The organism is Enterovirga sp. CN4-39 (genome assembly GCF_049446235.1).
GTDB lineage: Bacteria > Pseudomonadota > Alphaproteobacteria > Rhizobiales > Beijerinckiaceae > Enterovirga.
This window is the reverse complement of record NZ_JBMSEF010000003.1, coordinates 334,681-383,984: the sequence shown is the minus strand read 5'-3', so window position 1 is coordinate 383,984 and position 49,304 is coordinate 334,681. Positions and strand designations below refer to the sequence as shown.

The 49,304-nt window shown below is 67.7% G+C and carries 49 protein-coding genes and 4 tRNA genes (1 of these 53 running past the window's edge); 28 read left to right on the top strand and 25 right to left on the bottom strand.

Annotation, left to right across the window (positions count from 1 at the left end; translation table 11 throughout):
- Window positions 1-40: 40 nt before the first annotated feature.
- From ACO2SS_RS08470 to ACO2SS_RS08455, 4 genes are read right to left on the bottom strand one after another with little or no spacing between them, the layout of a single operon-like run.
- Complete coding sequence (locus tag ACO2SS_RS08470; RefSeq protein WP_423277167.1) at window positions 41-571, bottom strand: DUF3305 domain-containing protein; 531 nt, start codon at window positions 569-571, stop codon at window positions 41-43.
- Window positions 568-1,578: a DUF6352 family protein gene (locus tag ACO2SS_RS08465; RefSeq protein WP_423277166.1), complete on the bottom strand. Its 1,011-nt coding sequence runs from the start codon at window positions 1,576-1,578 to the stop codon at window positions 568-570. Before ACO2SS_RS08465 ends, ACO2SS_RS08470 begins: the two co-directional genes overlap by 4 nt.
- Window positions 1,575-2,138: a DUF6505 family protein gene (locus ACO2SS_RS08460; RefSeq protein ID WP_423277165.1), complete on the bottom strand. Its 564-nt coding sequence runs from the start codon at window positions 2,136-2,138 to the stop codon at window positions 1,575-1,577. Before ACO2SS_RS08460 ends, ACO2SS_RS08465 begins: the two co-directional genes overlap by 4 nt.
- Window positions 2,135-2,863: a biotin/lipoate--protein ligase family protein gene (locus ACO2SS_RS08455; RefSeq protein WP_423277164.1), complete on the bottom strand. Its 729-nt coding sequence runs from the start codon at window positions 2,861-2,863 to the stop codon at window positions 2,135-2,137. The genes ACO2SS_RS08460 and ACO2SS_RS08455 overlap by 4 nt, the downstream gene beginning before the upstream one ends.
- A 151-nt stretch (window positions 2,864-3,014) precedes the next feature.
- Between ACO2SS_RS08455 and ACO2SS_RS08450 the strand changes: the two genes are divergently transcribed.
- On the top strand, window positions 3,015-4,994 hold the full coding sequence (locus ACO2SS_RS08450) for a 4Fe-4S binding protein (protein ID WP_423277183.1): 1,980 nt from the start codon (window positions 3,015-3,017) through the stop codon (window positions 4,992-4,994).
- Between the two features lie 6 nt (window positions 4,995-5,000).
- Here ACO2SS_RS08450 and ACO2SS_RS08445 read toward each other — a convergent pair whose 3' ends face one another.
- Entirely contained in the window at window positions 5,001-6,272 is a 1,272-nt protein-coding gene (locus ACO2SS_RS08445) for a c-type cytochrome (RefSeq protein ID WP_423277163.1), read from the bottom strand.
- A gap of 292 nt (window positions 6,273-6,564) precedes the next feature.
- Between ACO2SS_RS08445 and ACO2SS_RS08440 the strand changes: the two genes are divergently transcribed.
- The 3 genes from ACO2SS_RS08440 (at window position 6,565) to ACO2SS_RS08430 (ending at window position 7,762) form a co-directional block, all read left to right on the top strand.
- Window positions 6,565-6,801 (top strand): hypothetical protein, encoded by a 237-nt coding sequence (locus ACO2SS_RS08440; protein ID WP_423277162.1) that lies wholly within the window; start codon window positions 6,565-6,567, stop codon window positions 6,799-6,801.
- 26 nt (window positions 6,802-6,827) lie between these two features.
- Complete coding sequence (locus tag ACO2SS_RS08435; protein WP_423277161.1) at window positions 6,828-7,223, top strand: DUF4267 domain-containing protein; 396 nt, start codon at window positions 6,828-6,830, stop codon at window positions 7,221-7,223.
- Window positions 7,224-7,315: 92 nt separating this feature from the next.
- Window positions 7,316-7,762, top strand: a complete 447-nt coding sequence (locus tag ACO2SS_RS08430) for a BA14K family protein (protein WP_423277160.1) — start codon at window positions 7,316-7,318, stop codon at window positions 7,760-7,762.
- A 38-nt stretch (window positions 7,763-7,800) separates the two neighbouring features.
- Here the strand turns inward: ACO2SS_RS08430 and ACO2SS_RS08425 are convergent, their stop codons facing one another.
- Both ACO2SS_RS08425 and ACO2SS_RS08420 read right to left on the bottom strand, forming a co-directional pair.
- Window positions 7,801-8,214, bottom strand: a complete 414-nt coding sequence (locus ACO2SS_RS08425; protein ID WP_423277159.1) for a PilZ domain-containing protein — start codon at window positions 8,212-8,214, stop codon at window positions 7,801-7,803.
- 105 nt (window positions 8,215-8,319) lie between these two features.
- A complete protein-coding gene (locus ACO2SS_RS08420; protein ID WP_423277158.1) occupies window positions 8,320-10,362 on the bottom strand; it encodes a protein meaA in 2,043 nt (680 codons plus the stop codon).
- Window positions 10,363-10,540: 178 nt separating this feature from the next.
- Here ACO2SS_RS08420 and ACO2SS_RS08415 point away from each other — a divergent pair, with 178 nt between their 5' ends.
- The 3 genes from ACO2SS_RS08415 to serA all read left to right on the top strand — a co-directional run bounded on the left by ACO2SS_RS08415 (window position 10,541) and on the right by serA (window position 13,843).
- Window positions 10,541-11,719, top strand: coding sequence for a phosphoserine transaminase (locus tag ACO2SS_RS08415; protein ID WP_423277182.1), 1,179 nt, complete (start codon window positions 10,541-10,543; stop codon window positions 11,717-11,719).
- 3 nt (window positions 11,720-11,722) lie between these two features.
- Window positions 11,723-12,163, top strand: a complete 441-nt coding sequence (locus ACO2SS_RS08410; protein WP_423277157.1) for an SseB family protein — start codon at window positions 11,723-11,725, stop codon at window positions 12,161-12,163.
- 96 nt (window positions 12,164-12,259) lie between these two features.
- Window positions 12,260-13,843 carry a phosphoglycerate dehydrogenase gene (serA, locus tag ACO2SS_RS08405; protein WP_423277156.1) on the top strand — a complete coding sequence of 528 codons (1,584 nt, stop codon included), beginning with the start codon at window positions 12,260-12,262 and terminating at the stop codon, window positions 13,841-13,843.
- A 24-nt stretch (window positions 13,844-13,867) separates the two neighbouring features.
- On the opposite strand, the gene ACO2SS_RS08400 is transcribed toward serA, so the two are convergent.
- The 3 genes from ACO2SS_RS08400 to ACO2SS_RS08390 form a co-directional block, all read right to left on the bottom strand.
- Window positions 13,868-14,791, bottom strand: coding sequence for a DMT family transporter (locus tag ACO2SS_RS08400; protein ID WP_423277155.1), 924 nt, complete (start codon window positions 14,789-14,791; stop codon window positions 13,868-13,870).
- 113 nt (window positions 14,792-14,904) lie between these two features.
- Window positions 14,905-15,984: a tartrate dehydrogenase gene (locus tag ACO2SS_RS08395; RefSeq protein ID WP_423277154.1), complete on the bottom strand. Its 1,080-nt coding sequence runs from the start codon at window positions 15,982-15,984 to the stop codon at window positions 14,905-14,907.
- Between the two features lie 89 nt (window positions 15,985-16,073).
- The gene (locus tag ACO2SS_RS08390; protein ID WP_423277153.1) at window positions 16,074-16,562 is read right to left on the bottom strand and encodes an NUDIX domain-containing protein; all 489 of its coding nucleotides are present in this window, start codon (window positions 16,560-16,562) and stop codon (window positions 16,074-16,076) included.
- Window positions 16,563-16,693: 131 nt separating this feature from the next.
- Here ACO2SS_RS08390 and ACO2SS_RS08385 point away from each other — a divergent pair, with 131 nt between their 5' ends.
- The 12 genes from ACO2SS_RS08385 (at window position 16,694) to ACO2SS_RS08330 (ending at window position 25,420) form a co-directional block, all read left to right on the top strand.
- Window positions 16,694-17,644 (top strand): hypothetical protein, encoded by a 951-nt coding sequence (locus ACO2SS_RS08385; protein ID WP_423277152.1) that lies wholly within the window; start codon window positions 16,694-16,696, stop codon window positions 17,642-17,644.
- 70 nt (window positions 17,645-17,714) lie between these two features.
- Window positions 17,715-17,791 (top strand) — tRNA-His (locus ACO2SS_RS08380).
- A 156-nt stretch (window positions 17,792-17,947) separates the two neighbouring features.
- Window positions 17,948-18,268 (top strand): hypothetical protein, encoded by a 321-nt coding sequence (locus tag ACO2SS_RS08375; protein WP_423277151.1) that lies wholly within the window; start codon window positions 17,948-17,950, stop codon window positions 18,266-18,268.
- Between the two features lie 96 nt (window positions 18,269-18,364).
- Window positions 18,365-18,589, top strand: coding sequence for a hypothetical protein (locus tag ACO2SS_RS08370; protein ID WP_423277150.1), 225 nt, complete (start codon window positions 18,365-18,367; stop codon window positions 18,587-18,589).
- A 374-nt stretch (window positions 18,590-18,963) separates the two neighbouring features.
- A complete protein-coding gene (locus ACO2SS_RS08365; protein ID WP_423277149.1) occupies window positions 18,964-19,152 on the top strand; it encodes a hypothetical protein in 189 nt (62 codons plus the stop codon).
- A gap of 103 nt (window positions 19,153-19,255) precedes the next feature.
- The gene (locus ACO2SS_RS08360; protein WP_423277148.1) at window positions 19,256-19,537 is read left to right on the top strand and encodes an acyl carrier protein; all 282 of its coding nucleotides are present in this window, start codon (window positions 19,256-19,258) and stop codon (window positions 19,535-19,537) included.
- An 85-nt stretch (window positions 19,538-19,622) separates the two neighbouring features.
- Window positions 19,623-20,087, top strand: coding sequence for a 3-hydroxyacyl-ACP dehydratase FabZ family protein (locus ACO2SS_RS08355; protein WP_423277147.1), 465 nt, complete (start codon window positions 19,623-19,625; stop codon window positions 20,085-20,087).
- Window positions 20,084-21,217, top strand: a complete 1,134-nt coding sequence (locus tag ACO2SS_RS08350; protein ID WP_423277146.1) for a beta-ketoacyl-ACP synthase — start codon at window positions 20,084-20,086, stop codon at window positions 21,215-21,217. Before ACO2SS_RS08355 ends, ACO2SS_RS08350 begins: the two co-directional genes overlap by 4 nt.
- Before the next feature lie 8 nt (window positions 21,218-21,225).
- On the top strand, window positions 21,226-22,515 hold the full coding sequence (locus ACO2SS_RS08345) for a beta-ketoacyl-ACP synthase (protein WP_423277145.1): 1,290 nt from the start codon (window positions 21,226-21,228) through the stop codon (window positions 22,513-22,515).
- Window positions 22,512-23,276, top strand: coding sequence for an SDR family NAD(P)-dependent oxidoreductase (locus ACO2SS_RS08340; RefSeq protein ID WP_423277144.1), 765 nt, complete (start codon window positions 22,512-22,514; stop codon window positions 23,274-23,276). The genes ACO2SS_RS08345 and ACO2SS_RS08340 overlap by 4 nt, the downstream gene beginning before the upstream one ends.
- Window positions 23,277-23,291: 15 nt before the next feature.
- Complete coding sequence (locus ACO2SS_RS08335) at window positions 23,292-24,314, top strand: zinc-binding dehydrogenase (RefSeq protein WP_423277143.1); 1,023 nt, start codon at window positions 23,292-23,294, stop codon at window positions 24,312-24,314.
- Between the two features lie 176 nt (window positions 24,315-24,490).
- The gene (locus ACO2SS_RS08330; RefSeq protein WP_423277142.1) at window positions 24,491-25,420 is read left to right on the top strand and encodes a lipid A biosynthesis lauroyl acyltransferase; all 930 of its coding nucleotides are present in this window, start codon (window positions 24,491-24,493) and stop codon (window positions 25,418-25,420) included.
- Window positions 25,421-25,513: 93 nt separating this feature from the next.
- Here the strand turns inward: ACO2SS_RS08330 and ACO2SS_RS08325 are convergent, their stop codons facing one another.
- From ACO2SS_RS08325 to ggt, 4 genes are read right to left on the bottom strand one after another with little or no spacing between them, the layout of a single operon-like run.
- Window positions 25,514-26,122 (bottom strand): TPM domain-containing protein, encoded by a 609-nt coding sequence (locus tag ACO2SS_RS08325; RefSeq protein ID WP_423277141.1) that lies wholly within the window; start codon window positions 26,120-26,122, stop codon window positions 25,514-25,516.
- Between the two features lies 1 nt (window position 26,123).
- A complete protein-coding gene (locus tag ACO2SS_RS08320) occupies window positions 26,124-26,945 on the bottom strand; it encodes a TPM domain-containing protein (RefSeq protein ID WP_423277181.1) in 822 nt (273 codons plus the stop codon).
- 21 nt (window positions 26,946-26,966) lie between these two features.
- The gene (locus tag ACO2SS_RS08315) at window positions 26,967-27,563 is read right to left on the bottom strand and encodes a LemA family protein (protein WP_423277140.1); all 597 of its coding nucleotides are present in this window, start codon (window positions 27,561-27,563) and stop codon (window positions 26,967-26,969) included.
- Window positions 27,564-27,575: 12 nt separating this feature from the next.
- A complete protein-coding gene (gene ggt, locus ACO2SS_RS08310; protein WP_423277139.1) occupies window positions 27,576-29,333 on the bottom strand; it encodes a gamma-glutamyltransferase in 1,758 nt (585 codons plus the stop codon).
- A 122-nt stretch (window positions 29,334-29,455) separates the two neighbouring features.
- Between ggt and ACO2SS_RS08305 the strand changes: the two genes are divergently transcribed.
- From ACO2SS_RS08305 to ACO2SS_RS08290, 4 genes are all read left to right on the top strand, one after another.
- A complete protein-coding gene (locus ACO2SS_RS08305; RefSeq protein WP_423277138.1) occupies window positions 29,456-30,448 on the top strand; it encodes a Bug family tripartite tricarboxylate transporter substrate binding protein in 993 nt (330 codons plus the stop codon).
- 9 nt (window positions 30,449-30,457) lie between these two features.
- A complete protein-coding gene (locus ACO2SS_RS08300) occupies window positions 30,458-31,111 on the top strand; it encodes a LysE family translocator (RefSeq protein WP_423277137.1) in 654 nt (217 codons plus the stop codon).
- Between the two features lie 137 nt (window positions 31,112-31,248).
- A tRNA-Met gene (locus ACO2SS_RS08295) sits at window positions 31,249-31,325 on the top strand.
- Between the two features lie 335 nt (window positions 31,326-31,660).
- Entirely contained in the window at window positions 31,661-32,581 is a 921-nt protein-coding gene (locus ACO2SS_RS08290) for an alpha/beta fold hydrolase (RefSeq protein ID WP_423277136.1), read from the top strand.
- Between the two features lie 36 nt (window positions 32,582-32,617).
- Here ACO2SS_RS08290 and hdhA read toward each other — a convergent pair whose 3' ends face one another.
- The 5 genes from hdhA to ACO2SS_RS08265 all read right to left on the bottom strand — a co-directional run bounded on the left by hdhA (window position 32,618) and on the right by ACO2SS_RS08265 (window position 39,256).
- Window positions 32,618-33,385: a 7-alpha-hydroxysteroid dehydrogenase gene (gene hdhA / locus ACO2SS_RS08285; RefSeq protein WP_423277135.1), complete on the bottom strand. Its 768-nt coding sequence runs from the start codon at window positions 33,383-33,385 to the stop codon at window positions 32,618-32,620.
- 163 nt (window positions 33,386-33,548) lie between these two features.
- Window positions 33,549-35,471, bottom strand: a complete 1,923-nt coding sequence (locus ACO2SS_RS08280) for a heavy metal translocating P-type ATPase (protein ID WP_423277134.1) — start codon at window positions 35,469-35,471, stop codon at window positions 33,549-33,551.
- Window positions 35,472-35,594: 123 nt separating this feature from the next.
- On the bottom strand, window positions 35,595-36,935 hold the full coding sequence (locus ACO2SS_RS08275) for a serine hydrolase domain-containing protein (protein ID WP_423277133.1): 1,341 nt from the start codon (window positions 36,933-36,935) through the stop codon (window positions 35,595-35,597).
- Between the two features lie 172 nt (window positions 36,936-37,107).
- Window positions 37,108-38,229, bottom strand: coding sequence for a zinc-binding dehydrogenase (locus ACO2SS_RS08270; RefSeq protein WP_423277132.1), 1,122 nt, complete (start codon window positions 38,227-38,229; stop codon window positions 37,108-37,110).
- 76 nt (window positions 38,230-38,305) lie between these two features.
- Window positions 38,306-39,256 (bottom strand): 1-phosphofructokinase family hexose kinase, encoded by a 951-nt coding sequence (locus ACO2SS_RS08265; protein ID WP_423277131.1) that lies wholly within the window; start codon window positions 39,254-39,256, stop codon window positions 38,306-38,308.
- 65 nt (window positions 39,257-39,321) lie between these two features.
- Between ACO2SS_RS08265 and ACO2SS_RS08260 the strand changes: the two genes are divergently transcribed.
- Entirely contained in the window at window positions 39,322-40,329 is a 1,008-nt protein-coding gene (locus tag ACO2SS_RS08260) for a glucokinase (RefSeq protein WP_423277130.1), read from the top strand.
- Window positions 40,330-40,362: 33 nt separating this feature from the next.
- Here ACO2SS_RS08260 and ACO2SS_RS08255 read toward each other — a convergent pair whose 3' ends face one another.
- Window positions 40,363-41,229 (bottom strand): universal stress protein, encoded by an 867-nt coding sequence (locus tag ACO2SS_RS08255; protein WP_423277129.1) that lies wholly within the window; start codon window positions 41,227-41,229, stop codon window positions 40,363-40,365.
- Between the two features lie 103 nt (window positions 41,230-41,332).
- On the opposite strand from ACO2SS_RS08255, the gene ACO2SS_RS08250 reads away from it, so the two are divergent.
- A complete protein-coding gene (locus ACO2SS_RS08250; RefSeq protein WP_423277128.1) occupies window positions 41,333-44,014 on the top strand; it encodes an HAD-IC family P-type ATPase in 2,682 nt (893 codons plus the stop codon).
- Between the two features lie 28 nt (window positions 44,015-44,042).
- Here the strand turns inward: ACO2SS_RS08250 and ACO2SS_RS08245 are convergent, their stop codons facing one another.
- Both ACO2SS_RS08245 and ACO2SS_RS08240 read right to left on the bottom strand, forming a co-directional pair.
- A complete protein-coding gene (locus tag ACO2SS_RS08245) occupies window positions 44,043-44,522 on the bottom strand; it encodes a hypothetical protein (RefSeq protein WP_423277127.1) in 480 nt (159 codons plus the stop codon).
- A 155-nt stretch (window positions 44,523-44,677) separates the two neighbouring features.
- Complete coding sequence (locus tag ACO2SS_RS08240; RefSeq protein ID WP_423277126.1) at window positions 44,678-45,652, bottom strand: helix-turn-helix transcriptional regulator; 975 nt, start codon at window positions 45,650-45,652, stop codon at window positions 44,678-44,680.
- 329 nt (window positions 45,653-45,981) lie between these two features.
- On the opposite strand from ACO2SS_RS08240, the gene ACO2SS_RS08235 reads away from it, so the two are divergent.
- A complete protein-coding gene (locus ACO2SS_RS08235) occupies window positions 45,982-46,359 on the top strand; it encodes a hypothetical protein (RefSeq protein WP_423277125.1) in 378 nt (125 codons plus the stop codon).
- Between the two features lie 160 nt (window positions 46,360-46,519).
- Here ACO2SS_RS08235 and ACO2SS_RS08230 read toward each other — a convergent pair.
- Both ACO2SS_RS08230 and ACO2SS_RS08225 read right to left on the bottom strand, forming a co-directional pair.
- A tRNA-Gly gene (locus ACO2SS_RS08230) sits at window positions 46,520-46,593 on the bottom strand.
- Window positions 46,594-46,626: 33 nt separating this feature from the next.
- Window positions 46,627-46,711 (bottom strand) — tRNA-Tyr (locus ACO2SS_RS08225).
- 179 nt (window positions 46,712-46,890) lie between these two features.
- On the opposite strand from ACO2SS_RS08225, the gene ACO2SS_RS08220 reads away from it, so the two are divergent.
- Window positions 46,891-47,682 carry a TrmH family RNA methyltransferase gene (locus tag ACO2SS_RS08220; RefSeq protein WP_423277180.1) on the top strand — a complete coding sequence of 264 codons (792 nt, stop codon included), beginning with the start codon at window positions 46,891-46,893 and terminating at the stop codon, window positions 47,680-47,682.
- Here the strand turns inward: ACO2SS_RS08220 and ACO2SS_RS08215 are convergent.
- Complete coding sequence (locus tag ACO2SS_RS08215) at window positions 47,660-48,121, bottom strand: hypothetical protein (protein WP_423277124.1); 462 nt, start codon at window positions 48,119-48,121, stop codon at window positions 47,660-47,662. The genes ACO2SS_RS08220 and ACO2SS_RS08215 overlap by 23 nt on opposite strands.
- Window positions 48,122-48,474: 353 nt before the next feature.
- On the opposite strand from ACO2SS_RS08215, the gene ACO2SS_RS08210 reads away from it, so the two are divergent.
- Window positions 48,475-49,304, top strand: the 5' portion of a protein-coding gene (locus ACO2SS_RS08210) for an MFS transporter (protein WP_423277123.1). 853 nt of this gene lie beyond the right edge of the window; the window shows 830 of its 1,683 coding nt (coding positions 1-830); the start codon lies at window positions 48,475-48,477; its stop codon lies beyond the right edge, outside the window.

Here is a 49,304-nt window from a genome sequence, read left to right as displayed (position 1 = left end):
CGGCGCGACCAGCGCGTGAGAAAACCGCCATCCTCGCCACTCACGGCTCGCCTCCCCCTCCCCGCCCCTGGCCGGGAATGCGGCGCGCCAGGGCCTCGGAATCGGCACGGTCGCGCTTGCGCTTGAAGAAGGTGCGCTCGACGTGGAAAGCCTCCACGAAGGCGGCGAGCCGCGCCTGCACCTCGGGCGGCATCGGCACCGCCTCGACGATCTCGCCGATTCCCTCGGCCAGCGATTCCCCTTCGTATGGATCGGGCGTGACGGTCGCGATCTCATGATCCTCCCCGCCGACCGGCCGCAGCGACACCCAGAGCGAAGGCTGGCCCGAGGTCAGGTTGTCGCGGTAATGCGAGGTCTCGCCGCGCTGGAAGGAGACCTCGAAGGCGCCCGCGTAGAAGAGCTCCTCCCGCTCATCCGCGGAAAGCCGGGTCCAGGGCGGCGTGTCCGGGGCGTCCGGCAGCGCCGCGACCGGCAGCCAGGCATGATCCGCCCAGGGGTTGGAGAGCTTGCGCTTCGCGACGACGATGCCCACCGTGCAGCGGGCCGCCGGTTCGTCTGTCGGGATCGTCATGCGGGCACCTGCCTTGCCGCAAGCGGCAAGCCGACAACGAGGTTCTGCGGCTTCACGGTGAGCCGCCGCTCGGAATTCATGGCCATGAACAGGTAGATGGGGTGTCCCGCCACCTTGGGGTCGATCCGGGAGGAGTCGGGCACGCTCATCCGGAACATGGCGAGCACGCGCGACAGCGTCTCCCCCGAGAGCTTCTCGCCGTTCCAGACGGCGTTGCCGACCCGCGTCGCCTCGGCATCGAGTCCCACGAACCAGCGCCAATCCTCGTCCTGCACCCTGGCGACCGGCTCGACCCGGACCTCCAGGTGAAGGAGGTGCCGGAGCCAAGCCTCGATCGCGCGGGCGAGCCCCTCCCGCGACTTGGGGTTGGAGTTGAGGTTGAGCGCCATGGAGAACGCGTCCGAGCGGCTCCAGTAGGTCCAGGCCGTCTCGTCATCCAGGACGTCGAGCTCGGTCACCGGCTCGCGCCCGAGCATCGCCGTCAGGGGCGAGCGATGGCCGCCCGCCTCCTCCGCATCGATCAGCTCGGCATCGGCAAGCAGGACTGTCTCGCCGGTCACCGAGACGCGCTGCGGGCGAAAGAACAGCTCGGCGGCGCGCAGGACATAGGGGTCTTCGCAGCCATCGAGCGCGTTGCGGAGTATGAGGTGGACGAGCTGGTTCAGGAAGATCGCCGGCGTCGTGATCGGCTTCGCCCGGACGAGCTTCAGATAGGCCGCCTCGACCGAAGGCGAAGCGAGAAGCGTCTCGCGCAACGCCAGCATGACGGACCAGTTTTCCCGCGCATCCTCGTCCGTGATCGCGGTGACCTCGGCAGCCGCGACCGGGCGGCGCGGGTCAGCCGTGAGGCTCCCATGCAATGCGCGCTCGGCCTCGCAGGCCTCCTCGGGCGGCAGCAGCTCCGGGCGGGCCAGGATGGCGAGCAGCAACTCGTCCGTGACGGCAAGGCCGCCGCCCTCCGTCCTGCGGGTCAGGTGATGCCCGCTCGAAACCCAGAACTCCCTCACGCCGGCTTCTCCGCCATCAGGCCGGCGAGGTCGATCCGCTCCTCCGGCTCGTCATCCGCCTCCACGAACTGGAACACGCGCAGGCTCGCATGAAGCCGGTCGGAGCCTGGCAGGCTCGGCTCCTTCGGGGTGAGCGTCCGGAACTGCTCGCGCAGCTGGCCGTCCTCGAGCGTGCGGTGCATCGCCAGCACCGTATTCACGGGCGGCCCGCACAGCGAGGCCGCCGCGGCGATCTCTTCCTCGGCGGCGGCGCGCGCGCTTTCGTCGTCCGGCGCGCCGAGCTTGTCCCGAATGTGGCGGGCCAGGGTCGCCGTCGCGTCCTCCACCTCTGCCGGGCTCGCCTCGCTGACGACCACCAGGGTCGAGAAGCCGAGCGAGGACACGCCTGCGAATCCGGACCGGAACGCCGCGCGAGCCTTGCCCGACAGTGTCGCGGGATCCGCATCGAGGAACAGGAAGGAGCCCGTCACGGCCCATTCGCCCGGCTCGGCCGGATGCTCGAATACGAAGGTGTCGGAGGGATCGAGCCGGATCGTCCGCGGAAGCCTGGTGACCGTCACAGCCGGGGCGCTCCGGTCTGTGGATCGAGCCAGGCCATCCCGGCGAGCGCCGACGCGAGCTCGATCGCCGCCCCTTCGACAGGCCGTAGATTGCCGCCTGCGTCGATGCGGATAGCCCGCCCCTCCGGCAGCCAGCGCCGGTAGGCGTCCGACCAGCCCTCGAAGCCGTTCTCGCGCACGGCGTCGAAGCCCAGCATCAGGTAGCGGGCGAAAGCCTCTACGATCGCAGCCGGGGCATCCGGCTCGAAGCCTTCCTCGTCGAGGGCGGTCGTGCCCGGCGTCAGGCCGGGATCGCCGGCATGGCTCTTCGAGGCGATCAGCATGGCGGAGAAGACGAGCCAAGCGGGCACCTCGTCCTCGCCGCAGCCCCCCGGCCAGGCGAGGCGCCCTCCCCCGAGCCTGGCGCCGTCGAAACGGATCACGTCCGGATAGTCGAGCGCCGCCGGCTTCTCCGGCGGTGCGCAGGCCCCGACCGCCTCGGCGAGTCCGACCATGCAGGGCAGGATGGCGCGGCGCGCTAGCCGAAGGGGCTCCTCGGGCTCGAGCACCACGGCGAGTTCCAACCAGCGCTCGCCAGCGCGGCTCGCCAGCGTACCCGCGCCAAGCCGCGGCGCGATGGCGCAAGCGAAGTCATGCACGGCAGCGTCCGCGGCCGGCGCCACCCATGTGAAGGCCGGCGGCAGGTGCAGGCGCGGCTCGGAGCTCCGGACGGCGGAAGCGGTCATGCCGGTCGATACTGCGAGGAAGTGTCCAATTACCTTCGAGCGATTCTAGTATAAGTTCCCGTGGGATATTGCGAGGCGCAGAGCGCCGCGCCCTGAGGCTTGGACTTCCGTGACCGACCGCGTCGTATTTGCCTGCTCCTGCGAGGAGACGATGCCGCTCGATGGGCGAGCCATCGCATCCGGCTGCGGCGGCAGGCTGCAGGAGGCCGACCAGCTCTGCGGCCGCGAGCTGGATCGCTTCAAGACCGCCCTGACTACGGGAGCGGCGATCACGGTGCCATGCGCCTACCAGGCCCCACTCTTCACCGAGATCGCGGAGGAGGCCGGCGCCGCCGACCGGATCAGCGTGGCGAATATCCGCGAAAACGCGGGCTGGTCGAAGGACGCCAAGGCGGCCGGTCCCAAGATGGCTGCGCTCTTTGCTGCCGCCGCCGAGCCCATGTCCCCGATCTCCACGGTGAGCTTCGCGAGCGAGGGCGTGGCGCTCGTCTATGGCCGCGACGAGGTCGCGATCGAGGCGGCCCGCCGCCTCGCGCCGCATCTGGACATCACCGTGCTCCTCACCCGCCCGGCGGATGTCGTGCCGCCGCGGGCGACCGAGTTTCCGGTGCTCAAGGGCACGATCATGGGGGCGAAGGGCCATCTCGGCGCCTTCGAGCTGCGGATCGACGACTACGCCCTGCCCGCCCCATCGTCGCGGCGCGCGCTCGCCTTCGGCATGGCGCGCGATGGCGCCACCTCCAGCTGCGACCTCGTGATCGATCTCTCGGGCGGGGTCCCCCTCTTCCCGGCGCACGAGTTGCGCAGCGGCTACCTGCGGGCCGACCCGCGCGATCCCGCCGCCGTGGAGCGCCTCATCGCGGAAGCCTCGCATCTCGTCGGCGAGTTCGACAAGCCGCGCTTCATCGACTTCAAGGCAGGCCTCTGCGCCCATTCCCGCTCGCGCATCACGGGCTGCACCCGCTGCCTGGACGCGTGCCCGACGGGCGCCATCACGCCGGCCGGCGACCATGTGGCGATCGACCCGTATATCTGCGCCGGGTGCGGCTCCTGCGCCGCCGTTTGTCCGACCGGCGCCGCCTCCTATGCCCTGCCGAAGGTCGATGCGCTCGCCCGCAGGCTCCGCACGCTCATGCAGGCCTACCGGGATGCCGGCGGACGGAACGGGGTGGTGCTGTTCCATGACGGCGACCATGGCGAACCGCTGATCGAGGCGCTCGCCCGGTTCGGGGATGGGCTGCCGGCGAACGTGCTGCCGGTCCGGGTCAACGAGGTGACGCAGGTCGGGCCCGAGACGCTGGCTGCCCTCTTCTCCTACGGCGCCGCGGGCGCACGGCTGCTGGTCCGCGGCAAGCCGAAGCACGACCTCGCGCCGACCCTGCGGGTCGTGGATCTCGCGAACACCGTGCTCGGCGCTCTCGGCTACGGCGCGGCGCCGGTGTCGCTCCTCGCGACGGACGACCCGGACGAACTCCGGTCCCTCTTGGATTCCGCGCCGCTCGGACGCCCCTCCGACAGACCCGCCTCGTTCATCATGGCCGGCGAGAAGCGCGGCGTGCTCGAACTCGCCTTCCGCGAGTTGCACCGGGCTGCCCCGGAGCCCGTGGACGTGATTCCGCTCGCTGCCGGCGCGCCCTTCGGCGGCCTCGGCTTCGAGGTCGAGAACTGCACGCTCTGCCTGTCCTGCGTCGGCGCCTGCCCGACGGCCGCGCTCGCCGACAACCCCGACCGGCCGCTGCTCTCCTTCGATGAGACGCTCTGCGTGCAGTGCGGGCTGTGTGCGCAGACCTGCCCGGAGGATGTGATCACGCTCCAGCCGCAGATCGACTTCGCGGCCTGGAACAACGGCCGGCGGGTGGTGAAGGAGGAGGAGCCCTTCCACTGCACCTCCTGCGCCAAGCCGTTCGGGACCCGCAGCGCCATCGAGCGCGTCATCGCCAAGCTTTCCGGCAGCCACTGGATGTTCGCCGGCCCCGAGGGCGAGGCGCGCACGCGCGTCCTCACCATGTGCGAGGATTGCCGGGTGGAGGCGGTCGTGAATGCCAGCTTCGATCCGCACGAGGGCGCCGGCCGCAGGCCGCGGACCACCGACGACTACATCGCCGCCCGCAGCGAGCCCGGAACGGCCTGACCCGGCCTATCGCGTCGCCTTCTCGAGAAACTCGACGAGCGCCTTGCGGTCCTCCGCCGCCACCGTCTGCTCCGGCATCTTGGTGCCGGGCGTGTAGCGCGCCGGCCCGACCTCGAAGAGTTTCGAGATGGTCTCGGCATTCCAGGTGATGTCGAGCGCTTTCAGGGCCGGCGAGAAATTGTAGCCCGGCAGCGTCGCGATCCTGCGGCCGAAGACGCCATGCAGCGTCGGTCCGGCGCGGTTGCCGCCGTCCGGGGTCAGCGTGTGGCAGGCGGCGCAGGCCTTGAAGACCTCCGCGCCGCGCTCGCTTCCGGCAACCGCGTTCAGCTCGGCGGGCCGCGCCATCACCACCGGCCCGATATGCTCTCCCGTCCGGGCGTTCCAGCGCCTGACCAGGCGATCGCCCCCGCCCGTCAGCAGTTCCTCCCCGTCCTGGGCGAAGGCCAGGGACCACACGGGAAGACCGGGGCCGACGAGCCGCGCGGTCTCCCGGCCGGTGCGGCAATCGACCAGCGCGACGGCTCCGCGCAGCGTGGCGATAGCGGCGCGCTCGCCATCCCCGGTGACCGCGATCGCCAGGATCGGCCCCGCATCGAGATCCAGTTCCGTCCGAACCTCGCCAGCGGGGTTCAGGATGCGCAGCACCCCATCCGCCCCGCCGGCCAGGATCTCGCCCTGCCGGGCGACCGCGATCGCATTGAGCGGCGTCGGGAGCGTCCGGATTGCGGGAGAGCCCTCCCCTTCGAGCCAGATGCGGAGTGTCGCGTCATAGCCGGCCGTGACGAGGCGCCCGTCGGGCAGGAAGGCGACGGCATTCACCTGGCCCTGATGGCCTTCCAGCAGCCGGGCTTCCCCGCCCCCGACAGGGCCAACGCGCGCGGTCCCGTCCCATGATGCGGAGGCAATCCGCCTTCCGTCCGGCGAGAGCGCCAGTCCCACGACTGGCCGTTTATGGGCCTGGAAGACCTCGACCGGTTCGCCCCTGTCCCGCCGCCAGAGAGCGATCCGCCCGTCTTCGCCCGCGGTCGCGAACTGGCCATCGGGGAGAGCCAGGACGGCATTCACCGAGCCTTCGTGGAACCGAAGGACGGCCGCCGCCTCTCCCGTCCGGAGATTCCACAGGATTGCCGACTGGTCGAAGCTGCCGGAGACGGCTGCAGCGCCACCTTCGAGGATGGCGAGGGCGCGGACGGGACCGCCATGTCCCCTGAGCTCAGCTGCCGCGGGAGCGGCCAGCGCAAGCGCGGCGATCAGGGGCGCGAGACGGGGCATGAGCATTGAGCGGCTATGTCCGCGGCGATTGTTGTCGCCGCCATATCGCACCGAGCCGCGGCGGCGGACAACGCGGCGGATCTGCGGGGATGGGTCGCGCTACACCGCCCTGGCCCGGACGAGGGCGAGTCCCGGCCTCGAGGCCGGGACGTCTCCCCTGTCACTAACAACCGTTAGAGCTTCCGGCCTCCTCCGGTGATGTAGTCCGAATCGGGCTGCGAAATCGGCCCTGGCCGGCCTCCGCTCTTCTCCGTGGTCCTTGAATCGCGGGGGTCGGCCTACAAATTCGGATGTGACAATGCCAGCCACTCTCCTCCGCAATGCCGGTGCCGTCTTCGGCCCGGCCGAGATCGCCAACCTGACCCAGGCCTACGAAACCGCTCTTTCCTCGATCGACGAGGGCAGCGTCCAACTCGACGTACCGAGCCATGCCCTGCGTCGGAAACTCGCGTCGCGGATCATCGACGAGGCTCGCCAGGGTTATTCGGATCCCAAGCTCCTGGCCGAGCGAGCCCTCGCCGGCCTCACGAGCTGACCTTCCGCCCCTCTTCTTGGAGGGGGTTGCCCCTCTCAGCCCCTTCCACCTGGGCGGCCCTCCTCCTCGGGGCGGCCTTTCTTGCAATCGGGGTCGTCTTCGCGGCCACACCCCAGCTCGGCGCCTGGATCTTCGGCATCGAAACGAACCACCCCGTCGCTCTCGCCTATGTCCGGGCGATCGCCTTTCGTGATCTCGCACTGGCGCTGTACATCTTCGGCCTCGTGGCATTCGGCACGCGGGCCGCGCTGAGCACGGTCCTAGCCGCCAGCCTCATCATTCCCGCCTGCGACCTCGCCCTCGTCATGTCCGTTTCGGGAACGAGCGCCGGCGGCCAGATTCTCGTTCACCTTGCAGGCGCGGCTGCACTCGCGGCCGTCTCGCTTTGGCTCAGAGCGGACGGCCGCCCGCTAAGTCACTGAAGCGCTTCGCCCGGCGCAGAGTTGAACCCTTTCCGTAGTACCTCGTTGGCCCATACCTGCCCCGTTGATGGGCCTTCCAGAGATTGGGAAAGATGCGACAGATTCTGACCACGACGATTGCGGCTGCCGCGCTCGGCGCCGCGGGTCTCCTTTCCGGCGCCGCCACGACGAGCGCATCGGCAGCGCCAATTACGGCCGAGCGGCTCGACGCCTCCGGTGTGAAGACCGAGTACACCCAATGGCGCCGCGGCGTGCGCGGAGGCCGCGGATATTACGGCCGGGGCTATTACGGCCCGCGCTACGGTTATCGCGGCGGGTACTACCGCCGCGGCTACGGTGCGGCGCCGCTGATCGGCGGTCTTGCTGCCGGCGCGCTGATCGGCGGGGCGATCGCCTCGCAGGCCGCCCCGGCGCCCGGCTATTATGCAGCGCCGCCCGCCGACGATGCGATCGCTTACTGCATGCAGCGCTTCAAGTCGTACGACCCGGCTTCCGGGACGTATCTCGGCTACGACGGCATACGCCATCCCTGCCCTTGAGGCATCTTGTGGCCGGGCCCAGCGCCCGGCCATTTACGTCAGGTGAGCGTCGTATCGAACCGCTCTAGGAGCAGCCTGGCCTGACTCGGATCGGCCCTGATGGCTTCGATCAGGCGCCGTAGCCGCGCCACCTCCGCCTCGAGCTTGGCGACGCGGTCCTCGCCCGGGCGCTCGGCGGCAGCCTGGCCCTCGCCGTCCTTCTCAAATTCGACACCGGCGAACCCTTCGCGGTGCCAGCGGAGCAGGGCCTGATACCGCCGCGCGTGCTTGGGCACGAACAGCGTGAACCTGGGCGGCAGCACGGCGCTTTCCGGGATCTGCAGGCGCGCGCCGCTTTCGGACAGGTCGCGCACCGTGCAATCGACGGTCTGCGCCCCGCCGGCGAACTCCACCCGCGCCCGGAGCAGCGTCCGGGTCCTTGGTGTTGAGCGCTCGGACATGCCTTCGGCCAACGGTCTACCCAGGCTCCTCGATTTGACGGTAGAATCGACGTTAACACATCCAGGGCGGCCGGGCGGAGAACTTGGCGCGCCCTCCGCCGCACGCGAGCTCCGCACTCAAACCGAACGCGTGACTCTCTTGTCGGCCCGGGCGCGCGGGGCGCCTTGGCTGCTCCGCGTTTCCGCCTGCCGCGCCAGCGAGCGTTCAACCACCCGCGCCATGCCGATCATGATGCGGTCGAGCTCGTAATCCTTCGGCGTATAGACGGCCGCGACGCCCATGTTGCTGAGCACGAGCTCGTCCTCCGCCGAGATGATCCCGCCGACCACCACCGGGATATGGTCGAGGTTCTCCAGCCTGAGGCGCGCCATGACCTCGCGCACCAGGGGAACGTGCGAGCCGGACAGGATGGAGAGCCCGATGATGTGCGCGCCGGTCTCGGCCGCCCGCGCGACGATCTCCGCCGGGGTCTGGCGAATTCCGTCATACGCCACCTCCATGCCGACATCCCGCGCGCGAAGCGCGATCTGTTCCGCGCCGTTGGAGTGGCCATCCAGCCCGGGCTTGCCAACCACGAGGCGCGGCGTCTCGCCCAGCTTCTCCCCGAGTTCAGCGATGACCAGCTTCACGTCCTCCCCTGGAGCCTGGCTGCGCGTCTCTACCGTCACGCCGGTCGGGGCGCGGTACTGCCCGAAGACCTCGCGCAGCGTCTCGCCCCACTCGCCCGTCGTGACGCCCGCCTTCGCGGCCGCGATCGAGGGCGGCATGATGTTGCGCCCCTCGCGCGCCGCAGCCTCGAGCTCCGCGATGGCCGCAGCCACCGCCGCCTTGTCGCGCGAGGACCGCCAGGCTCGGATCCTGTGCACGGCCTCCATCTCGACCGTCTCTGGCACAGCCAGGAAGGTGCCCTCACCCGCGACGAGCGGCGACGGCTCGCCCTCCTGAAAGCGGTTGACGCCGACCACGACCTGCTCGCCCGCCTCGACCCGCGCGATGCGCTCGGCATTCGACTCGACCAGCGCCCGCTTCAGCAGCCCCGTCTCGACCGCAGCGATGGCGCCCCCGATCGCGTCCACCCGGGCGAGCTCGGCCCTGGCCTCCGCCTTCAGCCGCTCGACTTTCTCCTCCATCACCTTCGAGCCGTCGAAGAGGTCGTCATGCTCCAGGAGGTCGGTCTCGAAGGCGAGGATCTGCTGCATGCGCAGCGACCATTGCTGGTCCCATGATCGCGGCAGGCCCAGCGCCTCGTTCCAGGCCGGGAGCTGAACGGCCCTCGCACGCGCCTTTTTCGACAGGGTCACGGCCAGCATCTCGATGAGGATGCGGTGGACGTTGTTCTCGGGTTGCTGCTCCGTGAGGCCGAGCGAGTTCACCTGGACGCCGTAGCGGAACATCCGCTTCTTCGGATCCGCGATGCCGTAGCGGTCGCGCGTGATCTCGTCCCACAGCTCGGCGAAGGCCCGCATCTTCGCGATCTCGGTCACGAAGCGGAGCCCGGCATTCACGAAGAAGGACATGCGCCCCACGACATCGGCGAAGCCGGCCTCGTCCACCTCGCCCGAGGCCTTCACCGTGTCCAGGACAGCGATCGCGGTTGCGAGCGCGAAGGCGAGTTCCTGGACCGGCGTCGCCCCCGCCTCCTGCAGGTGGTAGGAGCAGACGTTCATCGGGTTCCACTTCGGCACCTCGCCGGTCGTGAACAGGATCACGTCCTTGGTCAGCCGCATGGAGGGCTCGGGCGGGAACACGTAGGTGCCCCGCGACAGGTATTCCTTGATGATGTCGTTCTGGGTCGTGCCCTGGAGCGCGGCGAGCGGGGCGCCCTGCTCTTCCGCGACGGCGAGGTAGAGCGCCAGCAGCCACGCCGCCGGCGCGTTGATCGTCATGGACGTGTTCATCTGCGCGAGCGGGATGCCGTCGAACAGCGCCCGCATGTCGCCGATATGCGCGATGGAGACGCCGACCTTCCCGACCTCGCCGCGAGCGAGTTCGTGGTCAGGGTCGTATCCCGTCTGGGTCGGGAGATCGAAGGCGATGGACAGCCCCGTCTGCCCCTTCGCGAGATTGCGGCGATAGAGCGCGTTCGAATCCGCGGCCGTAGAGTGGCCAGCATAGGTGCGGAACAGCCAGGGCTTGTCCCGGCGCGTCTCTGTGGTCATCCGTCGCTCCCTCCGCCCCATCATGCTGCACCGCATCCATAATGGAAGTCCCGCATAGGTCTATGCGGGAACCGAACGCCGCCTTGACCTTCCGGGCGACGAGGCAGATACGGGCCGGCGGGAGACCCCTCCCCACCGAGGGGCGCCCATCTGGAAGGATGGACTACATATGGCCACGATGCCCGTTACGCGTCCCGCGGATCGCCCGCGCACGCCCTTTTTCTCCTCCGGCCCATGCGCGAAGCGCCCCGGCTGGACACCCGAAGCACTGAGCGACGCGCCCCTCGGCCGCTCGCACCGCGCCAAGGTCGGAAAGGCTAAGCTGAAGCTCGCCATCGACCTGACCCGCGAGGTGCTGCAGGTCCCGGCCGATTACCGCATCGGCATCGTGCCCGCCTCCGATACCGGTGCCGTCGAGATGGCGCTCTGGTCCCTGCTCGGGGCACGGCCGGTAGACCTTCTCGCCTGGGAAAGCTTCGGCGAAGGCTGGGTGACGGATGTCGTCAAGCAGCTGAAGCTCACCGACGCCCGCGTCATCAAGGCCACCTATGGCGAGTTGCCGGATCTCCGCGAGGTCAACGCGAGCTCGCGCGACGTCATATTCACCTGGAACGGCACGACCTCGGGTGTTCGCGTGCCGAACGCGGACTGGATCGCAGCCGATCGCGAAGGTCTGACGATCTGCGATGCGACCTCGGCCGCCTTCTCGCAGCGGCTCGACTGGCCGAAGCTCGATGTCGTCACCTTCTCCTGGCAGAAGGCGCTCGGCAGCGAGGCCGCGCACGGCATGCTGATCCTCTCGCCGCGGGCCGTCGCCCGGCTGGAGAGCTACACGCCCGCCTGGCCGCTGCCGAAGATCTTCCGCATGACCAAAGGCGGCAAGCTCATCGAGGGGATCTTCGAGGGCGAGACGATCAACACGCCTTCCATGCTCTGCGTGGAGGACTACATCGACGCGCTGAACTGGGCGAAGGCCGAGGGCGGCCTTGACGGGCTCGTCGCTCGCTCGGACCGGAACGCGAAGGTGATCCTCGACTGGGTCGCCCGCACGCCGTGGATCGCCAACCTCGCAAAATCCCCCGAGATCGCCTCGAACACGAGCGTCTGCCTCGTGATCGCGGACCCGGAGGTGGTTGCGAAGGGCAAGGATGTCGTCGCATCCGTCGCCAAGGGCATCGCGTCCGCGCTGGAGAAGGAAGGCGTCGCTTTCGATATCGGCGCCTACCGTGATGCTCCGGCAGGCCTGCGCATCTGGTGCGGGGCGACGGTCGAGACCTCCGACCTCGAGGCGCTCACGCCGTGGCTCGACTGGGCCTTCGCGCAGGAAAAGGCGATGCTTCTCGCCCAGGCCGCCTGAGCCATGACGGACGAGATCGGGTCCGACGGCTTCGCCCCGCAGAACGAGCTCGAGGTCGAACTCGTTCGCGCTGCGCACGAGCCGGCTTACCGAGACGCGTTCCTCCGGGAACTCCTGGATTCGGAGGTCTGCCTGGCGCTCCTGCCCGCAAACGGCCGCATCGAGGTCGGGGCGAACGGGCAGGCGGTCGTTCCGCCTGACGTCCGGCTCGAGCTCGAGCCCGTCGTGCAAGATGGCAAGACTTACCTTCCGATCTTCTCGGCCCCGATCCGGGCGCAGGCGCAGTACAAGGCGGACCATTTCATCGCGACCGACAAGGTCCGCGACCTCTTCCTGCGCCATCCGGGCACCGAGTTCGTCCTCAATCCGGGCTCCGATTACGGGGTCCTCCTGCTCCGCAGCGACGTCGAGGCGATGCTGCGGGGCGACCTCACCGCACACTGACATCCGCCCCGTTCATCCCGGCGCAAGCCGGGATCCAGGCGCAATCTTGGACCCCGGCCTGCGCCGGGGTGAGCGGCGGCCAGCCTGGAGCCTTCCATGCCCCGCGTCCTCATTTCCGACGCCCTGTCCCCAGCCGCCGTCCAGATCTTCAAGGACCGCGGCGTAGAGGTCGATTTCCAGCCCGATCTCGGCAAGGACAAGGACCGCCTCGCGGCCGTCATCGGCCAGTATGACGGCCTGGCGATCCGCTCCGCCACCAAGGTCACAGCCAAGATCCTGGAGCAGGCGAGCGCCCTGAAGGTGATCGGCCGCGCCGGCATCGGGGTCGACAACGTGGACATCCCGGCCGCGACCGCCCGCGGCGTGATCGTCATGAACACGCCCTTCGGCAACTCGATCACGACCGCAGAGCACGCGATCGCCATGATGTTCGCGCTCGCCCGCGAAATCCCGGCCGCCGACGCCTCCACGCAGGCCGGCAAGTGGGAGAAGAACCGCTTCATGGGCGTGGAGATCACGGGCAAGACACTCGGGATCATCGGCTGCGGCAATATCGGAGCGATCGTCGCCGACCGCGCGCAGGGCCTGCATATGCGGGTGATCGCCTTCGATCCCTTCCTGTCACCGGAGCGGGCCCTCGATCTCGGGGTCGAGAAGGTGGAACTGCCCGAGCTGCTCGCCCGGGCAGACATCATCACCCTGCACACCCCGCTCACGGAGAAGACCCGCAACATCCTCTCGGCGGAGGCGCTTGCCCGCACCAAGAAGGGCGTGCGCATCGTGAACTGCGCCCGTGGCGGCCTCGTGGATGAGGTGGCGTTGAGGGCCGCCCTCGATTCCGGCCATGTCGCCGGCGCCGCCTTCGACGTCTTCTCGACCGAACCCGCGACGGAGAACCCGCTCTTCGGCCACCCGCACGTGGTCTGCACGCCGCATCTCGGGGCCGCGACCAGCGAAGCTCAGGAGAACGTCGCTCTCCAGGTCGCCGAGCAGATGTCGGACTATCTCATCAAGGGTGCGATCCAGAACGCGGTGAACTTCCCGTCGATCACCGCCGAGGAAGCGCCGAAGCTTCGCCCGTTCATCGCCCTGTCCGAAAAGCTCGGATCGTTTGCCGGCCAGCTCACGGAGACAGGCCTGAAGCTCGTCCGCGTCACCTATCAGGGCGAGGTTGCCGGGATGAAGACAAAGGCACTGACGAGTTCGGCCGTTGCCGGCCTGCTGCGCCCGATGCTGGCCGAGGTGAACGTGGTCTCCGCCCCCTCCGTCGCTAAGGAGCGCGGCATCGTCGTCGAGGAAGTGACCCGCGAGCAGGACGGCGATTACGATTCCCTCGTGACCGTCACGGTCGTGACGGAGAAGCAGGAACGCTCGGTGTCAGGCACCGTCTTCGCCGACGGCAAGCCGCGCATCGTCGACGTAAAGGGCCTGAAGGTGGATGCCGAGTTCGCGCCGTCGCTGATCTATGTCTCGAACGAGGACAAGCCGGGCTTCATCGGGCGCTTTGCGACGACGCTCGGCGACGCGGGCGTGAACATCGCCACCTTCGCGCTCGGCCGCGACCAGCCGGGCGGCTCGGCCATCGCCCTCGTGGAGGTGGACGGCGAGGTCCCGCCCGAGGTGCTGGCCCGCATCCAGACCATCCCGGGCGTCAAACAGGCCAAGCCGCTCAGATTCTGAGCGGCCTCATCGAGCGCCGCTGCCTCAAGCCGGGCTCCGCGGCTTTCCGATCTCGGCGAGAGCGATTCCGGCGAGCACGAGCGCCAGCGCGACTGCGTGATACGCGGCGAATTCCTCGCCGAGGAGGAGCACGGCGAGGATCGCGGCGAAGACGGGCACGAGGTTCACGAACAGTCCCGCCCGTCCGGGCCCGATCAGCTCGACGCCGCGCATGTAGAAGATCTGGCTGATCAGCGAGGGACCGATCGCGAGCATCAGGAGGATCGCCCACCCTTTCGGGCCCGGCCACCGGATGGTGCCGGCCATGATCTCGAGCCCAACGAGCGGAATGGTGCTGAGGAAGGCCGCAAGCGAAAGGCCGGCAAAGAAGGCAAAGGCCGAGATGGGTGGGCGCCGCCGTAGAGCGACCGTATAGCCGGCGTAGAGCACGCAAGCGAAAAGGATCAACAGATCGCCTTCCCGGATCTGGAGCGCCTTCAATTGCTGTATCTCGCCATGGCTCACGACTACCCCAACTCCGAGGACTGCCACTAGAAGGCCGCAGACCTGGAGAGGCGTGAAGGGAGTGCGATAAGCGAGAAAGCTTCCGGCCAGCACGAGTGCGGGCATGACTCCCTGGATCATGCCGATGTTCACGGCGGTCGTGGTCGCCGCCCCAAGATAAAGCGGCGCGTTGAAACCTGTGAACCCGACGGCGCCCATCACCAGGATGAAGCGCCAGTGACGAGCCAGGAGATATCTCTCCGCTACGATCTGGCGACGCGCGATGATCCCCAGGATGATGATGACCAGCCCCCATCGGAGGATCGTCGTTACCATGGGCGATACCTCGCCGACGAGCGCACGTCCCGCGACGGCATTGAGCGCCCAGATGAGGGGCGTGAGCGTAAGCAGCAGATAAGGCTGGGCGTAGAGACGCCGCCCGATATCCCGGACCAGCGACATCATTCCGATCCTGATCTCGCTTTGGGGAAAATGGCGGGATCCCGATAGTGACCAGCGCGGATAGCGGCGCCGTCGAGGACGATCCGGTCCGCGGTGGCGGACCGGCGCTCCACTGCTTAGCCGATCGCCTCTGCGACGGCCCGTCCGCAGGCCTCGGTATCGGCATTACCGCCGAGGTCCCGCGTGCGCAGTGTGCGTTCGGCCAGCACGCGCTCGATGCCGGCGACGATCTCGGCCGCCGCGTCAGTTTCGCCGAGATGTTCCAGCATCATGGCGCCAGACCAGATTTGGCCGATCGGGTTCGCGATCCCCTGTCCCGCGATGTCGGGCGCAGAGCCGTGCACGGGCTCGAACACGGAGGGATGCTCGCGAGTCGGGTTGATGTTGCCGGAGGGCGCGATGCCGATCGTTCCGGTGCAGGCCGGCCCGAGATCCGAGAGGATATCGCCGAAGAGGTTGGACGCGACGACCACATCGAAGCGGTCAGGGTTCAGGACGAAATGGGCCGTCAGGATGTCGATGTGGTACTTGTCCCAGCGCACGTCCGGGTAGCCGGCGGCCATCGCCTCGAGCCTCTCGTCCCAGTAGGGCATGGAGATCGAGATGCCGTTGGACTTGGTCGCCGCGGTCAGGTGCTTCTTCGGCCGGGACTTCGCGAGTTCGAAGGCGAATTTCAGGACCCGATCGACACCCGTCCGCGTGAAGACGGATTCCTGCAGAACGAACTCGCGGTCCGTCCCCGGGAAGGCGCGCCCGCCGATGGCTGAATACTCGCCCTCGGTGTTCTCGCGGACGACCCAGAAATCGATGTCGCCCGGCTCCCGGCCGGCGAGCGGGCACTTGACGCCCGGCATCAGCCGGACCGGGCGGAGATTGATGTACTGGTCGAACTCGCGCCGGAAGAGGAGGAGCGAGCCCCAGAGCGAGACGTGGTCGGGGATCTTCTCCGGCCAGCCGACTGCCCCGAAGAAGATGGCATCGTGCCGGCCGACCTGGTCCTTCCAATCCTCCGGCATCATCCGGCCGTGCTTGGCGTAGTAGTCGTAGGAGGCGAAATCGAACCAGTCGAGCTTCAGCTCGAAGCCGTGTCGCGCGGCGACCTTCTCCAGGACGCGCACGCCTTCCGGTACGACCTCCTTGCCGATCCCGTCTCCGGGGATGACCGCGACGCGATAGCTGCGCTTTCCGGGGGCCATCTTGGGTTTCCTCCGCCTTCGGGCCGGCGCGGCCCCTTGCTGGCCCACCGCTTCCGGCATCCGGAGCGTCGGGTCAACACGGCGTGGGCTCAGATCATCTGGAAGACGCCTGTTGCACGATAGAGCGCATAGGCATCGAGCGTCCGGCGCATGACGGGGAGGAGAGGCGGCAGGTCGTCCGGCGGGAACCAGCCGACTTTAAGGCTCTCCTCGTTGCCGGCGATCACAGCGCCCGTGAAGCGCCGCGCCGCGTAGAGCAGCGTGAAGTAGTGGCACTGGTCGCCGTTCGGATAGGTCCACACCTCGTGCGCCGGATCGCACGCGAAGCCGAACGGCTTGGGATCGACAACCTCGATTCCTGTCTCCTCCAGGGTCTCCCTGATCACCGTCTCGTCCGCCCCCTCCCCTTCATCCGGAACGCCGCCCGGCAGGCCCCAGAGACGATAGTCGGAGCGAAGCTGCAGAAGGATCGCGCCATCCCCACGCTCGACGACGATGCGCATCCCGGGAACCAGCAGCAAACGGCTTCCGACTGCCGCCCTCAGCCGGCCGAGATAGGAACTGGCGAAATCGGTCATGGCTTTGCGCCCGCAGGTTTCCGCTTCGTGGCCCGGAAGGTCACCCGACGGAACGCCGGATTCGCTTCGCGAAATCTAAGCTTGGGCGTACCATCCACAGAGACGCCCTGTCCTGCTCGTGGAGGTGAGGGATGGCTACGCTCAGCGACACCGTTGACGAGGTCGTCGCGGCTCACCCGTTCGCGATCGTCATGCGAGGGCATCGCGAGGCGCTGGTCGCTGCGCCCTGGTCAAGGTCCGCCCCATGGCTGCAGGCTGCCCGGCTTCGCTCCGAGGACGAGATCGGGCGTTGGGTTGCGTTGCAGGATCTCGGAAATGTCCTTCCGGACATCAGGCGGATGGTGGACGCCGAACCGAGTTGGTCCGACCAGGACGTCGTCCAGCTCTTCATTCGTCAGGCAGTTGCTGGCCGGATCTGCGCCGCGACCGCGCGCGAGCGGCGGGAATTCCGCATGCCGCCCCTCCTGGGTGGCTTCCCCACGCGATTCCAGCCCGCCGAGGTCGCCGCAGCCGTCAACTCCGCGGAGCTTCCAACGAAGATTCAGGCGGATTTCTGGAAGCCGCTTATCGAAGTCTGGCTGGACGACTACGCGGAGATGCCCGGCAGCACGTCGGATACCCTCGAGTTCAGCGATCACGGATATCGCTTCCTCTTCGACGTAGGAGCCTCCCGCACGGTCGTCGCGTTCGGGACGGCAGGTAAGAAGTCAGGCAAGCGCGACAGCAGCCGAATGGCAGGCTTCCTCGGCAAGGATCCGAGTGATGTCGCGAGCGAGTCCTGGCGAGATCGCTTCTTCCGCCTCTACGAGGGGAAGTACGATCGTGGCCACTTCATGAGCCACGGTCAGGGTGGTGGGCTGGACGCGAATCTATTCCCGCAACGCTCGGACGTGAACCAGGGGCACAGCGAGGCCGGGAAGAGCTACCGGAGCATGGAGAAGTTTGCTGCCGACAACGCCGGGACGCTCTGTTTCTCGCGCCCCGTCTACAGCGAGGACAGCTGGGTTCCCCTGGTGCTGGATTACGGATTGATCCCGAAGCACGGGCAGTTGCGGGCCGAGCGGTTCCAGAACCGCTATTGAGACCGCGGCAGACCTTGTGTTCCGAGGCCGAGGGCGATACATCGCCTACGCGCTCCTCAGAAGCGCCCGGGCCGCCGTAGCTCAGTTGGTTAGAGCACCAGATTGTGGATCTGGGGGTCCCCCGTTCGAGCCGGGGCGGCGGTACCACGTTTCCACCACACAGGCGGGTGTCGTTCTCCCACGGGAGACGAGAGGTTTACGTTCTCCATGCAAGCGTGGTGGCGGGCCGGGCCTGCCCTGGTCTGCGTATGGTACAGAACAAATGCCTCGCGGTTGCCTAGCCGCTTGAACCAGGAGCGTCAGATGGCGGGCAGCGCGGTTGGCTCGACACCTGCCGGTCAGTCCGGAGAGCGTCGCTCGGATGCCTTGGCGCTCCTTGACCGATGGATCGCGGAAGAGGGCGGACCTTCGGACTCGGACCTGCTCGGCCTTCCAGAGGAACCGACCCAGCGCCGACCGGCCCGTCGACGCCGCGATCTCTTTGAAGTGTCGGTAGCCGATTTCGCCACGCAGGCGCGCGCCGAGCCCTGGGGATTCTGGCGGGGCGTCATGCTGGGCTTTTGCGCGGGCGTGACGCTCACCTATGCCGCTGTCACAGGTGAACCGCTTTTCCGGATCGGATGACCCAGGGTCTCGGGGCCAACTCGGCACGCCGCCAAGCTGGTCCCCCTGCTGGTCTGGCTCTGGTACAAGGCCGTGGTCCTTCGGTAGACATACGGAATGTGCCCTTTTCCGGTGCTCATCGCCCTGACAGCCTACGCGGGCATCGGCGGGCCAAAGCCGATCTATGTGAATGCTTGTGCGATTACGGCGATCTCCTCCTTCAACGAGGAAGGCCGCCGCCCGGGAACGCTGATCGGCGTCAGCGGAGCGGCCCCGCTCAGCGTCGGAGAGCCCGTCGACGAGGTGCTGCGCCGCGTCCGCGAGGCTGATCGCCACCGATGACCAGCCCCCGCGAACAATCGGATCCACCTCTGGATTCGGACGAGGAGATCGAACTCCTTTCCCAATCGCCGGACTATGCGTGGCAAGCGATCCTCCGTCGCCTCGCATGGAGCGGGGTTGTCGCACTCTTGATTATTGGCGGGCTCTGGTTCGCATCAAGATGAATGCTGCCGATTATCATGCGTTAAGGCTTCTATCCTGGAGTTGAATCGTGCTGTCGCTTGCGCGATCGGCACGGAACCAGCGGGGATCTTCCTGCGTCTACGGATCAGTCGTGAATCCGCCGATCCGACTCGGAGACTTTTTCAAGGGCGTCTCTGATGCAGCGTGCAGCCCTGCCCGCCTCCGCAAACCCCGACGAGGATCGCGAGGCGATGCTCATCTGGCGCATCGAGCAGGAGCTGCGCGATTTCGGACCGGTGATCGAGCACGAGCCGGTCCTGCTCGAGGAGTTGAAAGACGACGAGGCGAGCGACTTGGTGGGGCCTGCTTTCGCCATCGCCACCGGAGCGGCGATTCTCGGATTGGCGCTTTTTGTCGCGAACCGTTTCCCCGGCTGGTAGGCAGGGCGCTCCTCGTCAGGTTGCTCGCGGGGAACCCGTCGTGTAATCCCTCGTCGACCCGAGCCCCGGACCGAACCGGCGGGGCTCACGAGAGATTCGAGTTATGTCGTCTACATTCGAGACGGTCGCGGGCATCATCTCCGAGACCGCCGACATCCCGCGCGAGAAGATTACCCCCGAGAGCCACGCGATCGACGATCTCGGGATCGACTCGCTCGCCTTCCTCGATATCGCTTTCGCAATCGACAAGGCGTTCGGCATCAAGCTCCCGCTCGAGCAGTGGACCCAGGAGGTGAACGAAGGGAAGACTCCCGCGGAGGAGTATTTCGTCATCCGCAATCTGGTCGCCCGCATTGACGCGCTCGTCGCGGCCAAGAACACCTGAAACGGTCCGCCGCGGTCCCGCTTTCGAGAAGGATCGCGCCTCTTCCTGCGCACGCTTAGTCCCCTACCGCCCGGTCCTCTGATCCATGCGCCTCGAATATTTCGAGATGATCGACCGGGTGGCCCGGCTAGACCGGGCTGAGAGGCGCATCGAGGCGCATTCGACGGTTCCGGACCATAGTCCGGTCTTCGAGGGTCACTTCCCGGATCATCCGCTCGTACCGGGTGTGCTTCTGACCGAGACGATGGCCCAAGCCTCGGGCTACCTCATCCTCGCCCTCACGGGCTTTGAGATGATGCCCTTCCTGATGGCCGTTGACCGCGCCCGATTCCGGGACTTCGTGCCGCCGGGCGCAGCTTTGGAGATCACAGCGCGGCTGGAGCATGAGGGTTCGGGCTACATGGCCACGAAGGCAAGCATCACCTCGGCCGGCAAGAAGATCGCCGATGCCGAGTTGCGGTTTCGCACTATGCCCTTTCCTCCAGGTTTGAGTGAGCGGATGAAGGATCAGGCGCGCCGCATCGGATTGCCGGCCGAGGCTTCGGCGTGACCCGGCCTGTCGTCGTCACGGGGATTGGACTCGTCTCCAGCGTCGGCGAGGGTGTCGCGGCGCACCTGCAGGCGCTCGCCTCTCCGGCCGGACAGCGGATCGATACGGACCGCTTCGCGCCTTACCCGGTCCATCCCATGCCGCCCATCGAGTGGGACCGGCACATCGCGAAGAAGTCCGACCAGCGGCAGATGGAGCCGTGGCAGCGCCTGGGCGTCTACACGGCCGGTCTCGCACTGGAAGCAGCGGGGCTGAAGGACGATGCCGAGGCGAAAGCCCGGATGCAGATGATCGTGGCGGCCGGCGGAGGCGAGCGCGACTATGCCGTCGACGGCCAGATCCTGACGGGACTGCGGAACGCCTCGGACCCGGGCGCCTTCCTGAACGAACGGCTGATGAGCGATCTTAGGCCGACGCTCTTCCTCGCTCAGCTCTCGAACCTGCTCGCCGGCAACATCTCGATCGTGCACGGCGTGACCGGCGCTTCGCGGACGTTCATGGGCGAGGAGATGTGCGGCGTCGACGCGCTCAGAATCGCCCAGGCCCGCATCGCCTCGGGCCAGGTCGATGCGATGCTGGTCGGCAGCTCCTACAATGCCGAGCGGGCCGATTCGATTCTGATCTTCGAGCTGGGCGGCTATCTCTGGAAGCAGCCTTTTGCACCCGTATGGGAGCGGCCCGAACGGGGTGGCGGGCTCATCCTGGGCTCGGCCGCCGCCTTCCTCGTGCTCGAGTCTCACGAGCACGCGGCGAGGCGCGGCGCGGCGATCCAGGCCGAGCTCAAACCTGTGCAGGCCGCTCGAACCCGTCGGGACAGAGAGGCCGTCGCATCGACCCTGGAGCGCCTCTGGCGCGAATCCGGGATCGGCCCGGACGCGATCGTCCTTTCGGGCGCAACGGGCGTTGCCGGGGCGACCGAGGAGGAGCGGAGCGCCCTCTCTGCCCTTGCTCCTCAGAGCAAACTGCATGCGCTCGGCGACCTTCTTGGTCATCCGCTCGAGGCGACGGCGCCGGTCGGGGCTGCGATAGCCGCAGCGCTCGTTGCAGCGGACCACTCATCGGAGGCGGTCGCCACCGCGATAGGCCACCGCAGGGGCGAAGGCTTGGTGCGGATGGTGCGGGCGCAGTAGAACGCGACATGGCACAGGCTGAGACCGACAAATTCGGGCGTCCGCTCGTCGTCGTGACGGGCATGGGCGTCGTGACCTCGCTCGGGCGGGGGCAGGACGAGAACTGGGCCGCCCTGACGGCCGGGCGTTCGGGCATCCACGAGATTCGGCGCTTCTCGACCGAGAACCTGCGCACCCGTATCGCCGGGACCGTGGATTTCGAGCCAGTAGAGCCGTTCTGCGCGCCCATGCTCTCGGAGCGTCTCGCCGAGTTGGCGGCCGGAGAGGCCGTCGCGCAGGCCGCGTTCGCTCGGACCGGCGAGTTCCCAGGGCCTCTTTTTGTTGCGGTCCCTCCCGTCGAAGTCGAATGGCCTCAGCGCGAGGCTCTCGCCGCGGCGGCGAGTTCAGGCGACGAAGCGAGCATCACCTACTCTCAACTCCTGGCCGGAGCCGCGACCCGTCGCTTCGATGCCTGGCATGATCTCTTCACCTTCGGAACGGTCGCCGACCGCATCGCCGATCGGTTCGGCACACTCGGCTCGCCGATCTCGCTCTCGACGGCATGTTCGTCGGGCGCGACCGCGATCCAGCTTGGCGTGGAGGCAATCCGGCGCGGCGAAGCGGAAGCCGCGCTCTGCATCGGGACCGACGGTTCCGTGAACCCGGAATCTCTGATCCGGTTCTCCCTCCTGTCCGCCCTTTCGACGCAGAACACGCCTCCCGAAGGCGCAGCGAAGCCGTTCTCCAAGAATCGCGACGGCTTCGTCATGGGTGAAGGCGCGGCAGCGCTCGTGCTTGAGAGCGCCGCCTCTGCGAGGGCGCGCGGCGCTCGCATCCTCGGCTACGTGCTCGGCTGCGGGGAGAAAGGCGACGGCTTTCACCGTACCCGCTCCAGCCCGGACGGCGCTCCGATCATTGCCGCCATCCGGGAGGCGATCGAGGATGCCGGCCTCAGCCCGGATGACATCGACTACGTCAACGCGCACGGCACCGGCACGCCCGAGAACGACAAGATGGAGGCGCTCGGCTGCATGAAGGTCATGGGCGAGCGCATGGGCGCGGTGCCGATCTCGTCCAACAAATCGATGATCGGCCACACGCTCACCGCAGCTGGAGCGGTCGAGGCCGTGATGTCGCTGCTCACCATCACGAACGGGCGCCTGCCGCCCACCATCAACTATGCGGTTCCCGATCCGGCGATTCCGCTCGACGTCGTCCCGAACGCGGCGCGTGATTCGCAGGTCCGTTTTGTCTTGTCGAACTCCTTCGGCTTCGGCGGCCAGAATACCTGCCTCGTCCTCGGGGCAGAGCCCAAGTGAGCGCCGGTTCCGAGCAGCGGCGCGTCCTCGTCACAGGTGGAGGCCGGGGCGTCGGCGCCGCGATCGTGACCGCACTGGCGGGTGCAGGCTTCGCTGTCGATTTCACTTATCGCAACTCGGCCGAGGAAGCCGCTCGACTCACGGAGACCCTCGCCGCCTCCCATCCCGACGTGGCGATCCGGGCAAGGAAGCTGGATCTCTCCAACAAGACCGCACTTGAGGACTTCGCGACCGAGATCGAGGCCGAGACCTGGTTCGGTCTCGTCCACAATGCCGGTCAGCCCTACGACGCGCTCACGGCCATGATCGCGCAGGACAAGGCCGAAGCCGCCATGCAGGTGAACTTCTGGTCCCTGACCCGCCTGGCGAAAGCCGTCATGCGCGGCATGCTGCGCGCCCGCGAGGGACGCATCGTCGCGATCGGGTCCGTCGCAGCCTTGCAGGCGAATGCGGGCAATGCCGCCTACGCGGCTTCAAAGGGCGCCCTCCTCTCCTATTGCCGCACACTAGCGATCGAGACCGCCAAGCGCGGGATCGCGGTGAACTACGTTGCGCCAGGTTTCATCGATACCGAGATGATGGCTGGCTACGCCGCCCATCGGCCGCAGATGGAGAAGCAGATCCCGGCCGGCCGCTTCGCCCGGCCGCAGGAAATCGCGGCGCTGGTCGGCTTTCTCCTGACGCCGCCGGCAGCCTACATCACCGGCGCGGTCCTCCCCGTCGATGGCGGCCTCACCGCGATGCTCGGCGTGCATCGCTGAGAAGGCCCGATCAGAATGAAAGCTCTCCAACTCTTTGGCGATCGCGACCTGCGCCTCACAGAGGTCGATCCGCCTCCCCCGCCGGGGCCCGGCGAGGTTCAGATCCGCGTCAAAGCCGTCGGCCTGAACCATATCGATGTATGGGGCTTCCGGGGCATGGCGTTCGCCCGGCGGAAGCTGCCGGTCGTGGTCGGCGCCGAGGCGTCGGGCGAGATCGCGGCCGTCGGGCAAGACGTCGCCTCGCTTTCACCCGGCCAGCGGGTCGTCATGTACGGCGCCCTGATCTGCGGGCGCTGCCGCGCCTGCCGCGAGGGCCGCGACAACCTCTGCGAGGAGGTGGGCGGCATCATGGGGTTTCACCTTGACGGCTTCTCGCGCGAGCTCGTGAACATGCCGGCCCGGCTGGTGCTGCGGATCCCGGATGCGGTCTCGTTCGAGGACGCGGCCTGCGCGCCGATCGCCTTCGGGACCGTCCAGCACATGCTGTTCGATAACGCTCGCCTGGAGCCGGGCGAGACGATCCTCGTCCATGCCGGCGGCTCGGGCATCGGCACGGCGGCGATCCGGATGGCAAAGGCGATCGGCTGCACGGTCTTCACCACCGTCGGGGACGACGAGAAGGGCAAGAAGGCGCGTGACCTCGGGGCCGATCACGTCATCAATTACCGGGCCGAGCGTTTCGAGGGCGAGGTTCGCCGGCTGACGAAAAGGCGCGGCGTCGATGTCGTCTTCGAGCATGTCGGCGCCGAGACCTGGAACGGCAGCCTGCTCTGCCTCAAGCGGGGCGGCCGCCTGGTGACCTGTGGTTCGACCTCCGGTGTCTCCACCTCGATGAACCTGATGCAGCTGTTCCAGCAGCAATACCGCATTACCGGTTCGTTTGGCTGCCGCATGGCCAACATCACGGATTCGCTCGCCAAGATGGAAGGCGGCCTGAAGCCGGTCCTCGACGAGGTCCTTCCGGTCGCAGAGTTTTCGCGGGGCCTCGAGAAGCTCGAATCGCGGCGCGTGTTCGGGAAGATCATCGCGACGCTCTGAACCCCGCCGCCCGGCGCGCTCCCGTCTTGCCGCGCGCGTCGGCTTGCCCCGCGGCCGTGCTTCGGCGTAAGCGGGTCCATCGCGTTCATCCATGCGGATTGCGGCCCGTGACGGGCCCGCCAGGGCGTTCTCTTTTGAGGGAAGCCACTCCCCGGCACGGTACTCAGATTTCGACAATGTCCCGCTCACGTACCGGATTCCGAGCCATCAAGTCTCGTGTGCTCGGCGCCATCATGGCCACCGCCGTGCGGGGCGTTTTCGGCTTCGCGCGCCTCCTCGGCCCTGAGCGGTCGAGCGATCTCGGCGCCTGGCTCGCCCGCACCGTCGGGCCCCTTCTGCCGCAGCACCGGATTGCGCTCGCGAACCTTCGCGCTGTCTTCCCTGAGATGAGCGAGGCCGAGCGCATCCGCATCGCGCGGAGCGCCTGGGCGAATCTGGGTCGCACGGGCGCTGAATACGCTCATCTCGGCAAGCTCTTCGACTACGATCCCGAGGCACCGGCGCCTGGCCGCGTCGAGGTGGTCGGCATCGAGCATTTCCTGAAGCTGCGAGACGACGGCCTTCCGGGGATCATCTTCTCGGCCCATCTCGGAAATTGGGAGCTGCCCGCCATCTGCGCCGCCCGGTTCGGGCTCGACGCGACGGCCATCTTCCGGCCGCCGAACGATCCGGCGGCGGCGCGGCTCGTTTACGAAGTTCGATCCGGCACGATGGGCGGCCTGACGGCATCCTCCGGTGGCGGCGCGGCTTTTGCGATCGCCGGAGTGCTGGAGCGTGGCGGCCATCTCGGCCAGCTCATCGACCAGCACTTCACGCGGGGCGTGGTGACGACGTTCATGGGAAGGCCGGCGCTCACGAACCCGCTCCTCGCCAAGCTCGCCCGCCACCATGATTGCCCCGTTCACGGAGTTCGGGTGGTCCGCCTGCAGGGTCATCGCTTCCGCCTGGAACTCACCCCGCCGGTTGATCTGCCCCGCGACGAGGAGGGGCGGATCGACGTGGCGCGGGCGACGCAGGTCATGACCTCGATCGTCGAGGAATGGGTCCGCGAGAACCCGGGACAGTGGCTCTGGATGCATCGCCGCTGGCGCGTGAGCGGGAAATAGGGCGTTTTCCGACGTTCGGTCTCGCGAGCGGCGGAAGCTGATCGCGCTGCGGTTCGCCGAACCGTCCCGAACGGATCCAGGCTCAGGAGGGCGTCAAAGCAGGACGACCCTGTTGGGCAGTTCGTCCGCGTCGCGCTCCTCCACGGGTGCGTGCCGGGCGAGGAGCACCCCGATCCCCTGGACGGCCTCCACCAGCCCCTGCGTCCGCGCGTTGCGGGCAAATGCGGCGATGAGCCGTTCGATTATGCCGCGCCATTCCGCCTCGCCGACGCGCCCCGAAATCGCGAGGTCACCGATGACCTCCGCATGGTGCTCGGCTGCCGACACGAAGAGGAGAACGCCGGTACGCCCGCGGGTATCGGCCATGCCGCGCGCGAGCCATTCGTGCTGGGCCGCCTCCCGGGCGCGGGCCCGCCTGATCGGACCAGGCACGAGGCGGAGCCGCAGCGGCATCCAGGCGCCGAGCGCGAGGACGAGAATCGCGATGCCGAGCTGGACGGAGAAGATGCGAACGGGGCCGAGCTCGGTCCAGAGGATGAGCGGCCACGGAGCGGCTAGCACCGCAACCAGCGCGTACAGGAAGGGAATGGCCCGGTAGCCGCTCGCCTGGCGCGCTACGACGACGACGATCTCGCCGGCCGTGCGCTGCTCCGCCTCGCGGATTGCGGCCTCGACGCGCAGGCGCTCCTCTTCGCTCAGCATCTCACCATGATCCCGAAGCCCCCCCGCCGCCGGAGGAGCCTCCCCCGCCGGAAAAGCCGCCGCCGAACCCACCCCCGAAGCCTCCGCCGCCCGAGAAGCCGCCGCCCCAGCCTCCCCCGCTTGGAACCGGCATGACGACCCAGGATCCACCCCGGCGGCGATGGGAGCGGGACGACCCGCCGCCTCCGCCCCGGAAGAAGGCCCGCACGATGATGATCAGGATCACGACCATGACGATGATCGTGATCCAGTCGATCTCGGATTGATCGTCAGCGCGAACCTTCGCGCGGCGCTGCCATTCCTCGGCGTCGCCCGTGAGAATCGCGAGGATCGCGTCGACGCCCGCATCGATCCCGCCGGCGAAATCCCCCTGCTTGAAGCGGGGCGCGATGGCTGTCCGGATGATCACGCCGGACAAAGCGTCGGTCAGCGCGCCTTCGAGACCGTAGCCGACCTCGATCCGGACCTTGCGCTCGTTCGGCGCGACCAGGAGCAGCGCGCCGTTGTTCTTGTCCTTCTGCCCGAGCTGCCAGTGGCGATAGAGGCGGTTGCCATAATCCTCGACGCTCGTTCCGCCGAGCGAGGGCACGGTCGCGACGACGACCTGATCCGACGTCTTGTCTTCATGCGCCTTGAGCTTCGCTTCGAGGGCGGCGCGCTGCTCCGGGCTAAGCAGGTTCGCGGCATCCACCACGCGGCCGGTGGGGGCGGGAAAACCTTGCGCAAGCGCGTGAACCGCAACCCCGCAGACCAGCAGCAGGCCGAGCGCCAGCACCGCCAGCATGCGGCGCGGCATCTGGGCGACCAAGCCCGGCCTTAGCAGAGCCACTTCCAGGCTCGCAGGCTAGAACTTCACCTGCGGCGGCCGGTCCGAGCCTTGCGTGGCGGTGAAAACCTCCATCGGCTTCGCGTCCGGATAGAGGATGGCGGCGATCCACCGCCCGGGTATCGTACGAAGCTCCGTATTGTAGGCCTGCACCGTCTGGATGTAGTCCCGGCGCGCAACCGCGATGCGGTTCTCCGTCCCCTCCAGCTGCGATTGCAGGGCCAGGAAGTTCTGGTTGGACTTCAGGTCCGGATAGCGCTCGACCGTGACGAGCAGGCGCCCCAGTGCGCCGGACAGCTGGTTCTGCGCGTCCTGGAATTCCTTGAACTTGGCCGGATCCGTGATGGTCGAGGCATCAACCTTCACGCTCGCCGCCTTCGCGCGGGCCTCGGTGACCTCGGTCAGGACCTCCCGTTCCTGCTGGGCATAGCCTTTGACGGTTTCGACCAGGTTCGGGATGAGGTCGGCCCGCCGCTGGTACTGGTTCTGCACCTCGCCCCATGCCGCATTGGCGCGCTCCTGCAGGGTCGGCACATTGTTGATCCCGCAGCCGGCCAGGACGAGGCTGAGAAGCCCGGCCAGGAGGCCGATGCGAATGCCCGATGCAGCAGCCATGATGTTCCCTTCTCAATAGCCTTCGGCGAGCGTGCCCCGCTGCCGGGGATCGGCAGCGCCGGCCAGGCCCTCCGGCGTGACGACGATCGAATTAGCGGATCCCGACGTCGAGCCCACCACCACGCGATGCCCTTTTTCCCGCAGAAGACGCAACGTGTCGGGCGATAGGCCGGTTTCGACCAGCAGCGCATCCGGCCGCCATTGATGGTGGATGCGCGGCGCGGCCACAGCCTCGGCGATGTTCAGCCCGAAATCCACGGACCCGAGGATCACCTGGAGGACAGTCGTGATGATGCGGCTGCCGCCGGGGCTCCCGGTCGCCATGACCAGCCTTCCATCGCGGAACAGGAAGGTCGGCGTCATGGACGAGAGCGGGCGCGCACCGGGCGCAACGCTGTTCGCCTCCCCGCCGACGAGGCCGTAGGCATTGGTCGCCCCTGGTTTCGCCGCGAAGTCATCCATCTCGTTGTTGAGGAGGATGCCGGTTCCTTCCGCCACCAGACCGAGCCCGTAAGAGAAATTCAGCGTGTAGGTGTTGGCGACCGCATTGCCCTGCCCGTCCACGACGGAGAAGTGGGTCGTCTGGTCCGGTTCGAAGGGCAGCGGATCGCCGGCCGCCACCTCGTCGGCAGGTCGGGCTCGGGCAGGGTCGACCCGGGCCCGCAGCCTCGCCGCGTACTCCTTCGAGAGAAGGCCGGAGACGGGGATCTTCACCCGGTCGGGGTCACCCAGCCACGCCGCGCGGTCCGCATAGGCCGGCTTCATGGCCTCGGCCATCAGATGGATCGCCTCCGCGCTGCCGCCGCCCAGAGCCGCGAGATCGAACCCCTCGAGCGTGTTGAGGATCTCGATGAGGTGGACGCCACCGGAGCTCGGCGGGGGCATCGAGACGACCTCATAACCCCGATAGGTGCCACGAACCGGATTCCGCACGAGCGGCGCATAGCGGGCGAGATCATCCGCCGTCATCACGCCGCCCGCTTTGCGCACGGCGTCGGCGATCCTGGATCCGGTCTCCCCCTCGTAGAAGGCCTTCGGACCGCCCTTCGCGATCGTGGCCAGCGTATCGGCGAGATCCCGCTGGACGAGACGCTCACCCCGGCCGAGCGGGCGGTCCCCCGCGAAGAAGACCGCGCGCGTGGCCGGGAAACGTCCGAGCCGCCCGGCGGCCCCCGGCAGCGAATCCGCCAGGTCGTCCTCGACCTCGAACCCATCGCGGGCGAGGCTTTCGGCCGGCGCGATCAGGTCCGCGAGCGTAAACCGGCCGGAGCCGAAGCGCTCGCGGGCTAGGGCGAGGCCCGCAACAGTCCCGGGCACGCCGACCGAGAGCCCGCTGTCCCGGGATTTTCGGGGATCCGGCTCGCCTCCCGAGTCAAGGAACATGTCGCGGGTCGCGGCGGCCGGCGCGGTCTCCCGATAGTCGATCGCGACCGTCTCGTTCCGATCGGCGAGATGAACCAGCATGAAGCCGCCGCCGCCGAGATTGCCGGCGCGGGGCAGCGTCGCGGCGAGCGCGAAGCCGACGGCAACGGCTGCATCGACCGCGTTTCCGCCCCGGCGAAGGATGTCGACGCCGATCCGGGTCGCCTTCGCCTCCTGCGAGGAGACCATCCCGTTGCGGGCGATCGCCGGCAGGAGCCGCGCCCTGTCGGACAGGATCGTGGCAGGCCCGGGGGCAGGCATCCCCGGAGGCGCTCCTTGCGCCAGGGCGCCCGACGCCCAGGCGGCCAGGGGGAGCACGAGCGCGAGCCTGCTCAGCATCTGTCGCATGCCACGATGTCCCCTGCTGGCCTTCAAAAGCTGGACCACCCCGAGGCGCTCATTTAAGCCCCGGCCGGTCCCGCCGGAAGCCGGCCTCACGGGTTACGGTCGACTGGACAGGAGAGAATGGGATGATCGATCGCCGACGCATGCTCGCGGGAGGGGCGGGAGCGGCCGCGGCTCTCGCCATGGCCAGACCCGCCTCGGCCCAGTCCTGGTCGCCGAGCCGCACGGTCACGATCGTGGTGCCCTATCCGGCAGGCGGCGCCGTCGACGTGCTCGCCAGGATCGTGGCCGAGGGCATCCAAGGCCCGCTCGGACAATCGGTCGTCGTCGAGAACCAGCCTGGCGCCTCCGGCGCGCTCGGCACACGCCGTGTCGCGCGTGCAGAGCCGGACGGCCACACGCTCGTCCTGTCCACCAACCAGACGCACGCGACCAACATTTCGCTGCTGCCGGATGGGGGCGGCTACGACCCGGTGAAGGATTTCGCGACCCTCGGCGGCCTCGCCGACCTGCAGCATCTCCTGGTGGTCCGGAAGGATCTCGCCGCGGCGAACGTCGCGGAGTTGCTCGCGCTCGCCCGGACTGGCGGCAAGGAGCTGACCTGTGCGTCCACCGGCCTCGGCTCGGCCTCGCACCTCACGATGGAGCTCTTCAAGGCGAAGACAGGTATCGCCCTCGTCCACGTGCCTTATCGCGGCGCGGCGCCGATGCTGCAGGACCTGATGGGCGGGCGTGTGGACATGAGCTTCGCCACCGTCCCGACGGTGCTGGGACAGGTCCAGGGGCAGGAGTTGCGCGCCCTCGCGGTCGCCTCGCCTCGCACCTCCCCTCACCTGCCGAGCCTGCCGACGCTGTCGGGCGCCGGCGTTGCCGGTGTCGAGGCGGATGCCTGGTGTGCGATCTTCGCGCCGGCCGGCATCGCCCCGGCGATCCGCGACCGCTACCGCGACCTCATCAAGGCCGCGCTGGAGAAACCGGAAGTGCAGGCGAACATCGCCAAGCAGGGCATGAGCCTGAACTGGCGCGAGCCCGATGCGTTCGGCGCCTTCCAGCGCGAGGACGTGGCTCGTTGGGCCGAAATCATCAAGGCCGCCAAGGTCGAACCCTTGAAGCCCTGAGGAACGCCCATGCCTTCGCTCATGGAGTTCGTCCCGGCCCCGGGCGTCCTCGCGACCTACACGCTCGCCTGCTTCGTGCTGTTCATCACGCCCGGGCCGGACATGAGCCTGTTCCTGGCAAAGACGATCACCGGCGGGCGCCGCGCGGGCCTTCTCGCGATGCTCGGCACGATGGCCGGCTGCTGCATCCACACGGTGCTGGCCGCGATCGGCGTCTCGGCGCTACTCGCCGCGTCCGAGACGGCCTTCATGGTGCTCAAGATCGTCGGCGCCGGGTACCTCCTCTGGCTCGCCGTGGATGCCGTGCGCCATGGCTCGGCACTCCGCCTCCGCGATACGGGCCGGCAGGAGCTCTCGGCCTGGCGCACCTTCCTGCTCGGCTTCGGGGTCAATCTGACGAACCCGAAGATCGTGCTCTTCTTCGTGACCTTCCTGCCGCAATTCGTGAACCCCGGAAACGCGAACGCCGCCGGCCAGCTCCTCTTCCTCGGCCTCTATTTCGTCGTGTTCTCGACGCCGCTCGCAGCCCTGCTGGTCCTAGGGGCGGAGCGCACCATCGGCATCCTGACGCGCCACCCGCGCGTGATGCGCGGCATCGACTACACCTTTGCGGGTGTCTTCGGCATCTTCGCCCTGCGCATCGCCACGATGCCTGGCCGATAGGGCAGTTCCAGGTGCTGCCCGCGGCGAGATCGCGCCTGCCTCGTCAGGCGCGCCACAGCGGGCAAATCGGCAGCTTCCATTCTTGACAGGAAGCGCCGGCCGTCCCTATACGGCGCCTCCCGGTTTTCACCGCGGACGGCGGAGTAGCTCAGCTGGTTAGAGCAGAGGAATCATAATCCTTGTGTCGGGGGTTCGAGTCCCTCCTCCGCTACCATTCCTGCATTGACGCTGTTGCCCTTTAGGGGCGAGCTCCGCTTTTACAGCAGGGCGTCGACGCGGACCGAGACGTCGATTTCAGCAAAGCTTTGAGAACGGCCACCCTGGTGAAGGGATGGCGGTTCGCATCCGCTGCCTGCCGTCATCGGCCATGAGGCCGGTCGGGTCGGCCAGCCCAGCGCGCGTCCGAGCGCGACTGTCTCTCGGCGATTGCAGCCGTGATGCGCTCCCTTCCCGTTGAACCGAGACGCGACTGCGCGACCCGAGCCGGGTGCGCCTGCCCGATCCCCCTCCCAAAGCGTTGAGGAGGTGCATGAGGAGCGGAATCCCGCCATGGGCGCAGCACCGAAGAGCGCAGCCGCCGCGCCGATCCCCTACACAACGGCCACGACCACCTACCGAACGGTGGCGGTGGAGGGCCTGGACCTGTTCTACCGCGAAGCTGGGCCCGAGGACGCGCCGGTGATCGTCCTGCTGCACGGGTATCCCTCCTCCTCGCGCATGTGGGATGGCCTGATCCCCCTCCTCGCCGACCGGTACCGCCTGATCGCGCCCGATTATCCTGGATTTGGGCACAGCGGCGCGCCATCGCCGGATCGGTACCGCTACACCTTCGACCACTTGGCGGAATCGATCGCAGCTTTGCTGCGGGAGCTGGGCGTCGGCCGCCACACGCTCTTCATGCAGGATTACGGCGGGCCGGTCGGTTTTCGCATGGCCATTGCCGCGCCTGAGAGCGTGGAGGCGATGATCATCCAGAACGCCAATGCCTATGAGGAAGGGCTCGGCGCGAAATGGGCCGGCATCGCGAGATACTGGGCGGATCCTGCCGGTCACCCCGAGCAGGTCGAGGCGTTCGTTGGGCTTGAGGGCACGAAGCAGCGGCACCTGGGCACAAGTCGCCATCCGGAGCGCTACAATCCGGACAGCTGGACCGATGAGTTCGCCCGCCTGTTGCGTCCAGGGCAGCGGGGGATCCAGGCCGCCCTGCTCTACGATTATCGCACCAACGTCGCTTCCTATCCCCGCTGGCAGGCGTGGCTGCGCGAGCGCAAGCCGCCGATGCTCATCCTATGGGGCCGCTACGATCCCTCGTTCATCGTGCCGGGCGCCCATGCCTACAAGCGCGACGTGCCGTCGGCCGAGCTCCACATCCTCGATGCTGGCCATTTCGCGCTCGACGAGAAGACCGAGGAAGTGGCGCAACTGACCCGCACGTTCATGGCCCGGCTTCACCACCGACCGGCTTCTTGATGACGACCGCCAAGGCCGCTCCGAGGGGCCCCGCCGTCAGTTCAGCTCCTGCACGCCGCCGCCCGAGACCGTGAGGATCTGCCCGCTGATCCAGGATGCCGCCGGGGAGCACAGGAACAGGGCCGCGTTCGCGATGTCCTGCGGCTCACCGAGGCGGCCGAGCGGGGTATGACGCAGCATCGCCTTCTCGACTTCGGGCGTGAGCACGCTCGAAAGAGCGTCGGTGCGGATTGCGCCAGGGGCGATCGCGTTCACGCGGATGCCCTGAGGGCCAAGGTCGAAAGCCATGTTGCGGGTCAGGTGGTTCACGGCTGCCTTCGACGAGCCGTAGGAGGTCATCCGCACGTTCCGGTTCTCGCCCGCCATGGAGGAGATGTTGAGGATCGCGCCACAGCCCTTCGCCGCCATGTGCGGCGCAGCGAGCTGGGCTAGGCGGAAAAGCGAGAACACGTTGAGCTCGAACGCCCGACGGAAATCCTCCATGGGCATGTCGAAGGGCTTGGGGCCACCGCCGCCAGCATTGTTGACGAGGATCGTCAGGCTCCCGAAGCCATCCACGGCCTTCCGGACAGCAGCCTGCAGGTCGGCTTCCTTCGTAACGTTGCAGGGTGTGTCCTCGGCCTGCCCCCCGGCCTGCCTGATCTCCGCCGCAACCCGGCCGGCAGCGTCGGCATTGAGGTCGCTCACCACGACGGCGGCGCCTGCCTCGCCGAAGGTCAGGGCGATGCCGCGGCCGATACCCGCTCCCGCGCCGGTGACCAGCGCCACGTCCCCGTCCAGTCGAAACTGTCTCGGATCGAACATGCCCGCGCTCCGTGCACCTGGGAGCGGAGCACACGCGCCTTCGTATGCGCCTGCCCAGTTCCGGGAGATCGATCCGTCCGACCTTTTGTTCCGACAACTGGGGCCCCAGTCTGGCGCCCCAGTAGACCTACGCCGTCCCCGATCTGCAGCGCGTTCCTGGGAATTATTCGCTATCGGGCAAGCGCGTCCCTGTGGGGCTCAGCTGCCTAACGGCACCGGCCTGAGAGGTCGTCTCATCGCCCTTGAGCGCCCTCAACGCGTTCAGGATCACGATGACGTCGATGACTTCCTGAATGAGCGCACCCTGGACCGGCGTGAGGTAGCCGAACGCCGCCGCGATCATCCCGCCCCCCGACATCAGGAGGCCGGCCCAGACGCTCTGCAGGGCGATGTGCCTCGCATTCCGGGCGATCGTGATCGCCGGCAGCAGCCGGTCGAGTTCGTCCACCAGGATTACGACGTCCGCAGCCTGCGCCGATGCGGCCGCGCCTCTAGCGCCCAGCGCGACCCCGAGGTCGGCGGCAGCGAGCGCCGGCGCGTCATTGACGCCGTCGCCCACCATCATGACGGGTCCATGGTTCCGCTCCGCCTTGACCGCCGCAAGCTTGTCCTCAGGGGTGAGCTCACCAACCGCGAGATCCACCGGCAGGCCCGCAGTGACGGCCTTTACGACCTCGCGCCGATCACCGGAGGCGACCACGATCCTCCTGATCCCGATGCTGCGAAGTGCCGCCAGCAGGCGCACCGCCTCGCTCCGCAGCGCGTCCGCGAAGATCAGCGTACCCGCCCAGCTTCCATCGACGGCGACCGCAACCCTGCTTGCCCCCGGCTCGGGCGATCCGCTCCGGCCGATCTCCGCGCCTGAACGCCTCCCGACGAATGTCGGCCCGCCGACGACGACCGCTCGTCCGTCCACCTCGCCCGCGAGACCCTCGCCTGGACTCTCGATCACCGCCGAAGGCACCGAGAGCCGGAGGCCTTTCTCGTGAGCCGCGGCGACGAGCGCCTGCGCGGTGACGTGGCTGGATGCCTGGTCGAGGGAGGCGGCGAGGCGCAGGACGTCTTCGCCCGACCAACCGGCAGCCGCATCGCTCCCGACCAGCCGGGCTGTGCCGTGGGTCAGGGTTCCGGTCTTATCGAGAACGACGGTGCGAACGCGCGAGAGGGTTTCGAGCGCCCGCCCGCCCTTAACCAGGATCCCGACCCTCGCCGCGCGCGCGATCCCGCAAACGATCGCAACCGGTACGGCGAGGATCAAGGGACAAGGCGTCGCCACGACCAGCACGGCAAGGCCGCGGGTCGGCTCCCCCGTCCAGAACCACGCGCCGCCCGCCAGGGCGATCGTGGCAGCCAGGAAGACCATCGCGAACCGGTCCGCGAGGCGCGACATCGCGGCTTTCGATCGCTGCGCCGCCTCGATCATCGCTACGATGGCCGCGTAGGTGCTGTCGGCGGCCCGCAGGGAAGCCGTGAGGTCGAAGACATCCCCGGCATTCGTCGCGCCACTGAGGACGGAGCCCCCCGGCCCGACCCGCGCCGGCAGCGTCTCCCCAGTGATGGCGGAGAGGTCGAGAACGGCCACGCCGCTCTCCACGGTGCCGTCCACGGGAACCATCTCGCCCCGGCGCACGAGAAGACGATCACCCGGGACCACCGCGTCGATCTGCACAGTCTCGAGGCGGCCGTCCACGTAGCGCATCGCGGTTCGCGGCATGCGCTCGAGAAGCGCCGTCATGCTGCGGGTGGCACGGCGCTCGGCGAAGGCTTCAAGCGCCTGCCCGCCAGCATACATCAGCGCCACGACGGCGGCGGCGAGCGCTTCTCCGAAGATGAGCGCAACCGTCATGGAAAGCGCAGCCACGATATCGAGGCCAAGCTCGCCGCGACGCAGGCTGGAGACGATCTCTACCAGCAGCGCTGCGAGGACGGGCACGGTTCCCGCTGTCCATAGCGGTGCGGCCCAGTCCGCCTCGCCGAGGAACTGGGCGGCGAGGCCGCCGGCAAGCCCCGCGAGCGCGACTGCGATCAGGGCTAGCCGCAGGACATGTCTGCCCGAGATCGGGGGTCGGTGCTGGACGGAAGACATTGCAGCCTCTTCGGCCGCAAGAGGCGCATTCATCTTGACCTGGATCAAGGCGGGTTCTGCAGCACGAAATTCGGGAATGAGCCCGGCGGCCATGAGCGGGGGCCCGGTCGTTGGGGCCGGCACTCACCTCGATTTCAGGTAGGCCGAAACGGCCTGGAAGGCTGGAAGAGAGGTTGGATCGATGAGCGAGTTCTCCGCCCTCGGAAAAGACGCGAACCGAACCAGCACCATGTGGGCCGAGGGATCGACATAGATGGTCTGCCCGTGCACGCCGCGGGCGGCGATGACGCCGTTTCCTCCCGGATAGACCCACCACATGCTGGTGTAGCTGCCACCCACCAGCGCCGGATAGGCGGTGCCGAACTTCGAAGGATCTCCTCCCCGGCGGATCTTCCGAACGACCTCGGCCGGAAAGAGCCGCTTCCCGTTGATGACGCCTTCGTTCAGCATCAGAAGGCCGATCCGGCCAAGGTCGCGCAGGCCGGCGCTGAGCCCTCCGCCGGCAAAGGGCACGCCTCTCGCATCGACGGTCATGTAGGCATCCTGCTCGGCGCCCATCGGGCGCCATAGCCGTTCGGACGCGAGATCAGTGACAGCCTTCTCGGCGACGCGGGAGACGATCCAGCCCAGCATGTCCGCATCTACGGTTTTGTAGTGAAAGGCATCGCCATGCCGCCCCTCGGGCAGGAGGAGCTTGAGATACTCCCAGTAGCCGTTCGGCCCCTTGTAGCCCGCAGGTTTCGGAAGAGGACTAGCGGCGGCTGAGTAAGTCCAAATGTCCGCCTTCGGATCCGAATAATCCTCCGAGTAGCGGAGCCCCGTCGTCATATCCATGACCTGCCGCACGGTCGCGGAGGCCAATGCGCTGCCCTTCATCTCGGGGATGATGCTCTCGACGAGCGCCCCCTCGTCGATCTTACCCTCGACGACCAGTATCTCGCCCAGGAGGCCTGTGAGCGACTTCGTCATCGACATGGCCGCGTGCTTGCCGAGATCGTTCAGGCAGCCGGAGTAGCGCTCGTACACGACGCGATCCTTATGCAGGATGAGGATCCCGTCCGTGAAATTGGCGTCATAGGACTCGGCCCAGGTCATGACCTCGTCGCTGCCGAGCGGCCTGAACGTCAGCGCATCGATCTTTCGCCGCTCCTCCGCCAACTCGTCTGGAGGCAGGGAGCTGAGCGGGACGGGTGCATCGATGCCCCGGCTGATTTCCTCGGTCGGAAGCAACTCGCGCATGTAGCAGACGGACCAGCGGAGCCGAGGGAAGCTGAAGTAGATCGATTCAGGCTGCGTGATGATCCTGTCTTCCGGAGGCGGAAAACCCTTCATCCACCCCATCACATTCGGGTCAGATTCCTGCGCAGACAGTGTCGTCGGCTGGGCCGCCGCGCCGGTAGTCGAAGCGAACACTGCCCCGAGGCACGCGGCCAGCAGGACGAGGTCGATGGTGGGCGACGACATCCGTGAGCCTCCTAACCGGCCAGGGGCTAATCCTCGACGACCTTCCGGCCCCGTTCCGAGTGTCCGGAGGCCGGCTGCATCGACCCTGCGGGTATGGGCTCGCAGACTTATCCGACCGTTCTTCTACGAGCGCTGGCCGAGGCAGCGTCGCGCGTGACGCCCCGAGTTGGCCTCAGGGCGTGATCGCCACTTTCAGCACGCCGTCGCGCTGGTTCGAGAAGAGGTCGTAGGCTGCCTCGATCTCTGCGAGCTTGAAACGGTGCGTGACGAGCGCTCGGGCATCCATCCGGCCGGACGCGACGACATCCAGAAGACGCCGCATCCGCTCCTTGCCACCCGGGCAGAGGGTCGTGACGATCTTGTTGTCACCGAGCCCCGACACGAAGGGGCCGAGCGGAATGCGGAGGTCATCCGAATAGACGCCGAGCGAAGACAACGTTCCTCCAGGTCGCAGCACGCGCAACGCTGCCTCGAAGGTCGCCTGCCGCCCGAGGGCCTCGATGGCAACATCGACACCGCGGCCATCGGTGATCCGCATAATTCCCTCGACCGGATCCTCCTTGGAGAAGTCAACGATCTCGTCGGCACCCATGCTGCGCGCCATCTCCTGCCGCGCCGGGATGCTCTCCACCGCGATGATCCGCGTCGCGCCCATCAGCCGGGCTCCTGCCGTCGCGCAGAGCCCGATCGGCCCCTGCGCGAAGACCGCGACCGTGTCGCCGATGCGCACGCCCCCGCTCTCTGCACCGGAGAAGCCGGTCGACATGATGTCGGGACACATCAACACCTGCTCGTCCGTCAGCTGGTCGGGCACCGGAGCGAGGTTTGTCATGGCGTCCGGGACCACGAGATATTCGGCCTGAGCGCCGTCGATCGTGTTGCCGAAGCGCCAGCCGCCCATCGGCTTGAAGCCATGCTTCGTGCCCGGTCCGTCCTGGGACGAGCATCCGCACATGCAGGCATTGCTGTAGCCGGACGGCGTGATCGCGCCCGCAATGACCCGCTGGCCCTCGCGGAAGCCTTCGACCGCGCTGCCGAGCTTCTCGATGATCCCGACCGGCTCGTGCCCGATCGTGAGCCCCCGCGCGACGGGGTATTCACCTTTGAGGATGTGGGTGTCCGTCCCGCAGATCGTCGTGGTGGTGATGCGCATGAGGGCATCGAGCGGGCCGATATCCGGGATCGGCTTCTCGTCCAGCACGATCCTCCCCGGCTCGACGAAGATTGCGGCCTTCATGCGCGCCGCGCCCGCCCGGTTTCGTTCGACGAAACCCGTTCCGGCCTGAACGTTCATCCCGCTTCTCCCTGCCGTCTGGCGGACAACGCCCGACCTCCCGGAAGGTTAGTCGTCCGCTTACGGACCCGGGCCGTCAGGCAGGCGTCAGGGCCAGGGTCTCGCGGCCCCTGAGTTCCCGGTATAATTGCTCGACAGTCTCTGGCCGGCAGAGCTCCGTCCCGGCGGACAAGACGGCAGCGCTGCCGGCCGAAAGACCGCGCGCGAATGCCTCCTCGACCGGGCTCCCCTGAGCCAGGGCCAGAGTCATCGCCCCGACGAAGCTGTCGCCGGCTCCCACGGCGCTCTTCGCCGTCACCGGGGGCGCAGGGAGCCTGAGCGTTCCATCCCGGGTAGCGAGCAGAGCACCGTCATGCCCGAGGGACAGGGCAACGATCTCTGCGGCGCCAGACCGCACCAGCCCGAGAGCAGCCTCTCTCTGGTCGCCCGGATCGGGCAGCGGACGCCCGATGATCGACTCGAATTCGCCGAGGCTCGGCTTGATCATAAAGACGCCGTGTCCGAGCGCCTGCCGAAGCGCCTCGCCCGAGGTGTCGACGACGAGCTTTGCGCCCCTCGCGGTCACGATCGCCGAAAGCCGTACATAGAAGTCAGTCGGGACGCCCGGCGGAAGGCTGCCGCTCGCCACGAGCACGGCAAAATCCGTCTCCTCGACGGCCGCGAGGCAGGCCCTCCATTCGGGCTCCTCGATCTGCGGCCCTGCCGGTACGAACCGGTATTCCAGCCCGCTCGAGCGTTCGAAAATGACCTGGCTGATGCGAGTGTGGTCGGCGATGGCTATGCGGCGGGACGGAATGCCCGTCTCGGCGAACAGGGCATCGAAGAGGGGTCCAGGCACGCCGCCGGACAGGTAGATAGCGAGCGCGTGGCCGCCGAGTTCGTGAATCACTCGCGCGACGTTGATCCCGCCGCCACCCGGGAAGTAGCGCTCGTTCGAGGTGCGGATCTTCCGGATCGGCCGGACCACCTCGGCCTCGGCGGCTCCATCGATGGCGGGATTGAGCGTAAGCGTCACGATCGGCTTCAAGGCGGGACTCCGGCGATAACACCCGAGGTGTTGTTCCATGAGGCCGGGAAGCACAGATTGACGAGATGATGCTACCGCTCCCCGTTATCCTCGGCGATGTCGGGGGGACCTTCGCACGGTTCGCGGTGCTTTCCGAGCACGGCAGGCCGGAGGTGCTCCTTGCGAAGGCCCCCACCGCGTCGCATCGGACGATTATCACTGCCATCCGCGACGCGCTGCGCCAGCACCGGGGCGCCCCCCCGAGGTCGGCCATCATCGCAGCCGCCGGCCCGCTCTCGCGTGGCGCCGTGCATCTCACGAACGCCAACTGGACGATCGATCCCGCGGTCATCGGCCAGGAGCTGGAACTCGACGAGGTCGTTCTCACCAACGACTACACGGCAACGGCCGCGGCATTGCCGGGCTTCTGCCGCGACGGCGGGGGAGCTCTGCGGATCGGCTCGTGCGACGACCGGGCTGGCCCCCAGCTCGTGCTCGGCCCCGGGACCGGCCTAGGCGCGGCGGCGCTCCTGCCGTTCGGGAGGACCCGGGTCATCCAGGCGACGGAGGCCGGTCACGTCGAGTTCGGCCCGGTGAGCGAGCGCGAGTTCAGGATCTGGCCCTTGCTGGAGCGGGTTCATGGACGGATCACGGCCGAAGCGCTGCTGTCCGGGGCGGGCGTCGTCCGCCTCTACCGCGCGGTGGCCGCTGTCCACAGAGCCGCAGCGCCGTTCGAGACACCAGCAGCGATCATCGCGGGTTGGCGAGGGGGCGACCGGATCGCGTTAGAGGCCCTCCGCCTTTTCGTCACGCTGCTCGGCCGTTTCGCCGGCGACCTCGCCCTCATCTTCGGCGCGAATGGTGGAGTGTTCATCGCCGGCGGCATCGCCCCTCGCATCGAGCCGCTATTTACGCACGACGGCACCTTTCGCGCGGCCTTCGAGCACAAGGCGCCTTTCGAGGGTACGATGCGGCTGGCGCCCACCTATCTCATCATGCGGGCGGAGCCCGTGCTCGCCGGGCTGTCAGCCATCGCGGCCGATCGCGAGTCGTTCCTCATGCATGCGGCGCATTGGCGAGCAGGCTCTCGATGAACGCGACGCCGCCGTGGCAGATCATGGGGGGTTTCACGCCGGCCCACGGCTCGGCGGGATGGCCAGCACGTCCATCTCGGCCGTCCGGAGCACCTCTTCCGCCACGCTTCCGAGCACGAGCTTCATGAGCCCGGTCCGGCACTCGGTCCCGACGACGACCATTTCGGCGCCCTGCCTCTTCGCCTCGGCCAGGATGGTGGAGGCGATCGGCCCCTCGTTCAGCAGCACGGATTGCCCCATGGGGGCGAAGCCAAGCTCCGCGAGAAAGGTGGCGACCTCCCTGGAGGCCCGCGCCTCCTCTTCAAGGCGCGCCTTGCGCACCTGCTCGCCCGCCATGGAGGCGCCGACGAGGAGGCTCGTGACCGGTGAATCGAAGATGTGCAGCACCGAGACCCCGACCTGCCTGTCGATCCCGAGAGCCCGGACAGAGCTGACCGCATCACGGCCAGAATCCGCCAGTTCCAGCGCGATCATGACGTGCCGGTAAAAGCCGGCCGGCACGCCATTGACCATCAGGACGGGACAGCGGCTCGCCTTGATGATCCGCTCGGCCGTGGTTCCGACGATCGTGTCGCCAACCACGTGGCGGCGGTGCGGCCCGATCACGATGACCTCGGCCGAATGCCGCTCGGCAGCTTCCGTGATCGCCGCGTAAGGATCGCCGGTCAGCAGATCCGTGCTGCACGCCACGCCATCGATCTCTCCGATGCTCCTCGCCTGCTCCTCGAGCAGCGACAATGCAACGCTGCGCTCCGCCTCGATCAAACGCGGGGCCTGGTCGTCGTCGATTGCATGGACGACCACCATCTCGGCCGCATGCTGCCTGCAAAGCAGAGTAGCGCGACGCAAAGCACGGTCCGATCCTCTCGAAAAATCCGTCGCGAGGAGGATCTTCTTCATAGCGCCAAGCCCCTCCCGCGCTCGAACCCCCGTTGGATCTTAGGGTTGAGCTGTCCCGATCTCAGGGACGACCTTCCCGCACTTCGAGGCTAGCATCGCGATCATGACCAGGAAACGCGATAGGGCTTGGCACAGCCTCCCACCCGAGACGGTGCTTGCTGAACTCGAGTGCTCGCCGGACGGATTGTCCGAAACGGAGGCCGCACGGAGACGCGACCGGTACGGCCCCAATCAGCTGCCCGAATCGGCCAGGCGGCCGGCGTTCCTTCGGTTTCTGGCACAGTTCAACAACGTCCTGATCTACTTCCTCCTCGCGGCGGCCCTCGCAGCCGGGCTGCTCGGCCATCTTGTCGACGCCGCGGTGATCATTGCGGTCGTCGTCGTGAACGCCATCGTCGGCTACATCCAGGAGGGTAAGGCCGAGGAAGCCCTCGACGCGATCCGGGGCATGATCGCGCCCAGCGCCAATGTCATGCGCGAAGGGCACCGCAGCCGCACCCCCGTCGTCGATCTCGTTCCGGGCGATATCGTGCTGCTCGAGGCGGGGGATCGCGTGCCGGCCGACCTGCGGCTCCTCCGGGCGCGCCGCCTGCTCATCGACGAAGCGCTGCTGACAGGCGAGTCGGTCACGGCAGAGAAGGACATCTCGACGGTTCCCGAGGAAGCCGGAATTGGGGACAGGCGCGGTATGGCCTTCTCCGGCACGCTCGTCGCCGCGGGCCAAGCGACCGGAGTGGTTGTCGAGACGGGACTGGGAACGCAGATCGGCCGGATCAGCGAACTCCTGCAAAACGTCACCCCGCTCAGCACTCCCCTGCTCCGGCAAATCGATGCCTTCGCCCAGCGCTTCACCTGGTTCGTGCTGGCTGCCAGCGCCGCCCTGTTCGGCTTCGCGGTGGTGGTGCGCGGGTTCGACTGGGTCGATGCCCTGATCGCCGTGGTGGCCATCGCGGTCGGGATCGTGCCGGAAGGCCTTCCGGCGGTGATCACCATCACGCTGGCGATCGGCGTCCGTCGCATGGCCGCCCGCAATGCGGTGATCCGAAAGCTTCCGGCGGTCGAAACCCTCGGCGCCACCTCGGTGATCTGCACGGACAAGACGGGGACGCTCACCCGCAATGAGATGACGGCGCGCCGGGTGGTCACGGCGGAGCACGAGCTCCTGGCCTCGGGATCCGGCTATTCGCCGGAGGGCAGCCTCCAACCCACACAGGGCGACGAGCCGCCCGCCCTCCGGTCAGCCCAGGAGGTGCTCCTTTGCGGGCTGCTCTGCAACGATGCCGAATTGCGCCGATCGGGCGAGACGTGGGTGGTGAACGGCGATCCCATGGAAGGAGCGCTGATCGCCCTCGGCATGAAGGGCGGGCAGGATCCGCAGGCGATCCGTGAGATCTGGCCGAGGCTCGACGAGATCCCATTCGACGCGGCGTACCGGTTTATGGCGACGCTTCATCGGGCACCGGACGGCACCTCTGTCGTCTTCGTGAAGGGTGCGGCCGAGGCCCTCTTTCCCATGTGTTCGGGCGCCGTCGATACGGCCTTCTGGAACAGGGAGATATCGCGGGCAGGCGCAGAGGGCGAGCGCGTCCTGGCATTCGCGGCAAAGCGGCTCCCACCCGGCACCACCAGCATCGGATTCGAAGACCTGCGGGACGGCGTAGGCTTCCTCGGCATCGTGGGATTTATCGACCCGCCTCGGCCAGAAGCCGCCGCGGCGATCGCGCAGTGCCGCGCCGCCGGCATCGCCGTGAAGATGATCACGGGCGACCACGTCGCGACGGCGCTTGCGATCGCCCGGCAGCTGAAGCTGGATGACGACCCGCAGGCGACGACCGGGGCCGAGATCGAGACGCTGGCGGATGACGAGCTACGCGAGCGGGTGATGCACGTCTCCGTGTTCGCGCGTACCAGTCCCGAGCACAAGCTGCGCATCGTGCGGGCCCTTCAAGCCCACGGCCTCGTGGTGGCAATGACGGGCGACGGCGTGAACGACGCGCCCTCGCTCAGGCAGGCCGATGTCGGGACCGCCATGGGGATCAAGGGAACGGAGGCGGCGAAGGAAGCTGCCCAGATGGTGCTGCTGGACGACAACTTCGTCTCGATCGTCAACGCCGTGAGCGAGGGCCGCACGGTCCACGACAACATCCGCAAGGTCGTCTCCTGGGAGATCCCCACGAACGGGGCCGAGGCCCTCGCGGTGGTGCTCGCCATCTTGTTCGGCTTCAGCCTACCGATGTCCGCCACGCAGATCCTGTGGGTGAACCTCATTTTGGCCGCCACGCTCGGACTGGTCCTGGCCTTCGAGCCCCCGGAGCCGGGCGTGATGCAGCGCCAGCCGCGGCCCGCGGACGCACCGCTCCTGTCGCCATTCCTTCTCTGGCGGGTGGTGGTTGTGTCGGTCCTGCTCGCCGCGGCAGCTCTCGGCATCTTCTTCTACGCGCTGGAGAGCGGCCGGGACCTGGAAACGGCGCGGACCATGGTGGTCAACATGTTCATCGTGGGCGAGATCTTCTACCTCTTCAACGTCCGCTATCTCCACGTGACGTCGTTCACGCTGAAGGGCGTAGCCGGAACCCCGGCAGTGCTTCTCGCGATCGCCGTGCTCGTCGCGGGGCAGCTGCTCTTCACCTATGCGCCCTTCATGAACGCGCTCTTCGGATCGCGCCCGCTCGGGATCGAGGACGGGCTTCTGCTCGTCGCAATCGGCTTCACGCTGATGCTGGTTCTCGAAGGCGAGAAGTTCGTGTTGCGGCGGCTCGGCTGGTTTGCCGAACTCAAGGGATGATGGAAGGCGAGCGGGACAGCTGCGCGCCTCAGCGGGCCTTCCCGCCGGACCCCAGCGCCTGATCGGTGAATGGGGAACTCGTCGGGGTCTGGATCCGGATGAAGCCAATCCCCGCCGCTTGGTGGCAAGCGTTGCAGCCGGCCTGGAGATCGCGATACCCGGCCTGGAAGAGCGCCGCGTTCCTCTCCTTCGCAGCTTGGCCTATATCCTTTAGCGGCTTGTTCATCGCGAGCACGAGTTCGATCGGGATGTTGGAATAGAGGAGCGCCGAGCGCGCAAGCGAGTCCTGCAGCTGTCCGGCTTCGTAGGCGAGAGCCTCCCAGTTCCGAGCCTTACCGGCGATCCAAAGCTTGATGTGGCGGAACTGGACGAAGGTCATCAGATCGCCCAGCGATGGTTGCGAAAGACGATCGGCCTTCGCCCTGGGCTCGCCGAACGGCACACTCTGCCCGGAGGCGAGCGAGCCGGAGAGGAGACACGCGGTCAGGACGATGGCGGGCCGCTTCATGTCCGACTCCTGCTGAAGCACGATACCGAGCGGACCGCCCGCACGGAGACGAGCCCAACCCTGTCACCGCACGGTGCCTTCGTCTTCCCCACCTATCCGAATGATCCTCACGGGCGTTACGCGAGAACAAGCGCCTCCCTCGCCCTTCGCCACGATTACGGCCGGTCACTCCAACGCTGCCGCCGTGCCTGGGCCCGACAATCGCTGGGGCTCATGCCATACCGGCTGCGGAAAAGGCGGCTGAGATGGGCGGCATCGCTGAAGCCGAGACGGTCGGCGATTGCGTGGACCGGCTCGACGCCATGCGGGTTTTCGAGCGCCTCCCTGGCAGCCGCAAGACGACGTGAGCGGATATAGGCTTGCACGCCGCCTTCCAGTTCGAAAGCGCGGTGGAGCGTCGAGCGGGAGACCCGCAGCCTTCGGCAAAGGCGTTCGATCGTCAGCGCGGCGGAGCCCAGTTCCGCATCGATGATCCGCCGCGCCACTAGCCGAAGGCCGTGGCGTCCGACCCTTTCCTGCGGGATGCCAGCTCCCACCTCTCGCATGGCGAGGGCAAGGAGATCGAGAATCCCGCGCGTCAGCGCGGGCGCGCTACTCGCGGGCAACCCTCGGGCGGAGCGAAGGAGGTTCTGAAGATGCGAGACGAGAAAATTCGCCAGCGGTGAATCTAGGACGAGGCCGTGCAGGCGCTCGGCGTGGAAACCCCAGTCGGTCGCGATCGTGCGGGGCAGCGTGAGGACGATCGTCCGGCCGCCAGTCGAGGCATGCGCGGATGGCCGGGCGAAATCCGCGAACTGAATCGAGCCCGGCCCTGACTTGGCGCCCCGATCGTCCCAGACGCCTCGCGTCCTTCCGGCCACAGTCAGAGCCACCCCGAGTGCATCGGGGGTCCAGGAGCGGATAAGGCCAGAATCGCGGATCCATTCCTGCCCGGTGATCGTCGCATCGTGGAGGACGAGGCTGTTCAGCGCGAGCGAGTCGACGGTCACATCGAAGGGTTCGGTCGGATTGGTGCGATAGACCGGAGCCACGCTGGGCCAATGGCGATTGGCCCAGGCTTCATGCCGGTCGCGACTCGGCAGCCCACGGGTGGAGAACCGGCTGAGCGTAAACGGCGCCGTGGCCAGCAATCCCGTATCCTGATGGCGCTGTTTGTAAGACACGGCTCGTGATTACGGACCGGCGCCTGGCCAGCAAGGCTAGCCGGCATTGGGTGAGCAGCGGCCGGGACCTTTCCTGATCCCTTGTTGCTGTGCGGCATCATCGGCGTTGGTCCCATCGGAGGCTCGACTGGGATACGGACGTCCAACCCCGAGACACGTCCGTTCAAGGACACTGACAGATCGGGCTGCTAGCTCAGCCGTGCAGGATGGCAGGTCCCCGTGGGGGCCGAGCCGTCCCAGCGGGGAATGGCCGGCAACTGAAAGCGAGGGCCGGCCGCAATCGGGGGACATTCACGTTGAAGAAGAGAGTTCTGGCCTGCGCGGTCGCCGCATTGTGCGGCCTATTCGCCCAGGCCGCATCGGCTCAGCGCGGCGACGACAAGCGCTTCGGGCTCATCAACGAGACAAGGGACGACATTCGCGAGTTCAAGATCTTTGCGAATGGTCGCTGGAGCAACAACTGGCTTTCCCGTCCTCTGGCGGCCGGCCGCCGCTCAAACATGGCGTTCCGGGCCGCTGGCCCTTCCACGTGCGCCGGCCTCCGGACCCGAGCAGTCATCAACAACGGCTCGCCCTACCGGGTCGACGAGCAGGTCATTGAGCAGGTCGTCAACTATTGCGGCCTGCGGAACCTCCGAGTGCGTGAGGGCCGGCTAAGGCCGGAGTGGGACTAGGTTACCCCACTCATTAGCCCGCAAACCGATGCGTGTTGAGGCGAGTTTGATCAAACGCCGGCCTGCGCCGAAGGGCCAGCCTCGGAAACAAGGTTCCGAATGAGCAGCCCGGCCGTTTCCGAACGGCCCGGCTACTCACCTTCTAAGTCAATGAAGAGACTGGAGCGGGTGAAGGGAATCGAACCCTCGTCATCAGCTTGGAAGGCTGTTGCTCTACCATTGAGCTACACCCGCGAGCCAGTCGAGCGGATCATAGGCGTGGGCCGGTGGTGGGGGAAGTAGGACTCGAACCTACGAAGGCATAGCCAGCGGATTTACAGTCCGCCCCCTTTGCCGCTCGGGACATTCCCCCGTCCCCGGATAGCCGGAATCCGCTAGGGCCCGGCAATCCCGAGAGCGAACCCTCGGGGACCTCGGGGCTTATGCTGGCGGGCTCCCTGGGTGTCAACCCAGGGGTCGCCATCTTGCGTGGACGTTGGTCAGGCACTGGACCTCTGGCGCGTTCCCCGCGATGAAACCGGCATGAAGCAGATGACGAAATCCGGCCAGCGGGGTTGGGGCGCGCGTCGAGGCGGACCGCCTGGCCGGCCGCGTCCCAGACGCCAAGAGAGCGAAGATCGTTCGGTCCTCTATGGCTGGCACCCGGTATCGGAAGCGCTGCGAAATCCCGGGCGCCATCACCTCCGCCTGCTGGCGACCGAGAACGGCGCACGCCGGCTTGCAGAGGAGCTCGGTGAGCTTCCCCTTCCCCCGGAGATCGTGCGGGCGGACGAAATCAGCCGCCTGCTCGAGCCGGATTCGGTGCACCAGGGCCTCTATCTCGAATCGGAGCCGCTGGCGGGACCGACGCTCGATTCGCTGAGCGACAAGGGACTCGTGCTGGCGCTGGACCAGATCACCGACCCCCACAATGTCGGCGCTATCGTGCGCACCGCGGCCGCCTTCGGCGTCGAAGCCATAGTGACGACCGCCCGCCACAGCCCGGCGGTGACGGGTGTGCTGGCAAAAGCGGCGTCCGGAGGCCTGGAGCACGTGCCGTTTCTCGTGGTCCGCAACCTCGCCGAGGCGCTCATCGTGCTCGGCGAGCGCGGCTTCCGCCGGGTCGGCCTGGATTCCGAGGGCGCGGCTAGTCTCGCCGATGTTCCCGTTTCGCGTCCGACGATTCTCGTGCTCGGAGCCGAGGGAAAGGGCCTTCGGCAACGCACACGGGAGTGCTGCGACGTGGTGGCCCGGCTCGACATGCCGGGTGCCATCAAGAGCCTGAACGTCTCGAACGCAGCCGCGATCGCTCTCTACGCACTCAGCGGCCGGGCGGAACCCTGATGAAGGCGGGGCCGGACGCCATCCGGCCGTTGGCCGAGCCCGAGATCCGGGCGCGATCCGCACCTGCCGGAGAACGGCCCCGCCGGGACACGGCCGCGTTCTGCCGGTTCTCACCGATGACGTAGATCGCCGGTGGCTGCACGGGCGATGGCGGTATCCCGACCGCAACGGGCCATTGAGGCGGCCCAAGAACCGGCGGACCACCGCCGGTGAAGTAATTGTACCCGTCCGCGTAAGCGTAGGGCAGGCCGTAGAATGCCCCCGAATAGCCGAAGCCGCCGCCGTACCAACCGCCGTATCGGAAGCGGGCGCGATGGAAAGCTCCGCCGTGATGGCCCGCACCACCCCTGGCGAAACCATGCGGGAAACGGCCAGGGCCGGGCTTCCGCGCAGGAATCGCGATCGTGGGCGAGAAGCTCAGCGGAGGAAGCGGCCGCACCCGAAAGGTCGGAGCGACCGTCCTGGCGTAGCCTGGACCGCCTCGCGGTGCGGCCAGCAGGCTCGCTGACGAACAGGCCACTCCAATGCCGGCCAATGTCACGGCGATGAACAAACGCGAGGCTTCTGGCCGCATACGCGACGCTCCATCATGATCAGGCCTCCGCCCGCCCAGTATATGGCCGACGCCCCCAAGTTACGCAACGAAGGTGCTAAGACCTAGGTTGCACGACCAATTGCCAAGTCGCCGGTCATCGACGCTGGCGCAGGCCTATCCTATGCCGGATGAGCGAGAAAGGGGGCGCTCGCGGGCGCGATTCGCGGCCGGGCGCCGACATAAACGGAGAGAGCGCCATGGCCGTCGCAGCCACGTCCACAAGTGACAGGGCGGTGCCCCGTCCAATGTCGAAGGAGGAACGCAAGGTCATCATCGCGTCCTCCGCGGGCACTGTTTTCGAGTGGTACGACTTCTACCTTGCCGGATCCCTGGCCGCGAACATCGCCGCCAACTTTGTTCCCGGCAACAACGACACCGCCAAGTTCATCTTCGTGCTCTTCGGGTTTGCTGCCGGCTTCGCGGTACGCCCCTTCGGCGCGATCTTCTTCGGCCGGCTCGGGGACATGATCGGCCGCAAGTACACCTTCCTCGTCACGATGACGGTCATGGGCATCGCGACCTTCGTGGTCGGCCTGCTGCCCGGCTATGCGACGATCGGGTATTTAGCCCCCGTAATATTCATCATCTGCCGCCTCCTCCAGGGTCTCGCCCTTGGCGGCGAGTATGGCGGCGCCGCAACCTACGTGGCCGAGCACGCGCCCCAGGGGCGCCGCGGCTTCTACACGTCGTGGATCCAGACGACCGCGACCGTCGGCCTGATGCTGTCGCTGATGGTGATCCTGACGCTGCGCCTCAGCATGACCCCGGAGGCCTTCGCCGATTACGGCTGGCGCATTCCGTTCCTGCTCTCGATCATCCTGCTCGGCTTCTCGATCTGGATCCGGCTCTCGCTCGCCGAGTCCCCGGCCTTCCAGAAGATGAAGGAGGAAGGCACCGCTTCGAAGGCCCCGTTGTCGGAAGCCTTCGGCCGCTGGGACAATGCCAAGATCGGCCTCATCGCCCTGCTCGGGGGCACGGCGGGTCAGGCGGTCGTCTGGTACACTGGGCAGTTCTATGCCCTCTTCTT

Bases quoted from the DNA above. Each gene is read 5' to 3' on its own strand.
- ACO2SS_RS08345 (WP_423277145.1), top strand. From the start codon at position 21,226: ATGGCACAGGCTGAGACCGACAAATTCGGGCGTCCGCTCGTCGTCGTG.
- ACO2SS_RS08260 (WP_423277130.1), top strand. From the start codon at position 39,322: ATGATGCTACCGCTCCCCGTTATCCTCGGCGATGTCGGGGGGACCTTC.
- ACO2SS_RS08375 (WP_423277151.1), top strand. From the start codon at position 17,948: ATGGCGGGCAGCGCGGTTGGCTCGACACCTGCCGGTCAGTCCGGAGAG.
- ggt (WP_423277139.1), bottom strand. From the start codon at position 29,333: ATGCGACAGATGCTGAGCAGGCTCGCGCTCGTGCTCCCCCTGGCCGCC.
- ACO2SS_RS08390 (WP_423277153.1), bottom strand. From the start codon at position 16,562: ATGACCGATTTCGCCAGTTCCTATCTCGGCCGGCTGAGGGCGGCAGTC.
- ACO2SS_RS08355 (WP_423277147.1), top strand. From the start codon at position 19,623: ATGCGCCTCGAATATTTCGAGATGATCGACCGGGTGGCCCGGCTAGAC.
- ACO2SS_RS08440 (WP_423277162.1), top strand. From the start codon at position 6,565: ATGCCAGCCACTCTCCTCCGCAATGCCGGTGCCGTCTTCGGCCCGGCC.
- ACO2SS_RS08220 (WP_423277180.1), top strand. From the start codon at position 46,891: ATGACGAAATCCGGCCAGCGGGGTTGGGGCGCGCGTCGAGGCGGACCG.
- ACO2SS_RS08330 (WP_423277142.1), top strand. From the start codon at position 24,491: ATGTCCCGCTCACGTACCGGATTCCGAGCCATCAAGTCTCGTGTGCTC.
- ACO2SS_RS08315 (WP_423277140.1), bottom strand. From the start codon at position 27,563: ATGGCTGCTGCATCGGGCATTCGCATCGGCCTCCTGGCCGGGCTTCTC.
- ACO2SS_RS08275 (WP_423277133.1), bottom strand. From the start codon at position 36,935: ATGTCGTCGCCCACCATCGACCTCGTCCTGCTGGCCGCGTGCCTCGGG.
- ACO2SS_RS08445 (WP_423277163.1), bottom strand. From the start codon at position 6,272: ATGCTCATGCCCCGTCTCGCGCCCCTGATCGCCGCGCTTGCGCTGGCC.
- ACO2SS_RS08400 (WP_423277155.1), bottom strand. From the start codon at position 14,791: ATGATGTCGCTGGTCCGGGATATCGGGCGGCGTCTCTACGCCCAGCCT.
- ACO2SS_RS08360 (WP_423277148.1), top strand. From the start codon at position 19,256: ATGTCGTCTACATTCGAGACGGTCGCGGGCATCATCTCCGAGACCGCC.
- ACO2SS_RS08415 (WP_423277182.1), top strand. From the start codon at position 10,541: ATGCCCGTTACGCGTCCCGCGGATCGCCCGCGCACGCCCTTTTTCTCC.
- hdhA (WP_423277135.1), bottom strand. From the start codon at position 33,385: ATGTTCGATCCGAGACAGTTTCGACTGGACGGGGACGTGGCGCTGGTC.
- ACO2SS_RS08365 (WP_423277149.1), top strand. From the start codon at position 18,964: ATGCTCATCTGGCGCATCGAGCAGGAGCTGCGCGATTTCGGACCGGTG.
- ACO2SS_RS08280 (WP_423277134.1), bottom strand. From the start codon at position 35,471: ATGTCTTCCGTCCAGCACCGACCCCCGATCTCGGGCAGACATGTCCTG.
- ACO2SS_RS08410 (WP_423277157.1), top strand. From the start codon at position 11,723: ATGACGGACGAGATCGGGTCCGACGGCTTCGCCCCGCAGAACGAGCTC.
- ACO2SS_RS08385 (WP_423277152.1), top strand. From the start codon at position 16,694: ATGGCTACGCTCAGCGACACCGTTGACGAGGTCGTCGCGGCTCACCCG.
- ACO2SS_RS08470 (WP_423277167.1), bottom strand. From the start codon at position 571: ATGACGATCCCGACAGACGAACCGGCGGCCCGCTGCACGGTGGGCATC.
- ACO2SS_RS08250 (WP_423277128.1), top strand. From the start codon at position 41,333: ATGACCAGGAAACGCGATAGGGCTTGGCACAGCCTCCCACCCGAGACG.
- ACO2SS_RS08395 (WP_423277154.1), bottom strand. From the start codon at position 15,984: ATGGCCCCCGGAAAGCGCAGCTATCGCGTCGCGGTCATCCCCGGAGAC.
- ACO2SS_RS08420 (WP_423277158.1), bottom strand. From the start codon at position 10,362: ATGACCACAGAGACGCGCCGGGACAAGCCCTGGCTGTTCCGCACCTAT.
- ACO2SS_RS08325 (WP_423277141.1), bottom strand. From the start codon at position 26,122: ATGCTGAGCGAAGAGGAGCGCCTGCGCGTCGAGGCCGCAATCCGCGAG.
- ACO2SS_RS08300 (WP_423277137.1), top strand. From the start codon at position 30,458: ATGCCTTCGCTCATGGAGTTCGTCCCGGCCCCGGGCGTCCTCGCGACC.
- ACO2SS_RS08270 (WP_423277132.1), bottom strand. From the start codon at position 38,229: ATGAACGTTCAGGCCGGAACGGGTTTCGTCGAACGAAACCGGGCGGGC.
- ACO2SS_RS08450 (WP_423277183.1), top strand. From the start codon at position 3,015: ATGCCGCTCGATGGGCGAGCCATCGCATCCGGCTGCGGCGGCAGGCTG.
- ACO2SS_RS08370 (WP_423277150.1), top strand. From the start codon at position 18,365: ATGTGCCCTTTTCCGGTGCTCATCGCCCTGACAGCCTACGCGGGCATC.
- ACO2SS_RS08255 (WP_423277129.1), bottom strand. From the start codon at position 41,229: ATGAAGAAGATCCTCCTCGCGACGGATTTTTCGAGAGGATCGGACCGT.
- ACO2SS_RS08245 (WP_423277127.1), bottom strand. From the start codon at position 44,522: ATGAAGCGGCCCGCCATCGTCCTGACCGCGTGTCTCCTCTCCGGCTCG.
- ACO2SS_RS08430 (WP_423277160.1), top strand. From the start codon at position 7,316: ATGCGACAGATTCTGACCACGACGATTGCGGCTGCCGCGCTCGGCGCC.
- ACO2SS_RS08305 (WP_423277138.1), top strand. From the start codon at position 29,456: ATGATCGATCGCCGACGCATGCTCGCGGGAGGGGCGGGAGCGGCCGCG.
- ACO2SS_RS08335 (WP_423277143.1), top strand. From the start codon at position 23,292: ATGAAAGCTCTCCAACTCTTTGGCGATCGCGACCTGCGCCTCACAGAG.
- ACO2SS_RS08290 (WP_423277136.1), top strand. From the start codon at position 31,661: ATGGGCGCAGCACCGAAGAGCGCAGCCGCCGCGCCGATCCCCTACACA.
- ACO2SS_RS08455 (WP_423277164.1), bottom strand. From the start codon at position 2,863: ATGACCGCTTCCGCCGTCCGGAGCTCCGAGCCGCGCCTGCACCTGCCG.
- serA (WP_423277156.1), top strand. From the start codon at position 12,260: ATGCCCCGCGTCCTCATTTCCGACGCCCTGTCCCCAGCCGCCGTCCAG.